Here is a 57,671-nt window from a genome sequence, read left to right on the forward strand (position 1 = left end):
AAGCGTCCCGGCAACAGGATTTTCTCTTGAACACACTGTTCGGCCAATTGTGGAACGGCAAGCGCGACGTGATCCTCGTGCTGGGCATGATCGCGATCCTGATCATCCTGTTCACGCCGATTCCGGGCGCGCTGCTGGATTTCCTGCTAGTGCTCAATTTCACCGCGGCGCTGTTGGTGCTGCTGATCACCTTCTTTACCGATACACCGCTGAGCTTCTCCACCTTTCCGTCGCTGCTGCTGATCACCACCTTGTTCCGCCTGGCACTGAATATCTCGGCCACGCGCCTGATCCTGGACAAGGGCAACGCCGGGCGCGTGATCAACGCGATCGGTTCCTATGTGGTGGGCGGCAACTATGTGATCGGCCTGGTGGTGTTCCTGATCCTGGTGGTGGTGCAGTACGTAGTGGTGACCAGCGGTGCGCAGCGCGTGGCCGAAGTGGCGGCACGTTTCACGCTCGACAGCATGCCCGGCAAGCAGATGAGCATCGATGCCGACATGAACATGGGCCTGATCGACGAGCACGAGGCCAAGCGTCGCCGTGGCCAGATCGAAAAGGAAGCCAGTTTCTACGGCGCGATGGACGGTGCCACCAAGTTCGTCAAGGGCGATGCAATCGCCGGCATCATGATCATCCTGATCGACATCGTCGGTGGCCTGGCCGTCGGCATGCTGCAGCACGGCCTGCCGTGGACAGAGTCGGTGCATCGCTACACGCTGCTGACCGTGGGCGACGGCATCGTCACGCAGATCCCCTCGCTGGTGATCGCGGTGGCGACCGGCATCATCATCACGCGCGCCGCCTCGGATGCGCAGCTGGGCACCGAAATCGCCCGGCAGGTGCTATCCAGCTCGCGCACCTTGCTGATCGTGTCGCTGGCGCTGGCCGGCCTGCTGGTCTTGCCGGGCTTGCCGGCGTGGCCGGTATTGCTGGTGCTGCTGGGGGTGGGCACGCTTACTTTTTTTGCGGCCCGTTCCAATACAGCAGAGGCTCAAAGCAAACCCGTTGTCGACGAGCCGAAAGCGAAGGGCGAGGAAGACGACCTCTATCGCATGCTGTCGATCGAGCCGGTGGAAATCCATCTGGGCAGCGCCATCTCCGCTACCTACAAGGCGCGCGGGCTGGATCTGGGCGATCGCATCAGCACCTTCCGCAAGCAGTTTGCCATGGACAACGGTTTCATCCTGCCGAAGGTGAAACTGATCCAGGGTGCGTCGCTGGGCGAAGACGCCTACGAGATCCAGGTGCAGGGTTCGCGCGTGGGTCGCGGCGAACTGCGCTTCGATGCCTTGCTGGCGATCAATCCCGGCGGCAAGCGGCCGAAGCTGGAAGGGCGCGAAACGCGCGATCCGGCCTATGGTCTGCCCGCGCAATGGATTCATCCGGACCAGCGGCAGTTCGCGCGCGGCGCCGGCTACACGCTGGTGGATCCGGAAACCGTGCTGATCACCCATCTGGGCGAAGTGACCAAGCGCCACGCGCCGGAATTGCTGACCCGCGCCGAAACCGAGCGACTGGTGGCGCGTGTGCGCGAGCAGCAGGCCTCGCTGGTGGATGAGCTCATTCCCGGTGTGATGTCCTACACCGACGTGCAGAAAGTGCTGCAGCAGCTGCTGCGCGAACAGGTCAGCATCCGCAACGTCGAAACCATCCTCGAAGTGCTGGTGGACGCCGGCAAGACGCACAAGCAGACCGACGATCTGGTCGAGCGCGTGCGCGAGCGCCTGGGGCCGTCGATCTGCCAGCGGGTAAGCAATGCGCAGGGCGAGCTGCATGTGCTGACGCTGGCGCCCGAGCTGGAGCGCGCCATCGTGACGGCGATCCGGCAGCGCGAAGGCGCCGGCGCCTTGATCGGCGACCTGGGCCAGCTGGAAGCGTTGCTCGGCGGCCTGGCCAAGCAGTCCGAGGCCATGATGGCGCGCAGCCACCTGCCGGTGCTGCTGTGCCCGAGCGTGGTGCGCCGCCACCTGCGCGCCCTGATTCAACGCAGCCTGCCGCACGTCACCGTGCTGGGCATCAACGAAGTGCCGTCCACCGTGATGGTGAAGGCCTTCGGCACCGTCACCGCTTCGGCCGCCGCATAAGGAGGGCGCCACGTGAGCAACATCATTCCGGGCATCGCACGCTATTTGAGCAATGACGTCGACGCACTCGACGTGCTCAGCCAGAACGTGGCGAACATGCGCACCTCGGGCTATCGCGCCGAACGGCTGGCCACCGATTTCAGGACCGGCCTGCTGGAAAACGAGCCCACGCTGGACCTGGCCGACGGCAATCTTTCCACCACCGGGCATCCGCTCGACCTGGCCATCCGCGGCCCTGGCTTTTTCGCGGTGAACGTCAACGGCCAGACCATGCTGACCCGCAATGGCCAGTTCCATCTGGATGCGGACCAGCAACTGGTCGATGCCGCCGGCCATCCAGTACTGGGGCAGTCCGGGCCGATCACACTCAACCACGCCAACGTGCATATCGATGACGCGGGCGCGATCACCGACGGCAGCGACGATGTGGATAGCCTGCGCGTGGTCAATGTCGACAAGGCCAGCCAGCTGCGCGACATGGGCGATGGCCTGTACAGCTTCAGCGGCAATGACGACGGCCAGTTCATCGGGCGCATCCAGCAAGGTGCGCTGGAGCAATCGAACGTGGATCCCGGCGAGGAAATGGTGCGCCTGATGGCGCTGTCCCGCCACGCCCAATCCGTACAACGCGCCATCCAGGCCTACGACGCGGCCGTGCAGGAAGGCATCAGTCATCTCGGCGACAACGCTTAAGGATACCCATCATGATCGACGCGCTTTATATCGCTACCTCCGGCCTGCAGAGCACGCAGAGCCAGATCGACACCTTGTCGAACAACCTGTCCAACATGCAGACGCCCGGCTACAAGGCGCAGCGCACTTCGTTCGGCGATATCGCCGTGATCACGCCTTCGCAGGTGCAGGCCGGGCTTACGCCGCAGCAAACGGGCGCGGGCACCGAAGTGCTGTCGACCAGCGCGGTGTTCTCGCAGGGCCAGATGCAGCAGACCGGCAATACCTGGGATATGGGCATCCAGGGCGAAGGCTTTCTCGAAGTGGTCGATGCCAACGGCAACCATCTGTATACGCGCGACGGCCAGTTGCACGTGGATAGCGATGGCTATCTCGCCACCGCAACCGGCAATCGCCTGGCGCAAGGCATCCAGATTCCGCCGGACGCGACCAATATCCAGGTCAACCAGAACGGCCAGATCTATGCGCAAGTCGGCGGCAGCAGCAGCCAGACTTTGCTGGGTACGTTCGAGCTGAGCACGTTCCCGTCGCCGGATGGCCTGCAGTCGGTGGGCAGCAATAACTATGTGCCGACCCAGTCGTCAGGCGATCCCACGGTGGGCAAGCCCAATGACAGCGGCGTCGGCGCGATCCTGCAGGGTTCGCTGGAAGGGTCCAATGTCGACATGGTCAGCGAGATGGCCACGCTGGTGATCGCGCAGCGTGCCTACCAGCTCAACGCCCGCGTGCTGCAGGCGTCGGACCAGATCCTCGACACCATCAACAACCTGCGCCAGTAAGCATGCGCCGACTGCTGCCCGCACTCGTACTTTCCGCACTGCCGCTGCTGGTGGCGGCGTCACCGTCGCTGCAGACGGTGGCGTCCGCGCGCATCGTGGATGCTGCGCGCGTGGAACTGGACAGCTGCCTTGGCGACGACAAGGCGTTGGCGCAGGTCGAGGTCGTCGGCAAGCCGGAAGATGTGCAACTGCTGGCCGGCAGCGTGACGATCAAGGCGCGCAAGCCGGAAGGGCGCTGGCCGCGCGCGCGCGTCGGCATGCCGGTGGATATCAGCGTGAACGGGCAGCTGATGCGTTCGGCCACAGTGTGGTTCGCGGTCAGCGTGCACCACGACGTGCCCGGCTATGCCGCGGACGCCGCCATGGGCACGGTCGCTTCCGCCCTGAAATTCACGCCGCATGATGCGGATGTGGCGACCCTGCAAGGGCCTGTCGTGACTGATTCGCAGCAAGTGCAGGGCATGCGCCTGCGCCATGCGGTGCTGGCCGGCAGTCCGGTACTGCTGGAGGATTTCGAGCACATTCCGGATGTCGACCGGCAGCAGCGCGTCGACGTCAGCGCCAGCTATGGCGTGATCAAGCTGCAGACCAAAGGCACCGCGATCGGCCGCGGCAATACCGGCGATACCGTGCTGGTGCTGGTCGATGGTGCCGAAGAACCCGTACACGCACGCATTACCGACAAGGGAGTAGTGCAAGTTGTCGACTAGATTTTTGCTGATGGCCGCCTTGCTGCTGGCCAGCCGCGGCGTGTCTGCGCAAACGCAGGCCACCGATGGCTCGATGATCAACCCGGACAGCTACCGCGGCCTGGCAGCGGATCGTCGCGCGCATCAGGTGGGCGACACGCTGACCGTGCTGGTCACCGAAACCGCGCGCGCCACTGCCAGCGCCAATACCGATGCCAGCGGCGGCGTGCAGCTGGGCGCCAATGCGCAGTACCACAACACCACCCACAACTACGGCCTGGGTCTGAACGGCGATGACGCAGGGCAGGGCAATACCACCCGCGCCGGCAGCCTGCAGGCGCAGCTGGCGGTGCGCGTGATCGCGGTGGAGGGCGACGGCATGCTGCGCATCCACGGCGACCAGAGCGTGGAGATCAACGGCGAGAAGCAGCAGTTTGCGCTGACCGGCCTGGTGCGCCCGGAAGATATCTCGCCTACCAACACCATTCTTTCCAACCGCATCAGCGAGGCGGATATCCACTACACCGGCAAGGGAGACATATCTACCGCCCAACGCCACAGCATTCTTTATCGCATTACGCGTTGGTTGGGTCTGATATGAAACGTGTTCTTGTCGCGCTCGTGCTCGCCCTGTTTGCCGCATCGGTGGCATCGGCCCAGAGCAATAGCGTTCGTCTGAAGGAAATCGCGCGCGTGCAGGGCGTGCGCGACAATGCGCTGGTCGGCTATGGCCTGGTGATCGGCCTGGACGGCACCGGCGACACCAACAAGAACCGCCTCACGGTTCAATCGGTGGCCAATACGCTGAGCCATTTCGGCGTCAACATCAGTCCGGACGATCTCAATAGCCGCAACGTGGCGGCGGTGATGGTCACGGCGACGCTGCCGGCGTTTGCCGAATCGGGCCAGAAGCTGGATGTGTCGGTGTCCTCGCTGGGCGATGCGCGCAGCCTGAGCGGCGGCATCCTGTTGCTCACGCCCCTGAATGGCCCGGATGGAAAACTCTACGCGCTGGCGCAAGGCGCGCTCTCGGTAGGCGGCTACGAAGTACGTGCCTTCGGCAGCCTGGACCAGAAAAACCATCCCACCGTAGGTCGTGTACCCGACGGCGCCACCGTGGAACGCGAAGCGCCGCTGGGGCTGGATGAAGATGGACATTCGCTGGACGTGGTGCTTTATCAGCCCGACTTCACCACCGCCGAACGCATCGCCGAATCGCTGCGCCGTAATGCCGGCGTTAACGCGGTGGCCGAACATGCGGGCAAAGTGCACGTCACCTTCACGGTGCCGCCGTCGGATCTGGTGCAGGCCATTTCCACCATCGAAAACGTGCCGGTCACGCCGGACCAGATCGCACGCGTAGTGGTCAACGAGCGCACCGGCACGGTGGTTTCCGGCGGTGACGTACGACTGGGTGCGGTGACCATTTCGCAAGGCGATCTGCGCATCCAGGTGCAGACTGATTATCTGGTGTCGCAGCCCGACGGCGTGCTGGTCAATCCTTCGCGCAATATCGGCACTGCGGTGGTGCCGCAGGCCAATATCAATGTGCAGGATCCCGAGGCGCGCCTGGTCAGTATTCCCAATGGCGCCACCGTGGCGGACCTGATCGCGGCGCTGCGTGCGATTCACCTGTCCACCCGCGACGTCATCACCATTCTGCAATCGATCAAGGACGCTGGCGCATTGCGCGGCGAGCTGGTGATTCAATGAGGAGCCAAACATGGATTTGACCACCGAAGCCTTGCGGCTGGGCATCAGCATGGCGCGCGTGCGCGCCGAGGTGGCGAGCACCAATATCGCCAACGTCGATGTAGCCGGCTACCGGCCGCAGCGCGCCGATTTCGCGCAGGCCACCGGCCTGTTGCACGAGGCCGCCGAGCAGCCGGACATGGCTGGCGAAAGCCTGCAGGCGATCACCCCACGCGCACTGGGCGAATCGGTGCATGCGGCCGATCCGGATCTCAGCGCGCCGGTAAACCTTGACGACGAAGTGGCGGAGCTGGAAACCGCCAGCGTGGATTTTCAATCGCTGACGACGGTGATGTCGCGGCGCTTCGCATTGATGCAACTGGCCTTGGCCGGGAGGGATTGAACATGGTCGTGGACCAGATTTTCACTGCTACGCGTTTCGGCCTGGACTACGAGCGGCTGCGCCTGGAAGCGGCCAGCCACAATATCGCCATCGCCAATACGCCCAACCAGCCGGGCCATCCGGCGCGGCTGATGCACGTCAGCGCACCTTACGCAGCCAGTTTCGGCGCGATGATCGGCGAAGGCGGCCACAGCGTGCCGTCCATGCCGGTGATGCTGGGCACCGACGCCGGCTCACGCGAAGAACACGATCCCAGCGATCCGGCTGCCGACAAGAACGGCATGGTCAGCTATCCGCGCGTGGACATGGTCACCGAGATGGGCACGTTGATGGATGCCAGCCGCGCCTACGAAGCCAACGTGCGCGCGTTCAACACGCTGCGCAGCATGGCTCTGCATGCACTCGATGTCGGCGGTGAGTCATGAACGTGATGCCAGTGGAAGGCGCTTCGGCCGCGCTCGACATCAAGCCGATCGACCTGCCAGAAACGCGCATGGATGAAACCGGCCAGGGCAGCCAGCCGTTTATCCAGATGCTCGGCTCGCAGGTCAGCGAACTCAACGGCAGCCTGGCGCAGGCCGACCAGGCCGCGCGTGCGCTGGCGGCCGGCGAGAACGTGCCGGTGCACGACGTGATGATCGCCATGGAACACGCGCGCCTGAAACTGCAGATGGCGGTGGAAGTGCGCAACCGGATCGTCGACGCCTACCAGAACCTTACCAATATGCAGCTGTGAGGCTGCGGCAAGGCAACGGCGGGATTCGTAACAAAGGAATATCGGAGTAGGTATGCGGCAGTTTTTTGCGTCCATGTCCCAGCGCGCACGAATTTCGTTCGCGCTCGGGATCCTGCTGATCGCCGGCATCGTCGGCGCGGCCTCGTGGTGGATCATGCATCCGCCTTACGGCGTGCTGTTCCGCGATCTGCGCGAATCGGACGCGGCGGAAATCACCGCCGCACTCGACCAGATGCAGACGCCTTACCACCTGGCCGACGATGGCAAGACCATCCTGGTGCCGGATGCGCAGGTTTACGAGACGCGCATGAAGCTGGTCTCGCAAGGCGTGCCCAAGGGCGGCAGCGTCGGCTTCGAGCTGTTCAAGGATTCCGACTACGGCGTCACCGAGTTTGCGCAGAAGATCAATTTCCAGCGTGCCCTGCAGGGCGAACTGGAACGCACCATTTCGGCGCTGGACGAAGTGGCCTCCGCGCGCGTGCACCTGACCATCCGCCGCACCGATCTGTTCCAGCCCGAGCAGGATCCGTCCAAGGCCTCGGTCACCCTGAACCTGCGGCCGGGCAAGCATCTGGATGCGCGCGAAGTGGCCGGCATCCAGCGGCTGGTTGCCTCCGCGGTGGAAGGCCTGGCGCCGGAAGCAGTGGTCGTGCTCGACGACAAGGGCATGGTGTTGTCCGGCTATGCGGCAGAAGGGCAGAACGCGGCCCTCAGTTCCGACAGCCTTGACGCGCAGACGCAGATGGAAAACCAGTTGCGCACCCGCGTAGGCGAACTGCTGCACCGCGTGCTGCGCACCGACAACTTCACCGTGTCGGTCGATGTCAGCCTCGACTACGACCACGTCAAGCAGGTACGCGAGCAGCTGATTGCACAGGGCAAGGACGGCAACGGCCTGCTTGTGCACGAAAAGGTCAGTTCGGCCGGCCATGGCGCCGACGATGCCGATCCGGAACACAGCAAGGCCGGCAGTACCAGCAGCGACCGCGACGTGGAATATGCGCATGGCCGTGAGCAGGAAGAAGTGGAGCAGGCGCCCGGGCGCGTGGGCCGCATCTCGGTGGGCATCGTCATTCCCGCCACCCTGCAGCAGGGTGAGATCAGCAAGCTGACCGAGGTGGTCTCGGCGGCGCTCGGTCTGGATGCCTCGCGTGGCGACAAGGTGGATATCGCCGCCATCGCGCCGCCGGAATTGGTCAGCACGCCAGCAGCCAGTACTGGCGCAGCAACCTCGGCGGTGTCGCGCATCGATGCGGCCAACGCGAATGCCAGCACCGTCGACGATGCCGCGTCCTCTGCGGTGGTAGCAAGCAAGTACTGGTGGATCTATCCGGTGATTGCCGCGCTGGTGCTGTTCCTGGTCGGCGCCTTGTTGATGGCCGTGCGTACCGGCACGCCGCGTCGGTTGACCATGTCCGAGCGCGAAGCGGCCCTGCTGCGTCTGCGCCAGTGGATCGAGACACCCGAGGTGGAGCGGTGAACCAGGCCGGGACACGCAAGGCCGCGCTGGCGCTGGCCACCATGCACGCGGCGGACCGCCGCTGGATTCTTGCGCGCTTGCCCGAGGCATGGCGCAGCGCGTTGCAGCCGCTGATCGGCGAGGCGCAACGTTATACCGCGCTGGATGCCGAGTTGTTGCGGGCGGTGCTGGGCGACGAGCCGACCTATCTGGCGCGCGAAGTACCGCCGCCGGATGTGTTGATCGTGGTGCTCGACCGTCTTTCGCCGGCATGGGCGGCACGCGTGCTGGCCGCAGCGGCGCCCGATCACGCAGAGATCTACCTGGCCGCCTGCGAGCGCCTGCGCGCCGATGCCGTGCGCCATGAGCTGCAGCGCCTGCCGGATCCGTTCCCCTCCGCACTGGCCGACACGCTGGCCCGTCATCTCGACCAGGCGGCGCGCGCGGGTCGCGCAGGCACTACCGCATGATCCGCCGCCTGCCACACGATGCCTTGCTGGAAAGCATCGCGCCGCGTTCCCTGCACAGCGTTGCTGCGGTGCCGGTGGCTGCTGCCGATGACATCTCGCCAGTGCAGGAACTGGATGCGGCCGCATACCGCCAAGGCTACGCCGAAGGTTTCCAGGCCGGCGAAGAAGATGGCCGGCGCGAAGCCGAGCAGTATCAGCAAGCCTGGGAAACCGAGATCAAGCAAGGCCTGGAAGAGGAATACCGCGGGCTGGTGCAGGAGCGGGAAACTCTCGCCGCGCTGGTCGCCGGCTTGCACGAGCAGTTGCGCGTGCAGGGCGAAGAGATGGAACAACTGGCATTCGAACTTGCGCTGGCCAGCCTGGCGCGAGCGTTTGGCACCATGCACGGCGACGGCGCGCTGCTGCAGCGCCTGTGCCGGCAGATGGCCGAAGACTACCGCGGCAAAGTGGTCCGGCTGGAAGTTTCAGCAGCAGATCGCAGCTGCCTGCCGGAACAACTCGACGGTTTGGAGATCGCAGTAGAGCACGCACTTTCGCCAGGCGAATGCCGCATCGTCACCGTGCGCGGCTACGCGGAAAGTTCGATCCAGGCACGCCTGGACACGATCCACGGCGCCATGCTCGAAGCCTTGGGCGCGGCCCGCGCATGATGCACACCGCCGCCACCCTCGATCGCTACGCCCACGCGCTGCAGCGTCGGACGATGGTGCGCGAGTACGGCCATCTGCTGGGCTTCAACGGCCTGGTGATCGAGGCCAGCGGGCCGGACGTGAAAATCGGCGAGCTGTGCGAGATCGACAGTCACGCGCAGGGCCAACCGGTGAGTGCGGAAGTGGTGGGTTTCCGCGACGGCAAAGTGCTGCTGATGCCGTTCGGACATTTGCGCGGCATTGCGGCCGGTGCGCGCGTGCGTTCGCTGGGGCGTGCCTTGCGCGTGCCGGTGGCGCGCGCGATGGTCGGGCGGGTGATCGATGCCTTCGGCGAGCCGCTGGATGGCGGCCCGGCGATCGTCGCCGAGGCCTATCGCGAGATCCAGCCGGTGCCGATCAATCCATTGCGCCGGGTGCCGCTGGATCAGCCGCTGGAAACCGGCGTCAGCGCCATCGACGGCATCATGCCGATCGCCAAGGGCCAGCGCGTGGGCGTATTTGCCGGCAGCGGCGTGGGCAAGAGCACCTTGCTCGGCATGATGGCGCGGCATGTGAAAGCGGACGTGATCGTGGTCGGCATGATTGGCGAGCGCGGCCGCGAAGTGGGCGATTTTCTGCAGGAGTCGCTGGGGCCCGAAGGTCTGCGCCGCTCGGTGATGATGGTAGCCACCGCCGACCAGTCCGCGCTGGTGCGCACGCATGCCGTGCACGCAGCGCACGCCATGGCCGAATATTTCCGCGATCTCGGACTGGACGTGCTGCTGATCGTCGATTCGATCACGCGCTTCGCCATGGCCCAGCGCGAAGTAGGCCTGGCCGTGGGCGAACCGCCGACTTCGCGCGGCTATCCGCCGTCGGTGTTCAACTTGCTGCCGCAGATTCTGGAACGCGGCGGCCGCGTGCGCGAAGGCGGTTCGATTTCAGCCATCTACAGCGTGCTGGTGGAAGGCGACGATATGAACGAGCCGGTGGCCGACCATATGCGCGCCATTCTCGACGGGCACGTGGTGCTGTCGCGCGAACTGGCCGGCCGCGGCCAGTTGCCCGCGATCGACCTGCTTTCCAGCGTCAGCCGCCTGGTTTCGCGCGTTGCTGATGCGCGGCATCAGCAGCTTGCCACGCGCATCAAGTCGATCATCGCCACCTATGAAAACTCGCGCGACCTGGTGGACATGGGCGCTTATCAGGCCGGCAGCAATGTGGCGCTGGACGAAGCGATTGCCCTGTACCCGGGCTTGACCGACTGCCTCAAGCAGCGGCCGTCCCAGTCCACCTCGCTGCAGGAAACGGTCGAGCGTCTGGAACAGGTGCTCAACACCGCACGAGGCCGCCCCGCATGAGCGCACGTAAGCAACACGCTTATGCGGTGGCTTTGCGCATGGCGCAGGTCGATGAACTGCGCGCGCAGTCGGCGCTGGCCGCGGCGGTGGCGCATGAGCACACCGCCAAAGAACAGGTAGACGCGGTGGAAACGGCGCGCCATGCGGTAGCCAGCGCCAACGGTGTCTGCCTGGCCGATGGCCGGCTGGATCTGGCCCGCTACGAACTGCTCACCCAACTGGATGCCGCGCTGTCGCAGCGGTTGTTGCAGGCTAATACGGCACTCGGCGAGGCCACGCAGCAGCGATCGGAAAAAGCCTCGGCCAATGTCTCGGCCAAGCGGCGGCGGGAGCGCATCGGCGAACACCTGGACGAAGTGCGCCACACGCATGCGCATCAACAGGCGGCCAAGTCGCTGGAAGACGGCATCGAGCTTTGGCTGGGTAGCCGGAAGGAGACGCTATGACCACCATCTTCAGCGTCGACGCCGCAGCACAGGCGCAACAGCAGGAATCGCAGCGCACGCCCGAGCAGGATTTCGCGCATGCGCTGGCCAAGCACGACGCGCAGGCCAAGTCCGCGCAGCAGGAGCAGGCCAAGTCCAATCAGTCACCCAGCTTCGAGCAGGCGCCGACGCCGGGCACGACCGAGCCGGAGTTGGCCGTGCCACGCGGCGAAAACGGCATGAGCCTGCCGTCGCCCTCGATGCCGCTGGCCATGCTATCCGAGCTGCCGCAAGTCCTGCAGGCCGAGGCCACGGTCGCGCCGACCGGCGTCACCGAAGCTCTGTTGAGTGCGCGTGTGTTCGGTTGGCATGCCATGGCACAGGCCTATCTGTCCGAACTCACGGCTGCCGACCATCAGGCGCCGCAGCATGCGAGCGCCACTACATCGCAAACGCTTGCCGCCGGCAACGCCAGTGCAAGCGAAGCAACGCCCGCTGCCAGTGCGAGTACCACATTAATCGCCGAAACCGCAGCCGTCGCGCCGCAAGCTGAAACCACGCTGCCTGCGCCGCTGCGCCAGCTGGCCGGCGATAGCGCACCCAGCGCCACCACAGAAGTGGCCGCGGCGGAAGTGTCGCCAGCGGCCAACTGGTCGGAACGTTCGCTGCGTTTCACCCGCCAGCACGACGGCGCATCGGTGGCGTGGCTGCGCGATTTCCGCATCAGCGATGACGAAGCATCCCGCCTTATCCAATTCGTCCTCAGCGACGCCCGCGCCAAGGGCATCGCGCTGAGCAAAATCATGTTGAACGGCCGCGAAGCCTGGACTTCGCCCCAAAGCCATTAAGGAGTACACGATGTCGGTTCAAGCCATCGGCAGCACATTGAATACGACGGATCCGTCGTCGTTGCCCAACTCAGGTATCAACGAGCAGGATTTTATCCAGCTGTTCGTCAGCGAACTGCAATTCCAGGACCCGATGCAGCCGCTGGACAACAGCCAGTTCCTGACCCAGCTGGCGCAGTTCGTCGGTATCGAGCAGCAAAGCGAAGAAGTGACCGGCATCAACAACCTGGCCACGCTCGATTCCTCCGACCAGACGGTGGCGCTGCTGTCGCATACGGTGCAGGTCAGCAATACCAACGGCAGCACGGTCACCGGCAAGGTCACCGGCATCCAGTACAGCACCAGCGGCGTGCAGCTCACCGTTACGCCGACCACCGGCAGTGTGCTGACCAACGTCAATCTCTCGCAGATCCAGCTCGTTACGCCATAAGGAGCCACCCATGGGCAGCATCATGCAGGCCTTGTACAACAGTGTCTCGGGGCTTTTCAGCTTCTCGCAGAGCCTGGATACGATCAGCAACAACATCAGCAACATGAATACGCCGGGCTTTCGCGGCAGCGATTCGTTCTTCGAAAACGTGATGGACGAAGACGGTACCGAAATCGCCGGCACCGGCGTCGATACCACCGAAGGCCAGATCGAGCAGACCAGCACGCCCACCGATGTGGCGGTGCAGGGCGAAGGCCTGTTTATCGTGAAAGATCCCTCCGGCAACTTGTATTACACGCGCTCAGGCCAGTTCGAACTCAACTCCTCCGGCCAACTGGTCGACTCGGCCAACCAGTACCTGGTGCAGGGCTACAGCCCCAGCGGCAGCTTCGGCAATATCGACATCAGCAGCATGCAATCGCTGCCGGCGGCGGCCACCACCACGGTGAACATGGTCGGCAACATCGTTACCGGCAGTTCGCCCGATTCGATCAGCAACATCACCATCTACGACGCGCAGGGCACCGCCCACGTGCTGACGCTCACCATGACCGTCGCCACCAGTTCCACCACGCCATCCACGCCCAATGCCACCAGTTGGAACGTGGCCATCACCGACAGCAGTGGCAACACGCTCGGCAGCGGCCAGATCACTTTCGACGGTACCGGTGCGCCGCAGGCCGGCGCCAACCAGCTCACCATGACCGCCACCCTCGGCGGCAAGTCGCAGAACGTGGTGTTCAACTTCGGCAGCCCAGGCAGCTTCAGCGGCGCCACCGGCATCAGCGGCACGCCGACCGGCCTGCAGGCGCAAGTCCAGGATGGCCACGGCGTGATCGGCATTTCGTCGGAGGCCTTCGATACCAACGGCGTACTGCAGCTTACCTATGCCGATGGTTCCACCCATGCCGGCCCGCAGCTGGCGCTGGCGTCTTTTCAGGATGAGAGCTCGCTGCAGGAAATCCAGGGCAACCTGTATCTGCCGCCGGCCGGCCAGCAGGTGCAGGTGGGACGTCCCGGCCAGGACATCTTCGGCAAGATCGAAGGCAGCAGCCTGGAGATGTCCAACGTGGATCTCACCCAGGAACTGGCCGACATGATCGTGATCCAGCGCGGCTACCAGGCCAGCTCGCGCGTGATGACCGTGTCCAGCGACATGCTGCAACAGCTTTACGACTCCACCCGGGACGGCTGATCCATGCATAACGATCTCCGTTTCGGCTGGCTCGGCGAATCGCGCCGCACCGCCTTGCACGCGCTGCTTGCCGCGCAGCTGTCCGACTGGGCGCAGGCATGGTGGATCGGTGCGGCCGATAACGCCATCGACGTGCATACGCTGGATAAACCGGCTGGCTACGAGCGCCATCGCCCCTGGCTGGCGCTGCACGACAGCGGTGCGCTGGCCATTCATACCGGGGCCAAGGATGTCGATGCCATCGGCCGCTTCCTGGCCGGCACCAACACCGATGCCGATAGCGAGCTGGCGCAGCGCGTCGGCGAAGAAGCACTGGCCGACCTGGCTGCGCGCATCCAGCACCGTGCCGGCATCGGCAAAACGAATGCGCTGGTGCGCGAAGCCGCACCGCTGAGCCTGGAGCATGCGCGGCTTGGTGCCTACGCCGTCGGCGTATCGATCGGGCGCATGCAATGGGAGCTGGCCATCGACCGCAACCTGGCCGATCGCCTTGCGCCTCCGGCGGCATCCAGGCAGGCGGCGCTGGTTTCGCGCCAGCACGCGATCCAGCAGGCGCCGTTGCGCGTGCTGGCGATGATGGATTTCGGCGCGGTCGATCTGGCCCAGCTTTCCGACCTCAGCGTCGGCGAAGTGCTGGTAGGCGACCGCAAATTGGACGAAGCCCTGCAACTGCATGTGGAAGGCCATGGCGCCATCGCCACGGCGTATCTGCGGCGTCTGGGCGAACAACGTGCCGTCATGCTGGACGGCGTCAAACAGCAGGAAAAAAGCAGTCATGAATGAGATCGTCGTAGCTCCCATCCAACTGGAAGAAGCCGCCTACGAGCCCGTTGGCGGCGATCCCCTGATCCGCCGCAACCTGGCCATGCTCGGCCACGTCACCGTGCGGCTGGACGTATTGCTCGGTGCCGCCGAGCTCAATGTCGAAAAACTGTTTTCGCTGGCCAAAGGCGACACGCTGGCGCTCGATACCGGCCTGGATGCGCCGGTGACGCTGCAGCTGGACGGCAAGTCCATTGCCCGCGGACAACTGATCGCGGTAGGCGATTGCTTTGGCCTGAAGATTACCGAGATCCTGTGAACACGTCGTTCCATCGCACACGACACCTGCTGCAAGCCGCGTGGCTGGCGCCGGCCATTCCGTATCGCACCGATGCGCCCGTGTCGGGAGCCAGCTACGCCACGGCGTTGCTGGTGACACTGCTGCTGATCGCCTTGCTGGTCGGCGCACTGCTGTTCGTGCGTCGACGCGGCTGGCTGGCCTGGTCCGCGACCGCGCGCAGCCAGCCCGCGACGGAAGGAATTCAGGTGCAGGCATCGCGACGCCTGAGCATCGCCAGTACCGCGCATGTGGTGAGCTACGGCGGCAGCACGTATCTGATTGTCGAAAGCACCCGTGGCGCCAACGCCACTGTCACCCGCATCGAGGCCGGCGAACCGGACGGAGCGGCATCATGACGTTGCGCCATACGCTCGTGCTGATGCTGTTGGCGGCGGGACTGTTGCTGCCGGCAGTCGGGTATTGCACGGATCCATTGCAGGACGCGCTGGCGCGAGCCTCCAGCGACGATTACTCGCCGATCCTGCGCTCGTTCCTGCTGCTGTCGCTGCTGTCGTTTATTCCGCTGATGGTGATTGCGCTGACTTCATTCACGCGCATCGTGGTGGTGCTGTCGCTGGTGCGCAGCGCACTGGGCTTGCAGCAGACCCCGCCCAACAGCGTGCTGCTGACGCTGGCGATGTTTCTCACCCTGTTCTCCATGAGCCCGGTGTTCCAGAGCGCCAAGCAGGCCGGTCTCGATCCTTATCTGCAGCATGAAATTCCGATGCAGACGGCGATAGGGCGCGCCTTCGAACCGTTCAAGCTGTTCATGATCCGGCAGACACGCGAGGACGACCTGCTGGCCGTGGTGCGCATGGCCAAGCTGCCGCCGCCCAAATCGGTGCAGGACATCGGCGCACTGCAGCTGATTCCCGCGTTCATGCTGAGCGAACTGCGCACGGCTTTTCAGATCGGCTTCGTGATCTTTCTGCCGTTTCTGCTGATCGACCTGGTGGTGGCGGCGATCCTGATGGCGCTGGGCATGATCATGCTGCCGCCTACCACGATCAGTTTGCCGCTGAAAATCCTGCTGTTCCTGCTGATCAATGGCTGGACGTTGCTGGCGCAGGCCTTGTTGAGCGGGTACCACACCTGACGGCAGCCATGCTCAACGTGGATAGCGATGAGCAGGTGTTGTGGCGCCGCTGGCGGCAGGAGCGCCAGCCTGCTGCGCGCGATGCCTTGATCGTCCACTACTCGCCCTGGGCCAGGCAGGTGGCGCGCGACGTATTCATGCGCGTGTACCTGATGCGGGACGCGTGGTACGACTGCGTGCAAAACGCGCTGATGGGCCTGATGGAGGCGATCGACCGTTTCGACCCAGAGCGCGGCGTGCCGTTCCAGCCCTTTGCGCGCCTGCGCGTGCGCGGCGCGGTGTTCGACGGCCTGCGGGTGCTGCGCAATGTGCATATGGAATTAGGCTACGACGCGGCCCACCGCGAGACCCTGGCCAAGGAACGCGCGGAGTCGCTCACCCATGAAACCAGCGACGATCCGCTGGAAGCCTTTATTGCCGCCACGGTGGGGTTGGGCATTGGCTTTCTGCTGGATACGCAATCGATGCCTGGCCATGCCGAGCCTGCCGATGCGTATGCAGAGCTGGAAAAAGCACAGCTGAGCGCCGCGGTGTCACAGGGGCTGGAGCATCTGCCGGAACGCGAGCGCGCCATTCTGACCCTGCATTACTACCACCAGCTTTCCTTCGTCGATATCGCCGATCAGTTTGGAGTGACCAAGGGGCGTATTTCGCAGTTGCACAAGCGGGCGCTGGAGCAGTTGCGGAATTATTTGCGGGAGCGGGTGCTGGCGGAGTGTTAGGTGGAGCCATCCGCCCGAGCGCACCATCCACCTAAGCGCGTCATCCACCCAAGCGCGTCATCCACCCGAGCGCACCATCCACCTAAGCGCGTCATCCACCCAAGCGCGTCATCCACCCAAGCGCGTCATCCACCCAAGCGCGCCATCCACCCAAACGCACCATCCACCCAAACGCACCATCCACCCAAACGCGCCATCCACCTGAGCCGTCATTCCCGCGAAAGCGGGAATCCATCTTGCTTTGGTGCTCAAGGCCAAAATGGATTCCCGCTTTCGCGGGAATGACGGCCTTGAGGGAGGATGGGCCATGAGGAAGGGCGGGCCATCAGGGTGGATGGGCCATGCGGTCAGCGTAAGAATCTGCAGCAAAGAACGCTCACCCAAAGGGTGTCATCCATCAAAGGACGCCATCCACCCAAACGCACCATCTGCCTGAGCCTTCATCCCCGCGAAAGCAGGAATGACGGCTTCAAGGGAAGGCCCGCTCCCAGGGGCCGCAACGGCCGCTTGTCATCGCACAGAACGCATCAGGCCCCCGCCAGCAAGCCACACCAAAAAAATTCCACCACACCCCTAAACTTTTCCCCCCAACCCCAGATTAGTAACTCCGTCAGGGGCGGTCCGCGGTGGGTGCCCTGTTTTCAGGAGCATCACAATGGTCGCAATCATCAGCGGGAACGGTCTGGGCCTGGGCAACACCTCGCTCAGCCAGCTCGGCCAGGCACAGGGCGGTTCGCCAAGCCTGGGCCAGGCGGCCAACAGCAGCTACGTCAACAGCGCCACCGGCAACCTGATCCTGCAAAGCGCCGACGAAGGCCTGCTGTTCGACGGCCTGCCGCTGAACGTACTGCGCACCTACAACAGCCTGGGCCAGCTCAACGGCAACGGCGGCTGGAGCTACGGCTTCAGCCGCAACGTAAATAGCCTCACCGGCACCCTCAACACCGCCGGCAGCACCATCACCCGCACCGACGATGATGGCTCCAGCGTGGTCTACACCTACAACGCCACGCGGGGCGTGTACGTCAGCACTGACCAGAGCGGCGCCCAAGACACGCTGAGCTGGAATGCCACCGCCTCCAGCTGGACCTTTACCGACGCCTCCGACCAGCAGCAGGAAACCTACAACGCCGCCGGCCAGCTCACCGCGCTGACCGATACCGCCACCGGCGCCAGCTACGCCTTCAGCTACAGCAACGGCCAGCTCAGCCAGATCGTGGCGGGCGACGGCGATACGCTGGTGTTCGGCTACAACACCAGCAACCAGCTGATCAGCCTGTCGATCCAGGAAGTGCCGCCAGGGCAGAGCACGGCGGTCACCCGTCAGGCGGTCACCTACGGCTACGACAGCCAGGGCCGCCTGAGCACGGTTACCACCGCGCTGGCGTCCGACACCGATAGCAGCGCCACCGGCAGCTACACCACCACCTACGGCTACCAGGGCAGTACGGACCTGATCGCCTCGGTGACGCAGAGCGACGGCACCAGTGTCAGCTACACCTATACGCAGGATGCGCAGGGCGCCTACCAGGTCACCGGCATCACCACCGGTACCGGGGCCGCGGCACAAAGCCTCACGCTCAATTACGGCAGCGGCAGCACCACGCTCACCGATGGCCTGGGTAACGTCACCACCTATCAATACAACGCGGCCGGTGAGCTCACGTCCGTGATCGCCCCGGCGGTCAACGGCATATCGCCCACCACCCGCTACACCTATGACACCAATGGGAACCTGCTGACCAGCACCGATCCCGATGGCGCGATCACAAACTACAGCTACGACGCCAACGGCAATCTGCTGAGCGTGGAAGACGGCGCCGGCAACACGGTGAGCTACACCTACGACGCCAACGACCAGCTCACCAGCAAGACCACCTATACGGTGCCGGCGCAGGGCGAAGTAGGGCAGAGCGGCTATGTGGCCCCCAGCGGTGCACAGACCACCTACTACGTCTACACCGCCAGCGAGCAGCTGGCCTATGTGATCGACCCGCTGGGTAACGTTGGCGAGAACGACTACACCACGGCCAACGGCCTGAGCGAGCTGACCACCAGCCGCCAATACCTCGGTGCCACCTACAGCACCAGCGGCAACAGCCCGGCCAGTCCGCCAACCCTGGCCCAGCTGCAGGCATGGGTACAGAGCAGTGCGGTGCAAAGCACGCTCAGCCAGAGCACACGCATCGACTACACCTACGACCTGCGCGGCCAGCTGGCCACACAAACCAGTTACGACACGGTCAACAGCAGCGGCGTCGGGGTGCTCGACACGGGCACGCAGATCACCAATACAACCTACGATGCTCAAGGCAAGCTGCTGCAGACCAGCATCGAGACCGGCGCCAGTCGCAGCACTCTGCAAACCACCAGTTACGCCTATGACGGCCTGGGCCGTGTAATCAGCAAGACCGATCCGCTGGGCCATGTCACCAGCTATGTCTATACCGACAGTGCCAACACGATCGCCATCACCCAGGCCAATGGCCTCACCACCACCCAGGTGCGCAACAGTGCGGGGCAACTGCTCAGCAGCACGCAATCGGCGAGCGGACAGACCAGTTGCGTCACCAGCTATCTGTATAACGCCGACGGCGAGCCAGTGGCGGCGATCAATGCCAACGGCAACGTCACCTACACCTTCACCAACGCCGATGGCGAGGTGACCGGCACAGTGGATGCGGACGGCAATGTCACAGCCTATACCTACGATGCCGACGGGCAGGTGCTCAGCACCACCCAGTACGCCACGCCCATCAGCACCGCCGGCTGGTACAGCAATGGCGCCTTGACCGGCAGCTATCCGACCAGTTTGCCGGTGCCCGCGAGCACGGCCAGCGATCGCACCACCACCTCTATCTACAACCTGGCTGGCGAGGTGGTGGCGACCATCGACCCGGCCGGCAATGTCACCACGGTCACTTACGACGGCACCGGCAACGTATTGTCGCAAACGCAGTACGCCACCCCGCTGAGCAGCACCCGGCGCAACGCCTTGGGCAACGCCCCGACGCTGACCGCGCTGCAAGCCGATCTCGCCAGCAATGCCAACAACCGCACCACGCTGACGATCTACAACGCCGATGGCGAGCCGGTAGCAACAGTGGATGCACTGGGCTACGTCACGGTGACGAGCTACAACGCGGCGGGCGAAGCAGTACTGAGCACAGCCTACGCCACGCCCCTGACCAGCTCGCTGGGCGACGCACCCACCTTGGCCACCCTGCAGGCCGCTCTCACCACCAGTGCGCAAGACCAAACCACGCGCAGCTACTACGACGCTGCCGGCCGCCTGGTGGCGCAGCTCGATGCAGATGGTTATCTCACCACCACCAGCTACGACGAAACCACCGACACCACCACCACCACGCGCTACGCCACGGCGCTGACCAGCACCCAGCTGAGTGCGCTGACCGGCACGGAAACCGTCGCCACCCTGGTTGGCTTGCTGGGCAGCAATACAGCCAACGAACAAAGCAGCGTTACTACCAATGCCGATGGTGAAGTCACCAGTCGTACTGCCGTCGACGGCACGATCACCACTTACACCTATAACGCCATCGGCCAGGTGCTGAGCAGCACGATCACGCCGACCAGCGGGCAGGGCAGCGTGCGCACCACCAGCGCCACCTACGACGCGTTCGGCGATGAGCTGACCGCCACCGACGCGACCGGCGCCACCACCACCTATCAATACAACGCCCTCGGCCAGCAGGCCGAAGCCACCGATGCGCTGGGCAACAGCACCTGGTCGTACTACGACGCCGATGGGCAGCTGCTGTACACGATCCAGGGCCAGCCGTCCGGCGGCGCATTGAATGCGCAGGGCGATGTCACGGCGTATAGCTACAACGCCTTCGGTGACATCAGCAGCACCACCACGTATGCGGCGCCGCTGACGCTGATCACCAGCGGCAGCAACAGCGGCACCTCGCTCAACCCGACCGGCGCCACCACGGCGCAAGTGGCCGCCGCCGTGGCCGCGCTCGGCAGCATCGGCGGCGATGCCAACGCCACGGTCAGCAAGACGTACACGCTCGATGGCCAACTGGCCGGCGTCACCGATGGCGACGGTTACCAGACCGCCACCACTTACGATGCCTTTGGCGATGTGCTGTCGGTCCAGCAGCAGTTGAGCCAGCCGGGCAGCGCGCTCAGCGCCAGCAACAGCACGCTAACCACCTACAGCTACGACAACCGCGGTGAGCAGCTCAGCGAGATCGACGGCGTCGGCAGCGCGGTTGCCACTACCAGCAGCGAAACCTACGATGCCTTCGGCCGCGTCACCAGCCGCACCGACGGCAACGGCAATACCATCAGCTACAGCTACGACAACCTGGGTCGCCAGGTGTCCACCAGCCAGACGGTACAGGGCACGGCGCGCACCACGCAGACCACATACGACGCCTTCGGCCGTGTGCTGACCCAGGCCGATGCGCTGGGCAACACCACCAGCTACAGCTACAACACGGCCACTCACACCAGCACGGTGACCACGCCCGACGGCGTGACGATGACCACGGTCAAGGATGCCTACGGCGATACCGTCAGCGTGACCGATGGCGGCGGCAATACCACCACCTACACCTACGATGCGGATGGCCGCCTGCTCACCACCACCACGCCGCTGGGCGAGGTCAGCCGCAATCAGTATGACGCCGATGGCGACCTGATCCAGAGCACCGATGCCAGCGGGCATGTGGTGACCTACACCTATGACGCCAGCGGCAAGGTACTGACGCAGACGGTCGATCCGACCAGCGCCGATCCGAGCGGCCTGAACCTCACCACCACCTATCGCTACGATGCGCAGGGCAGGCAGCTCAGCATCACCGATCCGACGGGCGCGGTCACCACCGCGACCTACGATGCCGATGGCAACGTGCTGACGCAGACGAATGCAGTCGGCAGTATCACCACCTATGCCTACGACGGCGATGGCAAGACCCTCACCGTCATCACCGGTACCGGTACCAGCGCAGCGGTCACCACCCAATACGTCTACGACAACCTCGAACGCCTCAGTCAGACCATCGTCGCTCCGGGCACGCTCAACCTGACGACGAGCTACAGCTACGACGCCGACAACAATCTGATCGCAAGCACAGATGCCAACGGCAACGTCACGCGCTATGTCTACGACGAGGCCGGCGAAAAGCTCTTCAGCATCGATCCGACGGGTGCTGTTACCCAATACACCTACGACGCCGATGGCCAGCTCACCACTACCCGCGGCTACGCGACGGTGCTTACCGCCTACCAGCTGAGCACCCTGGGCAGCACGCCGACCAGCACGGCCGTCAGCGCCGATCTCAAGCCGAGCAGCGCCGACAGCTACACGCAAAGTGCCTACAACGCCGATGGCCAGCTGATCTATACGCTGAGCGGTACCGCGCTCAACGTCACCCAGTACACCTACAACAGTGCCGGGCAGCTGACGCAGACACGCCAATACGCGACCTCGCTGTCCGGCAACACGGTCAGCAGCACCGCCACCGCCGCTACCATCGCCGCGCTGGTCACGCCCAGCGCCAGCGATGTCATCACCCTCAGCGCCTACAACGCCGATGGCGAGGCGGTGTATACCGTCGATGGCGCGGGCGATGTCACGCAGCTCAGCTACGATGCCGCCGGCCGCGTCACCCAGAGCACGGCCTATGCCACGCCGATCGCCATGGCCAGCCTTGGCAGCACGCCCACCGTCGCGCAGATCGCCGCGCTGGTCACCACCAGTGCCAACGACCGCACCAGCACCACCAGCTACGACAACGCAGGGCGTGCGGCCTACAGCATCAATGCCGCCGGCACCGTCACGCAGTTCAGCTACGACGCCGATGGCCGCGTCACCAGCACGCACATCTACGCCACTGCGCTGACTCCGACACGGCTTGCTTCGCTGGGCAGTGCGCCCACGCCCGCGCAGATCGCCGCGCTAGTGACGAGCAGCAGCACCGATACCATCAGCTACAAGGTGTACGACGCCGCCGGCGAGCTGCGCTACAGCATCAACCCGCTGGGCTATGTGAGCGAAGTGCGCTACAACGCCGCCGGTAACGTGGTCGAGACACTCGCCTATGCCAACGCAGTCAGCACAGCCAGCGAGGCCAGTGCGCTGCAAGCCGGCACCGCGCTCAGCTGGATCAGCAGCCAGGTTGGCGGCACCAGTGGCAACAACGCCGACAGCAGCGCCGAAGCCAGCTTGCGTCTTTACGATGCGGCCGGACGCCTGGCCTTCATCGTGCAGCAGAACGGCACCGCAGGGCAGGTTACCGCCTACACCTACGACGCCAACGGCAATGTGCTCGGCACTACCGACTACGGCAGCACGCTGACACTGAGCACGGCTTCCGCACTCAGCGCCCAGCTCACCACGGCGAGCGTCAGCAGCGCCGTGGCGGCCTTCACCAACAAAGAAACCACCACTACCGTCTACGACGCCGACAACCGCGCCATCTACGTGGTCAACGCGCTCGGCTATGTCACGCAGAACAGCTACGACGGTTTGGGCCGCCTGCTGGAAAGCCAGCAGTATGCGAACCCGATTACGTTGCCGGCTACGATCAACGCCAGCACGATTGCCGCGGCCGTTACCACCGCCGGTGGCGCCACCGGCGAGCGCCTCAGCACTGCCACCTACGATTCGCTCGGCCACGTACTGACCAGCGGCGATCAGCTGGGCGTCAATAGCACCTACACCTATAACGCGCTGGGCGAAAAGACCAGCTACACCGATCGCGACGGCGCCATCTGGCAATACAGCTACGACAGCGCCGGCCGCCTGGTGCAGACGCAGAGCCCGGCGGTAACGGTGGCCAGCTACAACGGCACGCTGACCAGCACCGCCAACCAATACCTGTATACCACCAGCAGCTACGACGCCTTCGGCGATGTGCTGAGCAGCAGCCAGGGGTACGGCACCAGCGCCGGCAGCATCGCCAACGCCGCCACCACCGGCTACACCTACAACGCACTGGGCCTGCGCACCAGCACCACCGATGCGCTCAGCCACACCAGCCACACCGCGTATAACGCCCTCGGCCAGTCAGTGGTCGGCCAGGATGCGAACGGCAACTACAGCTACAACGTGTACAACGCCGGCGGCCAGTTGATCGACAGCATCGACGGCAATGGCTATGTCACCAGCTACAGCTACGACGCCTACGGCAATGTCATCAGCAGCACCCAATACGCCACTGCGCTCAACACCGGTGCGATCACCGGCTGGAGTGCCGGTCAGGCATTAAGCGCCGCGCAACTGCAGCAGGGCCTGACCACCTCCAGCAGCGACCGCACCACCACCACCAGCTACAACCAGCTCAACCAGAAAACCCAGGTGCAGCTGGGTGCCATCGACTACACGACAGCGGTGGAGGGTACGCCGACCTTCGTCGGGGGCACGGGCTCGCCCACCACCACCTACACCTACGACGCCTACGGCAACCTCACCAGCGTCTCGCAGCTGGTGCAGGGTGCGCAGACGCAGGGTTCCACCAACTATCCGGCAGTGTGGGGCACCACCTACAGCTATTACGACGCGCTCAACCGTGCCGTGATGGTGGTGACACCCGCCGGCACCTACACCAGCCCGCAGGGCTATGTCACCACCACCGCGTACAACGCCTTCAACCAGGTCGCCAGCAGCACGCAATACGCGCAGGCGATCAGCACCAGCGGCATCAGCACGGCCACGCCGCCGGGCCTGCCCGGCGCAGCCACCCAGGCGAGCGGCGCCAATCGCGTCACCAGCTACACCTACGACGCCATCGGCCGCGTGCTGAGCGAAACCGACACCGGCGGCTACAACTACACCGGCGGCACCCTCGGCCAGCTCAACGGCGCGAGCGGCTATACCTCGGCCAGCAGCGTCACCAGCTATACCTACGACGGCGAAACCGACGTCACCAGCAAGACCGTCAACGGTGCTACCACCGTGATGCAATACGACGCCCTGGGCCGCTTGATCAGCGTCACCGCGCCGGCGCAGCAGGTGCTGGTGAGCAACTGGCAGTCGATGGTGATGGGCAGTTCCTCCAACAGCCTCACCACCTCAGCGATCTATACCTCGGTCAGCCCCGTCACTACTTATCTGTACGACGCGCTGGGCAATGCCGTAAGCACCAATGTGAATGCCGGCGGCCTGATCCAGCAAACCTATGCCAGCTACAACGCGCTGGGCGAGCAGACCCAGAGCTGGGATGCGAACGGCAACCTCACCACCACCGCCTACGACAACAACGGCAACCTGCTTACGCAGAGCTACACGCTTACCCCCGGCGTTACCGTTACCAGCACCAACACCTACGACGCCGACAACCAGCTGCTGAGCACCGGGGTGAAGCGCAGCAATGCGAGCACCAACGACAGCTATACCCAGCAGAAATACAACGCTTTCGGCGAGGTGGTTGCCAGGGGTGACGGCAACCCCAGCGGCGCCAATGGCGGCTACGAAGCGCTCTACGTCTACAACGTCGCCGGCTATATGACCAATTCGCCCGGCAGCAATGGCGCCGGTCACGGCTACGCTTACTCGCTCAATGGCTGGCAGGTGACCAACGCCTCCATCATTACCGGCGGCAGCGGCGAGGCCTACAGCGCGAGCGCGTTCAATCTTGCCGGCAACGCCAACACTATTTATACCCCCAGCACCACCAATGCCGGCGGGGTAAGCGTTGCCGCGATCCAGAACACCTACGATCGCTGGGGCAACCTGACCGCCACGGTGGACGATAACGGCAACACCACCACCTATCAGTACGACAGCCAGAACCACCTGATCGAAGAGACCGAAGCGAACGTGCTGGTGGTGTCCGCGACCGGCGCGGATACCTTCACCACGCCGGTAAAGACCTGGAACTACAACATCGACGGCGAGCTGATGCTCGCCACCGACGAGAACGGCAACCTCACGCAGTACACCTACAACACGGTCGGCGAACAGCTTTCCATGGTCGATGGCGCCGGTGCGACGACCTACACCGGATACGACGGCCTGGGCCGTGCCGTGGGCGTAGAAGGCCCCGGCGTACAAACGCAGGGCGGCCAGGTCAACAACATCAGCTACACCAATTACAACCTGCTCAACCAGGTCACCGGCATCGGCTACTTCGCGCTCAACGGCTCGGGCCGCAGCCAGGTGGTGCAGGGCACCTACACGCTCAACACCAATGGCGACCGCCTGCAGTCCACCGATGCGTTGGGCAATGCCACCAACTACACCTACGACAGCCAGCATCACGTGCTGACCAGCACCACGCCGCTGGCGGAGACCACCACCTACGCCTACGACGTGAACGGCAACCTGGTGAGCGAAACCGATCCGCTCGGCAGCCACACGCAAACCTGGAGCTACAGCTACTTCCAGCAGCTGCTGAGCCACACCGACGACAGCGGCGCCACCTATACCTATACCTACGATGCCAACTCCGGTCTGCTGGTAACGGAAACCAGCAACTGGAACGCCACCAGCAGCCCGGCCAGCATCAACTCCGTGCTGAACTTTACTTACGACGCAGACGGCGCACTGGCGCAGCTGAGTGAAAATGCCGGTGGCAGGGTTTCCACCTACGGCTATGGCTACGACGCCGATGGCAATGAGATCCTGGAAACCACCAGCACCTACTCGGGTACCGGTACCAGCAATCCGGTGAGCACGCAGACCGTGATCACCTACGACAGCCACAACCGGCTGCAGGAAGTGACCGAGGAGAACGGCGCCGGTACATCGGCGATCATGCGCACGGTGTATGTATACGACGCGGCCGGCAACCGCCGCGCGGTATTTGCGAGCAGTGAGTACGACAGTGGCGGCGCCTCCGCTACACCAATTCCGGTTACCGGCAATGCGCCCAGCATCAGCACGCCTTCCGTGGTCCTGACCCAGAATCCGGGAACGGCCTTGAACTACGCGCTCCCCTTCTCCGACCCGGTGGGCATGGGCCTGACCTACACCACCAGCGGCTTGCCGAGCTGGGCGACGTTCACCGGCAGCACGCAGACGCTTAGTGGCACACCCACGGCGCCGGGTACCTATACCTTCTCGGTTATCGCCACGGATGTGTTGGGGCACAGTGCCACCGCCACCTTCACGGTGACGGTGCCGACCGCGGCACCGTCGTTCCCGCAGCCTTCCAATGAGACGGTGCAATACACGGGCTTCGCCTTCGGCATTGCCCCGGCGACCAGCGCCAACGGCCTGCCGATCACCTATACCGCCACCTACAACGGCGGCGCGCTGCCCTCCTGGCTGAGCTTCAACGCCGGCTCGCTCGTGTTCAGCGGTACGGCACCGGTCGGTGCCGCGGGCAACTACGCCATTGCCGTGCATGCCACGGTCAACGGCACCACCACGCAATCGACCACCGACTCGTTCACGCTGACGGTGGCTCCGGTAAACCAGGTGACGTTCAACGGCACGCCGTCCAACGTAACGGTGAATGCCTATACGGGTTTTGCCTTCGGGGTGCCTGCCGCCACCAGCAACCAGGGCATACCGCTAGGCTACTCCGCCACCTACTGGAACGGATCCAATTACGTTGCGTTGCCGTCGTGGCTGAGTTTCAACGCCAGCACGCTTGTGTTCAGCGGCACCACACCGATCAACACCAGCAGCAGCTTTCAGGTGCAGGTGTGGTGCAGCGCCGATGGCCAGGCTTCATCGCTGAACTCCGAAACCTTTACCTTCACAGTGAACAACCCGGCGGCGCCGGCGTGCAACGTACAAAATGCCACGTATACCTCGCAGAACAATTCGTCGGATGTGATTGCCAATGCGTTCACAGGTACCGGCCTGACATATACCTACGGCGTGGTGGGCACCGTACCCAGCAATGTGCAGTACAGCGTTTCCGTGGACAGCTCCGGTGCCTTGCATCTCAGCGGCAAGTCGCTCAACACCAAGCCTGGCACCGTCAAACTAACGATCACTGCCACCGATTATGAGGGGCGGACGGTAACGGGGACGGTCACGCTTACCGTGGAGCCCGGCGGTACCGCTGCCGTTGCACAGGAGGCGAGCGACACGTCGAGCACCGATGCGGATGCCGATACGCTCGCTACCGCATCGATGGCTTCGTCCAGCCCCGCGCCGACGCCTGCGCCCGTGCCTGCGCCAGCTCCGGCTCCGGCTCCGGCTCCGGCCCCTGCGACTGTCGACCCAGCCTTGCTGGCTTCGCCCGATCTGCTACCGCCGTCGAATGACGGCAGTGTCAGCGACACCAGCACGCCGACGCCTACTCCCGCGCCCACTCCGACGCCGACATCAACGCCGGCAGCAACGACCGTGCATACGCAGGCACTCGCCGCGATGGCGACCCCGGCGCCATCGCCCACGCCCAATGTGGTGGCCAACTGGTACACCTACGATGGCGACAACCGCGTGCTGATCGCCGACGGCAGCCTGCAGCTGGCCAGCAATCCGCAAAACAACCAGATCATCGTGACCAGTGCGACCAATTCGGGCGAGAACTGGTACGACGGCGCCGGCAACCTGATCCAGTACCTGTCGTACCAGACGATCAGCGGGCAATCGCAGCAGATCGTGCAGAAGGGCTACTACGACATGCAGGGCGATCAAACGCTGCTGCAAACCCAGGTCACCGCCGGCGGTGCTTTCTACAACTACCAGGTAGGCACCTACGACGCCGATGGCCATATGACCAGCCAGCTGATCTATGAGCTGGCTGGCAGCAGCCAGGCAGGCAACAACAGCAGCAATCAGGTGGTGAGCTACAGCGATGCCGGCTGGGTGAAGAGCGACACGATCTACACCTACAACGCCGACGGCGAACTGCTGGACGAGAGCGAATACGCCGAACGCTCCGGCCAAAGCCTGGTGACGCAGTACCAGACCGCCGCCGCCATCACCAGTTCGTACGGCAACCTGGATGGTTCGGTGCCCACCACACTGCCCACTGTCGGGGCCACCACCTTTGGCGAGCTCCAGCTGGCCACCGAGTACAACTATCAATCGCAGAGCGCAGGCGATGGCCTGGGCTACGACGCCGATGGCAACCAGCTGGGCTACCGCATGATCACCACCGGCGCGAGCACGGTGGTTACGCCCAATGCCACGGCCAGCACCAATACCTACCAGAACAGCTACGTGTGGCAGAACGCGGCGCTGGCTGCCGGCACCACCGAAACCACCAGCAGCGGCACGCAGACCACCACCAACACCTACAACTCGCTGGGTGAGCTGATGGCCACCAGCGGCTCCATCAACAACCTGCAGGCCACCAATGCCATGGCGTACAACGCCGAGGGGCAGATTCTGCAGAAAACCTCCACCGCCGCCGGCAGCACCACCACCACGTATTCGATGTTCGCCAACCGGCAATCGCTGGGCACCATCAACTCCGCCGGTGTCATCGACGTACTGTCCACCACCGGCGGCTTCGCCAACGGCACCCTGGGCACGCAGAACTACACCGTGCAGATCGGCGACTCGCTGGAGTCGATCGCGCAGGCGATCTATGGCGACAGCAGCGATGCCTACATTCTGGCCCAGGCCAATGGGCTGAGCGTGGGCAGCCAGCCGCCGGTGGGGATGGTGCTGAAGATTCCGCAGGTGAATACGAGCACCAATTCGTCCACCACGTTCCAGCCGTATGCGCAGAGTTTGATTGCTACGGGGGGAGGGGCTTCGACCTGTGAGACCACGGCACAGATCGTGGCGGCGTCGGTGGAGACGGTGTTGAATCAGCAGTCGGCGTTTGCGCAGACGGTGCAGAATATTGAGAAGCAGCAGCAAGACGCGCAGACGGCGTATGAGACGGCGGTGGCCGATGCGATCAGGAAACAGGAAGGGTTGCCGGCGTCGGATACGAATGATGGGGCGGTGATTAAGGCTTATTACGACTCGTTGAGCATGGTGATGCGGTTCAAGGAGGCGCAGGGGATGGAATATGTGCCCGGCGATCTCAGCGGGGGCTTCGGTTTCGAAGTGGCTGATCCAACGCAGGGTTCCTATGGCCTAGGTGGCGTGGGCGGCCAATGGAACCCACCACCCTCGTCTAGTGGTTCAGGGCAAAGCCAAAATCAAAGTTCAGGCAGCGATCCGAATCAGACGGGCAACAGTAGTCAAGTCACTGGGACCAGTAGTGGGGGTGCCTTAAATCCGGCTGTGAATCCGACGAACGTGTTGCAAAACATCATCGCGGCCGGCCCTACCAATCTGAATGTGCCCGGCTCAGGGGCTGATGGTGGCATTGATTGGCCGGTGGATATCGCACCGCTATCAGCACAGGGCTTGGAGCCAACCTCGTCGTCGGGGTTACTGGCGGGAAATGTCGATTCTTCCGCAACGTGGGGTACGGTCAATGTGACCGCAAATCTGCCTTCGACGGTGCCGCAGGAGCTATCCAGCATTTACCCGGGAAGCGCGGGCAATCCGCGCGGGATGTATCTCTATACGTCGGACAATATGACCTTGGCCGGAGGTGGTATTTCGGCTCCTGTCCTGCCCACAAGCCCCTTTAGCCTCATTTCGGCACCTAAACCTCTAGCCCCTTTGACCGGTTCTCAAACGGGTATCAGCAACATTTTAGGTGCGCTAACAGCTGTGCCTGGGATTGGCAATACAGCGCAAGAGGTTGGCTCCCTCATCGGCCAAGCTGGATCCGCAGTAAATCTTTGGAGCAATTGGTTGAATAACAGCTACGGCGCTCAAGGCGGGGTTCTTCAGCCCTGGCAGCCGGGCTACGAAGAACAGTGGGATCAGGGGGATGATGGGATCATCACTTCGGAAACACCTTCGAGGTCGCTGAATTTCGGCAATTTTAATTTCATCACTCAAACGCCGAATGTGACCGTGACGGTCAACGAGCCGTCGATCGACGTTGAAGATCCCGTTGATCAGCCCTCCATAACGGGGCGGGCACTTGCAGCTCCGCCTTTACTGACGATGCAGGGCGTTTCATTGCCGAACGTTCCTAATGAGCAGCAAATGTTGCCCCCGGGATCTGATTCCATGCCCGACGCTCCGTTTTACCAGCCCAGTCCGTTGCCTTACGCGCAGAGCGGATATATGACTTCCTCGGGCATTGGTCAACTTTTGCAACCGGCGTTGGCCCCCATTAAAGCCATAAATGGGCAAATCCAGCAGATAAAGAACGTGGTTTCCGATGGGTTGGCCAATGATGGTGCTGCTGATCTTCGGAATAATGATCAGGCCGACTTTGTCTGGAACGGGCTGAAATACAGCTTCTTCAATACCTTCATGCCAGGCAGCGTGCAGGAGGTGGCCATAGGGCTTGCGGGTGGCAAATTGCTCGGTGCCGGAGCTGCGTTGGTTGGGGATGCCGTCGCCAAAGTTGCCCCTGGATTTGCCGCGAAAGTGGCACAGGTGATGGGGACTAGTGTTGGTGATACGATTTCTGGCGCTTATCAGAGGATCAAGGGGGCGTTGGAGGCAGGTGAGGCGAAGCCGCTGGTGGAGGTTCCAGACACGGTAGGAGCAGCACCCGGTGCGACTTATAGTCAAATCGTCAATCGCGTACCCGGCACTGTCTTATCAGAAGCTGATGCGCTGAATCCTGGATCCCTGTCAGATAGTTTGGCTGAAACATTCTCAGGCGGTCGCTACGCAAGCGTTNAGCCCTGGAAGAGGCCGGCGACTGAGCGACAGCACGGCGTCGGCCGGAAACGTGCATCAGGGGGTCTCACCGTTTACCATCGATGGCGTGTCGGGGTGAAACGCTTGGGAGGCCGCAGCCGCGCTAGGGGATCAGGGCGAAAGTACGACAGAACACGGTGGCGTGCGCTGTTGTTCCAGACACGGTAGGAGCAGCACCCGGTGCGACTTATAGTCAAATCGTCAATCGCGTACCCGGCACTGTCTTATCAGAAGCTGATGCGCTGAATCCTGGATCCCTGTCAGATAGTTTGGCTGAAACATTCTCAGGCGGTCGCTACGCAAGCGTTCAGTTGGATCAATCCCTTACTCTGTATCGTGCATGGACACCAGGGCAGTCGAGCGAATTTGGTGCGTTCTGGTCCTTGGATCAGCCGGCAGGTTCACTTTCGGCGCGTATGGATTCGGCACTCCTACCGGAATGGGGCAACATTCGAGGCACTCCGTTCAGTGCTCAAGCATCGCAATACACAACGATTGAAGTTCCGGCAGGAACTACTATTCATGTGGGCGAGGTGAGTTCTCAGGGCGGTCCATGGGTTGGCGGCCAAAGTCAGCTTCTTATTGATGGCGGGGCGCAGCCCGCGTGGAAAACAGGTGGAGGATCATTGCAATGAAGGATGTATCCGCATGCGAGTGCAGTCATTTGCACAGCGTGGGCAAGTTTCATGGATGGGATGATTTCGATGGATTTGTGCGTTTATTGAAATCTAGTTCTGGATTTAAGGAGGTGCCGGTGTTGAGGCCTTACTCAAATGTAGGGCTGGCTGAAAGCTGGTACCAATGCCTTCAATGCGAACAAGTTTGGCGATTGGTGTCGCCAGATCCTCCTTTCGCGGGACTGTGGGAACCAGTGTCTTGATTTAGCTAGGGCATCTTGTGCGGTGCCGTGCGTCAGAGTTCTAGAGGACGAGAACGCCCGCCTTGCGCGGGCGTTCTGCTGTCTGCGCCTGGTTTTTCGTCATGACGAAAAAATGCAGCACTGCGGATCTAGTGCAGGATAGGCAAACGCCGGGAAGTATGCGCATATCTTCGCCACTTTCTGCAAACCTTTGAGCCGGTTTAAGCAAGTTTGAGAACGCCATGGCGTTCTCAAAGCGGCTTGAAGTGTCTTAAACCTATGCACAGAAAAGAGCAGGCAAGATGGGTATTGTGGGCCTACACGTAAACGTGCAGTCCCCCAATCCTGTCCTTACTCGTGCTTCGCACTCGACGGTATCTTGCTCTGCGAGGCACACGGCCGCTGCCGCGGCTTCCATCGGAGATGCAGTGAGTAAACGCCATACACAGTTGCGCGAGGTCTGCGAGCGCGAGCGTCCTTTAAAGGTGTACGTCACGCCAAGTGACCGGGAAAAGATCGAGGAACGCGCGAAGCTGACGGGCCTGTCCGTGTCATCCTTCCTGACTCGGGTGGGGTTGAATACGCCCATCCGCTGCATGGCCGATCATGATGTGATCGATGCCGTGTTGCGCCTCAATGCCGAAGTGACGCGAGTGGGTGCCGAGCTGAAAGCGTGGCTGACCAAGAGACCTGGTGAAGGTGCATCACCCGAAGATATCTGGCAGACGTTGCAGGAGCTGCACGCGCTTCAGCAGCAAATGATGGTCACCGTATCCCAGCTTCGTCGCCCTGGATGGCGTTAGTCGGCGTCGTCGATCAAGGTCTTGCGTGTGCCCTCAACGGTAAATCGGTGAGCGGACCACGCCTGTAACTCGGCGCGAAGGCTTGCAAGGTTGTCGGCATCGGGATGCGGTTGGGCTTCTTCGGCCCGGATGCGCGCTTGGATCTCCAGCGCTTTTTGCATCCAGCGGGTTGCGTGCAGCTCAGGCAGGAATGACTCGATAAGCGGGTCAAGGGTGCGCGGCATGAGCAAACTCCTTTACAGCCAAGGCATGGAGGCTGTGGGCGGGTGCTTTATTTTAAGAGAAAACCCCATCACTAGCTGCTATCTGCAGCTGTGCGGTACCACTATGCGATCCCTCATCCAGCGCGGATCGTTCTTCCTTAGCTGCTACGAATGCATCGCAGCAAGCTGCTTGGTGCGGTGTTTGACGATCAGGCCATCGAGTACCGCTTGAACAACGCTCTGCTCGTCCGGCGGCAAGCTGGAGACGGCCTCGAACAGCATGGTCAGGCGCGCACCGTGCGGTCCTCGCTCGCTGGGATCAAACACCAGCTCATCGAGCGAAACGTGCAATGCCAGCGCAATCTTCTTCAACCCATCAAGCGAAGGCTGCGCGTTCCCGGCTTCATACCGGCGAACCTGATTGACATGCAATCCGGCCAGCTCGGCGAGGTCGTTCTGGGTAAGGCTCTGGGACTTACGCAGGCGCACCAGGTTGGCGGCAATGCTCATGCAGAAATGTCGTAGCGGGATGGTGCGCATGAGGCTAAACCCTGGGTTCTTGATGGGTTTGACAAACCTACCCTAGTAGGTATCACAATACAACCCCGAAAGGGTATTGACGCCCATCCCAACAAGGTAGGTTTATGGCTCGTATCCCCGAGCACGAAATCGAGCAGCTCAAGCGCGAGGTGTCGCTGGTCCGGCTGGTCGAGGCGGACGGGATCGCGCTGGCCAAGCAGGGCAAGGACTATGCGTGCCGCTGCCCCTTCCACGAGGATGCGACGCCCTCGCTGATCGTGACGCCGACGAAAAACCTGTATCACTGCTTCGGCTGCAACGCGGCCGGCGGTCCGATCGACTGGGTGATGCAGCGCCGTGGCGTGAGCTTCCGGCATGCGGTGGACGTGCTGCGCACAGAGCTGGGCGTGGTGGATGCGCCGGCGGTGGCCACGGTGCGCACGCCGGCCGCTTTTACCCTAGCCGCCGAGGCCGATCGGCAAATCCTGCTGCGCCAGGTGCTCGACTACTACCACGCGACCTTGAAGGAAAATCCCGAGGCGTTGGCGTATCTGGCCAAGCGTGGCCTGCAGCATCCCGAACTGATCGCGCGCTTCCAACTGGGCTACGCCAACCGCACGCTGGGTTACCGCCTGCCGGATAAGCAGCTCAAGGCCGGTGCCGAACAACGCGGCCGGCTGCAGGCGATTGGCCTGCTGCGCGACTCCGGCCACGAACACTTCAACGGCAGCCTGGTCGTGCCGGTGATCGGCACGGACGGCACGATCCAGGAGGTGTACGGACGCAAGATCCGCGATGATCTGCGTGCAGGCACCGCCTATCACCTGTATCTGCCGGGACCGCATGCCGGCGTGTGGAACGAGGAAGGCCTTGCCGCATGCGACGGCGAAGTGATCCTGTGCGAAGCGTTGATCGATGCGATGACCTTCTGGGTGCACGGCCTGCGCAACGTCACGGCCAGTTACGGCGTACACGGGTTTACCGACGATCATCGCGCGGCCTTCCAGCGTTACGGCATCCGTCGCGTGCTGATCGCCTATGACCGCGATGACGCCGGCAACACCGCCGCCGACGCGTTGGCCAAAACGCTGATGGCCGAGGGCATCGACTGCTATCGCGTGCTGTTCCCGAAGGGCATGGATGCCAATGCGTATGCCTTGGCGATGAATCCGCCGGCCAAAGCGTTAGCGTTGGTGATCCGTAAAGCGCAATGGTTAGGTAGTGGTGATGCGCCGACACCGACGAGTGCACCGCGTGATGCGCTGGACGTGATCGATCCTCACTTAGCGGCTGCTCCGGCTGCACCGGTCGCTAAGGAAAAAGCGGTCGCCGTGGAGGAGGTGCGTGAACCCACACTCGCCACGCCGCTGCCGCCGGCACCGGTCGATGACGTGGCCACGCAGGAAGGCGAGCACGACCTGGTGCTGACCTTCGGCGATCGCCGTTACCGCGTGCGCGGCTGGAAGAAGCCGCTCAATCCCGAAGCGTTGAAGATCAATCTCCTGGTCAGCCGGGGCGAACGCTTCCACGTCGACACGCTGGATCTGTATCAGGCTAAAGCGCGTGCCGCATTTACCAAGCAGGCCGGCATGGAGCTGGGTGAGGCTGAGGATGTGCTCAAACACGATCTGGGCCGTGTGCTGTTGAAACTCGAAGCGGTGCAGACCGAACAACTGACCGCCGCGCTCACCAAAGAAGACAAGCAACCTAAGCTCAGCGACAGCGAGCACAGCGACGCGTTAGCGTTGCTGAAATCGCCCGATCTGCTCGACCGCATCGTGGCCGACTTTACGGCGTGTGGCGTGGTGGGCGAGCGCACCAATACGCTGGTCGGGTACGTGGCGGCAGTATCACGTCAGCTCGATCGTCCGCTGGCCGTGATCATCCAAAGCTCCAGCGCCGCCGGCAAGAGTGCGCTGATGGATGCGGTGCTCGCCCTGATGCCCGACGAGGTGCAGGTGCGCTACTCGGCGATGACTGGGCAAAGCCTGTTTTACATGGGTGAGACCAACCTCAAGCACAAGATCTTGGCCATCGCGGAAGAAGAGGGCGCGTCGAACGCAAGCTATGCCTTGAAGCTGTTGCAATCGGAAGGGCAGGTGACGATTGCCAGCACCGGCAAAGATCCCACCACGGGTCTTCTGGTCACGCACGAGTACCGGGTGGAAGGTCCGGTGATGCTGTTTTTAACCACCACCGCGATCGACATCGATGAGGAACTGCTCAACCGCTGCCTGGTGCTGACGGTGAACGAGAGCCGTGAGCAGACGCGTGCCATCCATGCGTTGCAGCGTCAGCGGCAAACGCTCAACGGTCTCTTGGCCGCCACCGATCGCGAGGCGATCCTGGCCGTGCATCGCAATGCGCAGCGCTTGTTGCAACCGCTTGCGGTGGTCAATCCGCATGCCGATGGCCTGACCTTCCTGGATGACCAGACGCGCACGCGCCGCGATCACATGAAATACCTGACGCTGATCCGTGCAATCGCGCTGTTACACCAGTACCAGCGGCCGGTGCACACGGTGCAGCACCGCGGCAAAGAGCTGCGTTACATCGAGGTGTTGCCGACCGATATCGCGGTGGCCAATCAGCTCGCGCACGAGGTGCTGGGCCGCACGCTCGATGAGTTGCCGCCGCAAACCCGCTTGTTGCTGAAACACCTGCATACGTGGGTCAGCGATGAGTGCGAACGGTTGGCGGTATCCCGCACGGATCTGCGCTTCACGCGCCGGCAGGTGCGTGCGCTGACGGGCTGGGGTGATACGCAACTGAAAATCCATCTGGGCCGCCTGGCCGAACTGGAGTACGTGCTGATCCACCGCGCCGATCGTGGCCAGCGCTTCGACTACGAACTGCTGTATGACGGCGAGGGCGAGCAGGGCGGCCGCTTCCTGATGGGGCTGACCGAGGCGAACGGTGACGCGATGACCGCCTACGACAGCGACCGGTCGGGGGGCAGCGCATCGCGGTCGGCATCCGGTCGGGCCACGGTCGGCGCGGTATCGGGCCGTGGTCGTCGAGTCGCCGATACCGCGCACGCCATGCACAGCAACGTCTCGACGCTGATCGATGCGAAAACCTCACCGACAAGCACGACACCGGTGGTCTCGCGCGCCGGGTCGTACACAGCCGCTTCTCACTTAGCCGCCGGCAAGTAAGCCATGCCGCGCAAAGGCCAGCACACCCCGCGAACGCCGATCGGCGACGTACGCGATCCGGACAGCCTGTATCACGCCATGCTGCGCTTCGGTGCGTGGCAGCGCGAGAAAAACTACTCTGAGAAGACCATCGAGGCGCGCGAGATTTACCTGCGTTACTTCGTCGCCTGGTGCGATGCACGTGGTCTGCGTCGTCCGCAGGAGATCACCAAGCCGATCCTGGAGCGGTATCAGCGTTACCTGTTTGTGCATCGGAAGAAGGATGGCCAGCCGCTCTCCACACGCAGCCAGCACACGCGCATCGTGCCGGTGCGTGCGCTGTTTAAATGGCTCGCGCGGTACAACCACATCCTCTACAACCCGGCCTCGGACCTGGAGATGCCGCGCCTGGAACATCGGTTGCCCAAGCATGTGCTGACGGCCGCCGAAGCCGAGGCGATCATGGCGGTGCCAGATCTCCAAACATCGACGGGCGTGCGTGATCGTGCGATCCTGGAAACGCTGTACTCCACCGGCATCCGCCGCATGGAGCTGATCGGTATCCACGTGCATGACATCGACACCGAGCGCGGCACGCTGATCGTGCGCCAGGGCAAGGGTCGCAAGGATCGGATGGTGCCGATCGGTGAGCGTGCGCTGGCGTGGATCGGCAAATACCTGGACGATGTGCGGCCGGAGCTGGTCGGCGGGAGTGATGACGGTACGCTGTTCCCGACGCACCTGGGTGAAGCGTTTACGCCCAATCGTCTGACGCAGATGGTGCGCGAGTACGTCGATGCCGCCAAGCTCACCAAGCGCGGTAGCTGCCACCTGTTTAGGCACACGATGGCCACGCTGATGCTGGAAAACGGGGCGGACATCCGTTTTATCCAGGCGATGCTCGGCCACGTCTCGCTCAACACCACGCAGATCTACACGCAGGTGAGCATCCGGCAGCTCAAGGCGATCCACACGGCCACGCATCCGGGGCGCCTGCCGGTCGCGCGTGCGTCCGTAGAGGTGCCGGCGGCTGATCGCGACACGTTGCTGGCCACGCTCGACGCCGAAGCCCTGGAAGAGGCCGGCGACTGAGCGACAGCACGGCGTCGGCCGGAAACGTGCATCAGGGGGTCTCACCGTTTACCATCGATGGCGTGTCGGGGTGAAACGCTTGGGAGGCCGCAGCCGCGCTAGGGGATCAGGGCGAAAGTACGACAGAACACGGTGGCGTGCGCTGTTGTTCCAGACACGGCAGAGACCGTGATTCAACGCGGCGGTGCTCATGGAGATGTAAAGGGGATTCCGGGTTACGAGTCGCACCATACGCCAGCTGATTCGATTAGCCCGGTTCCGACTAATCAGGGGCCTGCGATTGCGATGAAGGTCGAAGATCATCGATTAACGGCAAGCTGGGGTAACTCTCGAGAAGCGCGCATCTATCGTCAGCAACAGGCTTCTTTGATTGAGCAGGGCAACTTTAGAGCTGCCCAGCAGATGGACGTTCAGGATATTCGCGCGAAGTTTGGTAGCAAGTACGACGACGCAATTCAACAGATGTTGGAATACACCAACAATCAGGGTTTCTAAGATGAACTACGAAATATCGCCTTTGGAAGGTGTTCGTGGAATTCGATTTGGCATGAATTTCCAGGCCGTAAGGTCGTTGGTGGGCATTGACTTCAAGTCGTTCAAGCGCACAGCCTCTGCCGTCTTTCCATGTGATCACTTTTCGGAAGCTGGAGTGTTTGCCTACTATGATGCGAATGGGGCGTTGGAGGCATTGGAGTTGGCTGAGCCTGCTGCTCCAACCTTTGATGGCGTAAATCTTCTTGGGTTGAGTTTTGAATCGGTATTGGCTCTTTTAGAGTCTAAAGATGCTTCTGTTTCTAAAGAGGCTGATGGGGCGATTTCTCTTGCTCTTGGCGTCAGTGTGTATGCGCCTCAGGCGCTCAAAGATCCCACTGCAAATTGCGAGAGCGTAGTTGTATTTAAGCGCGGTTATTACGATTAGAAGTTCCAAACACGGCATCAAAGCTTACTTTCGATCCGTCGTTGAATGTCGTAGATAGAAATTTCGCGACAAGAACAGGCGAGATCCTGGCCGACAACCCAGTAGGTGCCGCTAGCTATGCTCGACTGCAGAGTCAAGGTACGAATGTTGTGTTTGTAAATGATCCAGAGATGGCATCAATGGGGACGTTTGATCCCAATGCCAACGAGGTGACTGTAAATATGGCTCTACACTCGTCCCCTGATGAGGCTGCGTCCACCATTGTCCACGAAGCTACACATCAGAATGGATTTTTCAACGGCATTCCGCAGAATACTCAGTACACGGAATATCAGGCGTTCAGAAACGAGAGCCTTTTTCAGAACGGAGTTAGGCCGACACTGGATGAGCGCATGAATATTTGGAACGACGTGCAGCAGCTCTACCCTGATCTTCCTCAGGGCAAATATCCTTTCGGAGGTCAGCAATGAAGACTTTGATCGCAAATCAAGTTTCCGGTGCTGAGGCGGCGAAGCTCATAGGGCAAGGATGTGAGTTGCTCTGTCCCGTCTGCAACGCAAAAATCAAAACGATTCCAGAGGAGTGGAGCGCTGGCAAGCCGTTGCACGGAATAGAATGCCCGAATGATCAGCGCCATTTTATGGTCCACTACGATGACGGCGCGAAGATGAAGGAGATGCGCGATCGCATGAAAGCGAGGTCTCACAAGTAGCGAACGATCAAGTAGACGCCCGCCTAGTGCGGGCGTTTTGTTGTTCCAAACGCAGCAACTCCAGTAAATACAGGCACGGTCTGGGACTCAATTAGTCCCACCCAAGATGCTTATGCGGGTACTCAAATTCCACGTTCCTTCACATTGTCTACGGATGGTGCTGACGTATGGGTGGCGCCAAATGCTACTGAACATATGGCGGAGTACGCACTCGGCAACAATGGGTCAGCTGGCGGATTTAGCCCGGATCTAGTAAACCTCAACTCCCAAGTTCAGTTGACTAGTCTTCAGGCAGCAGTCGGCGACGCTACTGCTAACGGAGTTCCTTACGGAACCTTGATAAACCAAGGGGTGGTACGCCCCCGCTTTCGTAGACGGTTAGGTACTCGTTTTTGAGTTAGCCGCCTCAAACATCATCGGCGCAAGGCCACCCAGATGTCCATGTCGGCGTTGCCGGTTGTAGAAAACCTCGATGTAATCGAACACGTCACTGCGCGCTTCTTCACGACTGCTGTAGACACGACCACGCACACGCTCCTTCTTTAAGCTGCTGAAGAACGATTCGGCCACCGAGTTATCCCAGCAGTTGCCGCGTCGACTCATGCTGACCTGAAGCCCGTGCTCGCGACAGAAGCGACGCCAATCATCGCTGCCGTATTGCACGCCTTGGTCGGAGTGAATGACGACCTCCGCCGTGGGGCGTCGCCGCCAGATCGCCATTAGGAGAGCGTCCAAGGCCAGTTCGCGCGCCAGGCTGGATTTCATCGACCAGCCGATCACCGCGCGCGAATACAGGTCGATGACGACCGCCAGGTACAACCAACCTTCCGCGGTGCGCAGGTAGGTGATGTCAGTCACCCACGATCGATCCGGCTGGTCCACGGTGAACTGCCGCTGCAATCGGTTGGGTGCAACCACGGCTGGCTTGCCGCTTTTATAGCGCCGCCTCAGTGGCGAGCGAACCGAACGCAGGCCATGCTTGCGCATCAACCGTTCAACCCGCTTTTTGCTGATGCGCTCGCCAGCTTCCGTCAGATCGCGATGCACATTGCGGCTTCCATACACGCCGCCAGATGCCAGATAGGATTCTTCGATGTGCACGAGCAGTCGTGCGTCTTCCTTCGCGCGCGCGGACATCGGTTGCTTCAGCCATGCGTAATAACCGCTGCGCTCGACTTTAAGCACACGGCACATGGTGGCAACACGAAACTGCTGGCTATGGGCCTGCATGAAGGCGTACTTCGCCTTTACCCCTTGGCAAAGTACGCGGCGGCCTTTTTTAAAATGTCGCGCTCCTCTTCCACGCGACGCAGCTCAGCACGAAGCCGAGCATTCTCCTGGGCCAGGTCATCGGTCTTTTGCATGCTGCGTGCCTGACGGCTTACGCCTTGTTCGCGCAGCCACGCATACAGGCTGTGCGTCGACATCCCCAAGCGTTCTGCGACCTCCGAAACGGGATAGCCACGCTCGGTAACTTGCTTGACCGCCTCAGCCTTGAACTCGTCGGTGAAACGTTTGCTGGTCATAGATCCTCCGATCCTCAATAGACACTATCAGGTGTCTACGGAATCGGGGGCGTACCAGTAGTCCCTGAGATGCCATGCGCACCACCAAGCAACAGCTGCGCGTCTTCCAAGAGTTTCAACGGGGGATCCAGCGGTGCAATGTGGTAGCTGGCATTGAGGGTGAGGCAGGTTCCGGGGGAGGGCTGGTTCATCGTTCGCTCCTTGCGATACCGAGAATGGCCGCCCGCCATGCGCGGGCGGCGGACGTGTCGGGGTGACAAACCGGGAACCACGTTACCGGCCAGGCAAAGCCTGCCCAACACGTCCGCCATAAACACGCGAAAGTGTTAGCGCATAGAAAAAGCGCCGGTTGGCGCTTCTGCGCCGTGGTTACGCGGGTTGTCACGCCCGGCCGCTGATTGTGCAGCGACCCGAGCAAGTTAAGTCCCGACCACACACCGGTCAAGCCGATTCCGGCGCCAAACAGCGCCGGCCATTGTAGGAAAAAGACGCTGGAACGCGTAAGCACACCTACAGCATCAACGACGCAGCACCATCCACACACCCGCAACACCGGCACCCGAAAAGCGGCGCTTCCGCACCTTTTCCCATCGCCCATCGCATCGGATTTTGACGGACAATCCCCCACACGCACTCAGCACACCGAAACGCGACACCAGAGCAGGGGACAGCATCGATGAATTTCCGCCAGTTGGCCTATGGCCTGCTTAGCTACTTGCCGGTCTCCCCCGATCTGTTTACGCCCAAGACGGGAGGCACGGATTCGGCGGAATACTGCTATTGCGTATGGCTGCGGCAACTGGTGCTCGCCGCCAACGGGGGTATGACTTCGTTCCCGCAGGTGATCGCCGAGCTCGGCCCGGGCGATTCGCTGGGCGTGGGCATGGCTGCACTTATTTCGGGCGTGGAGCGTTACTACGCATTCGATGCGGTTCCGCATGCGAACCGGCGCAACGACCTGGCCATTTTCGATCGCCTGGTGGAGCTGTTCCGTGCGCGCACGCCGATCCCCAGCCTGGCGGTATTTCCGGCCATGGTGATCGGCCTGCCTTCGTACGATTTCCCCAGCCATGTATTGACCGAGCAACATATGCAGGAGGCGCTGCGGCCGGCGCGGATTGAGGCCTTGCGCGAGCAGCTGGCCAGCCATAGCGCGGAGACGCCGGCGATGGCTTATCGCGCGCCGTGGCAGCAGCCGGCGGAGGCGGAATTCGGCAAGGTGGATCTGCTGATTTCCAATGCGGTGCTCGAGCATGTGGAGCATGTCGGGCCGGCTTACCGCGCCGTTCGCGATTGGCTCAAGCCGGAGGGCTGGAGTGCGCATCAGATCGACTTTCGCAGCCATTCGCTGTTCCAGGGATGGGACGGGCATTGGGCCTGTCCGGATTGGTTGTGGCGGCTGATGCAGGGGCGGCGGGCGTATCTGCTTAATCGTGAGCCTTATTCGACGCATGTGCGGGCGATCCAGGATGCGGGCTTGACGCTGCTGCAGGCGATTCGCGCGGAGCGGCAGCCTGAGCGTAAGAAGCTGGCGCGGCGGTTTGCGCATATGGATGGGCAGGATCGGAGCACCAGCATGGTGTTTGTGGTGTTGCGCAAGCCGGCGTCGTAGGTTGGATTTTTCTCGGGCTTGTTGCGGGGAGTTCAGGCCTGCCGCATGAGCTTGTTGGGTTACGCTGCGCTAACCCAACCTACGGGTTAGGCGCGTGCTACGCGTGAGGCGTGGTTTGATCATGTGGTGGGGTTGGGGTGGCTTGGGTGGCTTGCTCAAGCAGCTTCACGGCGGCTTCCACGCGTTGGGCCAGGTGATCCAGGCAATAGGCCAGCGTGCTGCGGCAGATCGGTACCTGCGGCTGGACGGATGGGCGTGCGGCAATGCCGGCAAATAACAGTAGTTCGTCGCGTACGCTGCAGAGTTTGCGGTGGGCGTCGGCCAGCCTGGGATCGGTGTCGGGCGGCGTTGCGGGGGCTGCTGAGGTGTGTTGCTCGCTCATAGTAATACTCGTCTGACAGGGATAGGTGATATTGGCGTGGGCGATAGTCGCTAAATCGGTAGCGCTCGCTGAACGTTGATCGCCAATCCCCGTATTTTCTGCTGTTCCTCGATTTTTAAAACCGCTAAAAAGATATTTTTCGCGTAAATGTAATCCGGCTAATAACGTCATCGCCGGACTAGTGGAAAGGAAGGCAATGACATGAAGAGGAAGAGCATTCACTCCGTGGAGCATCGGGAATTGGTGACATATTTGTCCGATTTGCGTCACCAGACCGATATGACGCAGGAGGAAGTGGCTGCGGCCATGGGTTGTCAGCAAACGTACGTATCGGCAATCGAGTCAGGTCGTCGCGGCGTGGATATGTTGCAGGTGCGCGAGTTCTGCGCGGTGTACGACATCACCTTGCCGGAGTTCGCCACGGAGTTCGAAGAACGCGTGGGCGCGGCAGTCGGGCAAAAGCGTCCACCAAAACTGTCGCCGCGCAAACGCAGCACGGCCAAGAAGACCACCAAGAACGGTGCGAGCAGGGACAGATCGAAGCCGAGGTGATCGCCGGCACTGCCGCATGCCGGGCCAATTCGGGTGATCGGGCAATTTTTCCGCAGCATCGTGCATCGTTCCGTCACGTTTGCGGGCTGACAATCGATGAACAGGTAGCCGGGCCATGCCTCGCATGGCCCGGCTACCATGGGGAACCTGGGCGCGCAACGCGCTGCCCGTGCCGGCTGCGACCGGCGTGTCGGCCAGGAAGGGCGCATCATCTTTTTCGTTGCGGTAGGCAGAGAGAGCTCATGGGCAAGCATGCGTGGTGGCGGTCTTCATGGTGTCCCGTGCTGGGGCTGGTCGTGCTGAGTGGGGTGGTCGGATCGGCGAGTGCAGCCGATACCACCACGTTCCACGGAGCGCCCAGCGCGGCGGCGGCAGTGGCAAATCCCGATAGTGGCCAGGCGGCGATCAGCGCCGGCGGCCAGTTGTATGCCGCGCATTGCGCGAGCTGCCACGGCGCGGTTGGCCAGGGCACCGGCAATATTCCCGCGCTGGCGCACGGCGCCACGCAGCAGGCAACGGATGGTGCGTTGTTCTGGTTCATCACCAAGGGCGCCGTCAATGACGGCATGCCGTCCTGGGTGGCGCTGCCAGAGCAGCAGCGCTGGCAGATCGTGTCCTATCTGAAGACCTTGCCCACGGCGAAGGCTGCGCCGGCGGCGGCCAATGCCGCTACCGCTTCGACCATCACCACGCCACCGCCCACGCCGCCGTTTACCGATTTCCGCTATGAGGCACCCGGCAAGGTGCGCAAGATCACGCTGAGCGATCTGCCGACGCCGTATGCCACCGAATCCGCCGGCAACGCACCGTCCATGGCGGCACGCCCGGCGGGCGCCATGCCGATCGCACCGGCCGGCTTCAAGGTGAACCTGTATGCCGAAGGCCTGGGCACGCCGCGCGTAATCCGCATGGCGCCGAACGGCGACATGTTCCTGGCCGAAAGCGGCAGCAATCAGATTCGCGTGTTCCGCGGCATGGGCGCGGATGGCAAGCCGCAGCAGACGTCGGTGTTCGCCACGGGGCTGAAGCGGCCCTACGGCATCGCCTTTTATCCGGTGGGGCCGAATCCGCAATGGATCTATATCGGCAATACCGATGAAGTGGTGCGCTTTCCGTATCGCAATGGCGATTTGAAGGCGCGCGGCAAGGCCGAGCATGTGGCCGACCTGCCGCACGGCCCCGGCCATTGGACGCGTGACCTGGCGTTCTCGCTCGACAGCAAGACCTTGTATGCGGCGGTGGGCTCGGCCTCCAACGTCGACGATCCGGATACCTCACCGGCGGAAAAGCATCGCGCCAATATCCTGGCCTTCGATCCGGATGGCTCGCATTTGCGCGTCTACGCCTGGGGTATCCGCAACCCTTCGGGTATTGCGATCGATCCGGACAATGGCCAGCTCTGGACCACGGTGAACGAGCGCGACGGCCTGGGCGACAACCTGGTGCCCGACTACATCACTTCCGTGCAGCAGGGCGGTTTCTACGGTTGGCCGTGGTGGTACATGGGCCAGCACCAGGATCCGCGCCATGCCGGCAAGCATCCGGAGCTGAAGGACAAAGTGATCACCCCGGATGTGATCCTGCAGCCGCATAACGCATCGCTGCAGATCACCTTCTACGAGGCGGACCGTTTTCCGGCCGAGTACAAGGGCGATCTGTTTGCTTCCGAGCACGGCTCGTGGAATCGCTCCACGCGCGTGGGCTATGAAGTGATCCGTATTCCGCGTCACCACACCGGCAAGGCGAGTGGCGAATACGAAGATTTCCTTACCGGCTTTGTGCTGCCCGATGGGCGCGTGTGGGGGCGGCCGGTGAGCGTGGCGGCCGCGCCGGATGGTTCGCTGCTGGTGACGGACGATGGTTCGGACACGATCTGGCGCGTGGACTACGTCGGCAAGAAATAACGCGCATTGTTTGTGCGCAGGTAAATGCGACCGGCCTCAGGGCCGGTCGTTCTTGTTGGAATCGTCGACTTCGCCCAGCACCCACTTTTGCCACTTTGGCGGCAGCGCGCTCAGTTGCCCGAGGCGGGGCGGGGTGGCTTGGCCACGGTGTTTCCAGATGCGCCACAGCACGATGACCGATGCTGTTGCCATCGCGAGCAGGATGGCGATGGCGCAGATTTGCTTGATCAGCGCCGAATGCGTATTGACCAGCAGCGTCAAGGCGAGCAGGGCCACGCCCAGCTCCGTAAAAGCGCGCGGGCTGCCCCATCGACTGCGTCTGGATGGCGGGTGCATGGCGCGCGAGTCTAGCACCGGTGACCGTGCTCAGTGAGGGGCGCGCCAGGCCACAATCCCTAGCCTGATGCGCGTGCTCAGGAACATCACCAGGGTCAATGCGCTCAGGCCGATCAGAATGCCGGCCAGGCGCAGCAGCGGCGCCGAGGCATCGGTGGACCAGCGCTGGTCCTGCACGAAGGTCATGATGAAGCCGATGCCGAACTGCGTGCCCAGGTAGCTGGTATTGGCCGAGCCGGCCTGCACATGCGCGGCCATCCACACGCCGATCGCCAGGGTAAGCAGGCACAGCCACGGCGTATTGCCGATCAAGGGCAGCAGGATCACCGCCAACAGCGCAGCGAACATGCAGCCCAGCGCACGGTTGGCCATGCGCAGGCTGACCAGGTCGTCTTCGCCCGGTTTGCGCAGCAGGGCCGGCAAGGGCACCAGCAGCACGGCGACAATGGAAATCAGTGTCTGCGGAAACGACGACAGCGGATGGCTATACGCAAACAAGCCCAGCACGCCGATGCTGATCGCACCTTGCAAGGCTTGCAGCGCGCGCAGGCGGCGCATGGTCCAGTTGCGGCGGTCGAGCGCAGGCACCGCGACTGCCGGCGCCGCGCTGATCGATTTGTTGATCGCGCGGTGCGGCAGCAGCCGGTGGCGTAGATCGCGCGCCAGATGCGTGGCGGCGATTACCGCCACCGACGCGCCGATACCCGTGGCGACATCGCAGACGCGGCGCAAGGCAAGTTCATAGACGCCCAGGCCGTGCAGCTGATGTGCTTCGCTCATCACCAGCAGGCCGGTGACTGTGCCCAGGATCCACGCATAGCTGCGCGGCGAGCCGATTGCCCGATACAGGCCCAGCCCGGCGAACAAGGCCAGCATCAGCGCAAACAGTGCGCGTCCGGGTGGCAGCAGGCTGATCGCCACTGCCGCCAGCGCGGCGCCGAGCACGGTGCCGGCGATGCGATCCAGCGCGCGCCACAGCGACACCTTGAGACTGCCGCGCACCACTGTGTAGGCGCTGATCGCCACCCACCAGCGATCCTTCAGGTCGAACAGATCGGCCAGCAGGATCGCCAGTACCACCGCGCTGACCGTTTCGGCGCAGAGCAGGGGCCGCAGCCCCCAGGGGCGCAGCAGCTTCAGTTCGTCGAGCAGGCCGGTGGCGGTGAGGCGGAAGAAGCGGGCGACCCGGGCCTTGATGGCGGCATCCGCGATCATGTGCGTGCGGCTTGCAGATCCAGGGTCATGAACACGCTGTTCGGGTCGGCCAGGTAGTCACCGAATGGCGCGCATTCGGCGAAGCCGTGCTGGCGGTAGAAGGCGCGGGCCGGGATGAAGTAATCCCAGGCACCGGTTTCCAGGCTGAGCCGGGACATGCCGCCGGTACGCGCGGCTTCGATGATATGGCGCAGCATGGCGGCGCCCGCACCGTGGCGGCGTGCCGCTTGCGCGGTGTGCATCGATTTCACTTCGCCGTGCTCGGTGCTGAGTTGTCGCAATGCGCCTACCGCTAGTAGTTGTTCGCTGTCCCAGGCGGTCCAGAAGTGGATATCCGGTGTTTGCAGGGCGCTGATATCCAAGGCGTGTGCGCTGCCGCGGGCGGTTTGTGCGCGGGCGGTGGTGACGTGGATGCGCAGGAGTTCGATCACGCGCGGGTCAGTGAGGTCGCCGGGGATGATGCGCATGGTGGTAGGTGGGTGACGGGTTGGGCTGAGTGTAGAGGGCGGTATCGGTGAAGCACAGCTTCGTGCTTCTCCTCCTCTCCCCTGGGAGATGGAGTGCGGCGCTCAGCTCTTCCTCCTCTCCCCTGCGGGGAGAGGATTGAGGTGAGGGGGACACGCTCGCGGTGATCTACATCAAAGCGATGCTCTGAATGGATATCTGCGCGAGGTTGCCCCCTCACCCCAGCCCTCTCCCCGGAGGGGAGAAGGGGCAGAGCTTTTCGCTCGTTATGCTTTTTCTCGTGATGGGATGGGCGCAGTTCCACGCTCTTCCTCCTCTCCCCTGCGGGGAGAGGATTGAGGTGAGGGGGACACGCTCGCGGTGATCTACATCAAAGCGACGCCCTGAATGGATATCTGCGCGAGGTTGCCCCCTCACCCCAGCCCTCTCCCCGGAGGGGAGAGGGGGCAGAGCTTTTCGCTCGTTATGCTTTTTCTCGTGATGGGATGGGCGCAGTTCCACGCTCTTCCTCCTCTCCCCTGCGGGGAGAGGATCGAGGTGAGGGGGACACGCTCGCGGTGATCCACATCGAAGCGACGCTTTGAATGGATATCTGTGCGAGGTTGCCCCTCACCCCAGCCCTCTCCCCGGAGGGGAGAGGGGGCAGAGCTTTTCGCTCTTCCTCCTCTCCCCTGCGGGGAGAGGATCGAGGTGAGGGGGCACGCTCGCGGTGATCCACATCAAAGCGACGCTCTGAATAGATATCTGCGCGAGGTTGCCCCCTCACCCCAACCCTCTCCCCGCAGGGGAGAGGGAGCAGAGCGCGCTAAAGCAGGCGTTTGCGGCCCGGGTAGCTACACTTGCGGTATCCGCCAAGGGTGATGGGGACTGCGTGGAAGCCTTGCACAGCACGCCAACGAATACGCTTACGGCCAGATCCCGCAGCAGCCTGTGGATTGGCCTGTGGTTCGGCGTGGTTACGCTGATCGGCCTGCTCAACGCGCTGCATCGCTATCTCAACAATGTGGCAAACCGCGCTCCGGCGCTGTTCTCGGTCAACCTGATCGAGGAACTGACTGGCAGTCTCAGCTTCGGGCTGATGCTGCCTTTGTTATTCGCTGCGCTGCGCCGCATCCGCCAACTGCCCTCACGTTGGCAGCGCTACGCCTGCCATGCGCTGGTGTTGCTGCTGCTGTCGGCCTTGCACACCAGTCTCTCCTGGGGCTCGCGCGCGCTGTTGTTCCAACTGGCCGGACTGGGGCATTACGACTACGGCGTGATGCCCTGGCGTTATCTGATGGAATTTCCCAGCGACATTTTCTATTACCTGCTGGTGGCGATCGTGCTGTGGCTGATCGATCGTTATCGCGCCGCGCAGCAACGCGAATTGCGTGCGGCGCAGCTGGAATCGGCCTTGTCGGAAGCACGCCTGGATGCGCTGCGCCTGCAGCTCAATCCGCATTTTCTGTTCAATACCCTCAACGCCATTTCTTCCATCATGTACGAGCGCCCCCGCGTGGCGGACGAAATGCTGGCGCGCATCGGCGAGCTGCTGCGCGCCACGCTCAATGCAAAAGTGCAGGAACATCCGCTGGCGGAGGAATGGCGCCTGCTGGATTTGTACCTGGATATCCAGCGTGCACGCTTCGGCCAGGAGCTGGCCGTCACCATCGATACCGACCCGGCCCTGGCCAGGATCCGCGTGCCGTTTCTGGTGTTGCAGCCGCTGGTGGAAAACGCGATCGAGCACGGCGGCGAGGATCGGCAGGTGAGCATCGCCGCCTGGCGCAGCGGCGCGCAATTGCAGTTCCGCGTCAGCAACCCTGCCGCAGCCGGCGGCGCTCCGGTGCATCGCGGGCACGGTATCGGTCTTAGCAATAGCGAGGCACGGCTGAAACATCTGTACGGCGATGCCGCCGGCCTGCGCCTGGAACAGCGGCCAGGGCAGGGCTGGGACGTGCTGCTGTGGCTGCCTTGTCGTGAGGAGGCCGCGGTATGAGCTTGCGCCTGGCGATTGTTGACGACGAAGCCCCGGCACGCGCGAAGCTGCGGCGTTATCTGTCCGCGTATGAAGATTTGTCGGTAGTGGGCGAAGCGGCCAATGGCCGCGATGCCTTGACGCTGATCACCCGCGAACGCCCGGATGTGGTGCTGCTGGATATCAGCATGCCCGATATGGATGGCTTCGCCGTATTGCAGGCCCTGGGCGAATCGCTGGCGGCGGAGATCGTCTTTGTGACCGCGCACGACGATCGCGCGCTGCAGGCGTTCGAAGTGCATGCGTTCGATTACCTGCTGAAGCCGGTAAGCCCCGAGCGCTTCGACCGGCTGCTGCAGCGCCTGCGCGAACGCCTGATACCGCGACAGGATCTGGATCAGCGCCTGGATGGCTTGCTGCAAGATTTGCCGGCGCCTACGCACTATCTGGAACACTTGCTGGTGCAGGCCGATGACAGCGCCCAGTTGCTGCGCACCGACCGTGTAAGCCGGATCGAATCCAGCCGCAATTATCTGGACGTGCATGCCGAGGGCCACAGCTACCGTCTGCGCGGCACGTTGGAAAGCATGCAATCGCGCCTCAATCCGGTGCGCTTCGCCCGCGTGAACCGTTCCACCCTGATCCGCCTGGATGCGATCCGCGAAGTGCAACCCTGGCCGGAGGGGGAATACCGCCTGCTGCTCGACGATGGCGCGCGCATCACCTGGACGCGCCGGTATCTGGAGCATTTGCCGCCGGGTCTGTCGCTGCGTCTTTAAGGCTGCCGGGCTTCGTCCCTGGCCTGGCGGCGTTCGTCCCAGCGGCGCCCCGGCACCGTATTGGCGCTGGCATGCTCCGTCGCATCCGTCATTGAACCGGGGTGTTGTGTATGGCTAAGCGTAGTGTGGCGTTGGTGGGCGCTCTGCTCATCGTGGCGATCGTTGCCTGCATCGTCATCTGGCGGCCCGATCGCGCGGCGCGGGTGGGTGCCGGCATGGCTGCACATAATCTGTGTTCGGCGACCTTTGTGGCCGGGCTGGATCCGGAGGACAGCTTGCAGGAGCTGGTGCGCCCGATCATCGGCGAGCCGCTGGGCCGGTATCTGCATTACCGCGTGGATCGTGCGGATCAAAGCGTGTCAACGAGCTTTCTGGGCGTGTTTCATGCGCGGGCACGTTTCATCCCTGGCTACGGTTGCCAGATGGTGTTTGCCGATACACCGCCAGCACCGGCACCGCGCCCCGTGCTGCCCGCCGACGTGACGGACGGCTTTGCGCCGGCCGAGGCGGTGAAGAGCACCGATCCGGCGATCAACGCTGCGCTCGACCAGGTGTTCGACGAACATCCCGGCGAGCCGATCAAGGACGTGAAAGCGGTGGTGATCGTAAAGGACGGCCACGTGATCGCCGAACGCTATGCGCCGGGCTTCGACGTGAATACGCCGCTGCTGAGTTATTCGGTGGCCAAGTCGTTTACCAATGCTTTGCTGGGCGTGCTGGTGCGGCAGGGGCGCCTGCGTGTGGATCAGCCGGTGAATGCGCCGGAATGGCGCGCTGCGGGTGATCCGCGTGCACGCATCACCATCGAGGATCTGTTGCGCATGCGCAGCGGCCTGGATATCAAGGAATCGGATTCGGGTTTCGATCCGGTCGGGCGAATGGAGTTTTTGAAGGACGATATGGCGGCCTATGCCGCACAGCAGCCCTTGCGCACGGCGATCGGCAGCGAATGGGATTACACCTCGGGCAATACCTTGATTCTCGACCGCTTGCTGGGGCAGACGGTGGGCGGTGGCGCCAAGGGCATGCGCGATTTTGCCGAGCGCGAGCTGTTGCAGCCGGCGCATCTGGGCAACCTGACCATGGAGTTTGACGGTAGCGGGGTGTTTGTCGGCTCGTCTTATGTGTATGCGCCGGCGCGTACGTATGCGCGCTTCGGCGAGCTTTATCTGCACGATGGCGTGGCGCCGAATGGGCAGCGTATTTTGCCGGAGGGCTGGGTGGCGTGGTCGCGGCGTTCGACCCTGGGTGAACCTTATGGTGCCGGTTTCTGGACCAATGACGGTTCGAGCCATGTGGCGGCCCAGCGGGTGGCGGCCGGTTTTCCCAAGGATGGGTTCTATGCCAGCGGCTTTCTGGGGCAGCGTATTTATGTGGTGCCGTCCGAGCATCTGGTGGTGGTGCGGTTTGGCTATTCGCGTCCGCCAGCGTTCGGTATCGGGGACGATATTGCGTTGATTGCGGCGGCGATTCGGGCTACTCGCCAGTAGCGCGCTTGCCGGTACTTTCTTCTCTCTACGCGGGGAGAGGGAGCAGCGCTCCCAGCTCTTCCTCCTCTCCCCTGCGGGGAGAGGATCGAGGTGAGGGGGACACACTCGCGGTGATCTAGATCAATGCGACGCTCTGAATACATCTTTACGCGAGGCTGGCCCCTCACCCCAACCCTCTCCCCGGAGGGGAGAGGGAGCAGAGCTCCCGTTCTTCCTTCTCTCTCCAGCGGCGGGGAGAGGGAGCAGCGATCCCCGTTCTTCCTCCTCTCCCCCGCGGGGAGAGGATCGAGGTGAGGGGGACACGCTCGCGGCGAGCCAGATCAACGCGACGCTCTGAATACATCTTTACGCGAGGCTGGCCCCTCACCCCAACCCTCTCCCCGGAGGGGAGAGGGAGCAGAGCACCCGCGCGCTTTCGCCTCTCCCCAGCATCACGAATGAGCGGCGGCCGGCGAATGAAGCGGCTTAACCAGTCCTCCGTCGCTTCGTTACAGCGCGCTAACAGGTCAAGGCGCAGATTGACTCTCCTGGCGGCGGAAAAACGACGCCCATCACCCTGCACCCGGCGAGGCCATTCATGAATACCCAAGGCGCCCCCCATGCACGCTCGCCCTGGCATCTGAGCACATGGTCCGACTACTTGGCCCAGCTGATGCACCCGCAGGTGCAGCCGCCGGTGCATATGACGCGCCGGCAGGAGCTCTTGGCCGCGCAGGACAAGCGCCGCCAGGAGCATCGCGATCAGGTGCTGGAACTGTTGCGTGAAGTACGCGAAAAGCGTCACGCCGAGGCGCACATCAAATAGCGCAGGCGCCGTTTACAGCCATTCGTCGATCGGCGCGGGGCGGCCGAGCAAATAGCCCTGGCCCATTTCGCAGCCCATGCTGAGCAGGGTGTCGAACTGCGCCTGGGTTTCGATGCCTTCGGCAATCACCTGGATATTCAGTGCGTGCGCCAGCGCCAGGATCGCGGCCACCACGGTGGTGCTGTTCTTGCTGCCGACCTTGTCCAGCTCGTGCACGAAGGCGCGATCGATTTTCAGCATGCGCATGGGCAGCGAATGCAGGTAGCTGAGCGAGGAGTAGCCGGTGCCGAAATCGTCCAGCGCCGCGCCCACGCCGGCCACGCGCAAGCGGTCGAGCATGCTGCGCACGCTTTCCGGGTTATCCAGCAGGGCGCCTTCGGTGACCTCGGTGATCAGCCGCGATGAGGCCAGTCCGGTGCGTTCCAGCATCTTCAAAATGCGCGTGTCGAAATCCGCGTGACGCAGGTGCAGGGCCGATACGTTGAAGGTGACGAATTGCTCGGCCGGCCCTTTCTGCGCCAGCATGCGGCAGCTCATTTCGAACAGGCGCCAGTCGATCGCCTCGATCAGGCCGCTGTCCTCGGCGATGCGCACGAAGTCATGCGGCTTGAGCAGGCCGCGCTGCGGATGGTTCCAGCGGATAAGCGCCTCGTAGCCGACGATCTGGCCATCGCCGAGGCGGAAGATTGGCTGGAAGTGCGGCTCGAATTCATTCTGGCGCAGTGCCTTGCGCAGCTCGCTTTCCATGGTGAGCACGTCGACCATGTCTTTGGCCAGGGCTTCGTCGAACACCACAAAGCGTTTGCGGCCGAGCTGCTTGGCCTGATACAGCGCCATATCTGCGTCGCGGATCAATTCATCGGCATCCAGATAACTGGAATCGCCGCAGGCAATACCCACGCTTACCGATGGCTCCAGTTCCTTGCCGGAGATGCGCAGCGGCGCTGCGATGGCGTGCAGTACGCGGTCGGCAATGGCGGTGGCGGTGGCGGTGACTTCGATATCTTCCAGCAGGATGGCGAATTCGTCGCCGGACAGGCGCGCGACCATGTCCGGTTCGCGCACATGCGCCAGCAGCCGCAGGGCGATCGCCTTGAGGAATTCGTCGCCGGCCAGATGCCCCAGGCTGTCGTTGATCACCTTGAAGCGATCGACGTCCAGATAGAGCAGGGCACAGCGGCGCTGCGGTTCGTGCTGGATCGCGCTGAGCACCATGTCCAGCCGCTCGCGCAGGTAGCCGCGGTTGGGCAGGCCGGTAAGCGGGTCATGCATCACCTGGTGGTGCAACTGCTGTTGCATCTGTTCGCGGCGGGCGATTTCCGCGCGCAGCTCGCGCGTGCGTTCTTCCACCCGATGTTCCAGCCGCACATTGGCCAGGTGCAGGGCGGCGGCGGAGCGGCGCCGGTAGATGCTGTTGGCGATCTGCAGCGCCACAAAGCTCAGCAGTTCTTTTTCGATGGAGCCGTAGCTGGCGTTCTTGTCGTAGCTCTGCACCACCACCACGCCGATGGTGGATTCGTCCACCTTCAGCGGCACGCCCAGCCAGCAGGCGCAGGGATCGCCGATGCTGTGCGGCACCACCTCGCCGGTATCGGTAAGCGCCTTGATGTCTTCCTGCTTGCCCGACCAGGGTTCGCCCAGCCGCAGCACGTATTCGCTCAGGCCACGGCCGATCGGCCGGCTCAGCGTGTGCACCACGCCGGCATCCATGTAATACGGAAATTCCAGCTTGGTGCGGTCGTCGCTGAGCAGGGCGATAAAGAAATTGCGCGCGTCCAGCAGGCGCCCGACCACGGTGTGCACGCGCTCGTAGAAGGTGTTTTCGTCGATATCGGCGGTGGCCAGCTGCGCCACCTGGAATAGCGCCTCCTGCAGGCGCTCGGCGCGATGGCGCTCGCGCACTTCCTGGCGCAGGCCGCGGTTGACCTCGGCCAGTTCTTCGGTGCGCTGGCGCACGCGCCGTTCCAGTTCGTCCTTGCTTTCCTTGCGTTCCAGAGCGGTGAGGATATGGCTGCCGACGAATTCCAGCAGCGCGAGGTCATCGCGCGAATACACCTGGCCGCTGCCGTAGCTCTGCACCACCAGCGCGCCGTGCACGCTGCCATGGTGCAGCATGGGCACGCCCAGCCAGTCGTCGCTGTCGGGGCCGGACAGGATCACCGGGCCGTTGACCTGTTCCATCAGTTGCTCGTCGGTACCCATCAAGGCCTTGCCCTGGGTAAGCAGATACCAGGTAAGCGTGTGGCGGCGTTCGTCGAGGCTGATTTCGCGTGTGGTGTCGGGCTGGTCCTGGTCCTCGATGTCGGCGTAATACAGGAACCGCATGGTTTCGCGTTCGGGGTTGTAGCGCACGATGAAGAAATTCTCGGCGTACATCAGCCCGCTGACGATGCGGTGGATCTCGCGCAGCATGTCCGGCATGTCCAGGCTGGAACCGGCCAGATCGGAAATGGCGAACAGGGCGCGCTGCAGGTTTTCGGAGTGTTCCAGCTGGGCGTGCGAATCGTAGAGATCGGCCAGCTTCATCGCGTGATAGAGCTGGCGCACGCCCAGTTGCAGATACGGGCTCATGGCGGCCAGCAAGTTCTTGACCGGTGCTTCGCCGTTCAGGGTCAGCACCAGTACCACTTGTTCCTGGCTGAGCAGGGTCAGCGCGTAGTGCCGGCCATCGGGCGCGTGCACGCCTTCGCCGGCGTCGAGCGCCATATGCGCGAGCTCCATTACCCCGGCATCCGGTGCGTTGGCGCCGGTGGCGGTATGCAGGTGGCCGCTGCCGTAGGGATTGAGCCACAGCACCTGCGCCCGAGCGCAGCCGGACTGCCGCCGGGCCAGCGCTTCGATCAACGCCGCGACCTGTTCCGGCGTGGTGGCTTCGATCAGACGCGCGAGCCACGCCGCGTGTTCGGCGTCTTCAATGGTTCGAGTTTGGATAGGAAGAGTTCGGCTCATGGCCACCCAACTATCGATAAGGCGCCTATCAACGAGTACGTGTTGTATAGAAAACGTGAAATCGGCGGAGGCAAGGTTATATGGATCGATACATATGCCTGTATCGGTCGAAGCACGGCCTGCCTTGAGCTGGCGAGTGGTGGTTTTTGAGATTTCCCCTGTGGTGCGCCGGCAGCATAGCCTGAATTGAATACCCCATTGCAATAGGCAGGGCGGCACGTGCCAAAGGGAGGCCAATAGCGTCGCTTTCCTGTACCGAATGGCTCTTGGCGGCTGCTTGAATGCGCGCGAGATTTAAGCGACGCCGGACATACCCCAGGTCTGGCCGGCCACGCGTGATGAAAAACAGCCCAAGGAGGGTGTGATGAAACATTGGCTTGCAGCGCCCTTGGCCGCACTCGTGCTTGCTGCGTGCGCGACGACGAAGAGCAAGGTGGTCGATGCGCAATCCTTGTCTGCATTGAAGCCGGGCGTTACCACGGTTGCCGAGGTGGAGGCAGCGTTCGGAGCCCCGTTCCACGAAACCAAGGAGCCGGACGGCACCGACAAGCTGCAGTACGTCAGCACGGTCCGCGTTATCGACGACAGCGGCAACAGCGGCCCGGTGGTGGGCTCGAAGATTCCCAGGAAGATCGAAAAGACCGTGTCCGCGCTGCTGGTATTCGACCAGAGCGGCCGCTTCATGCACGCATGGACCAGCGACAAGACCATCGACGAAAACGTGCCCGGCAACCTGGGCAAGATTCAACAGAGCGATATTTCGCGCGGTTCGCTGTCAGGGCGCGGCATTTAGCGTGATGGGCGGTGCCGTTGCATGTTCAAGCGGCGGCGACAACGGTGCCTTGGTGGTAAACGATCTTCCAGCCCTCCGCCGTATGCCGCCACAGGGTTGCGCGACGCGTAACGCGCGCGCCCTGTTTCAGCGTATAGGTGAGCAGGTAGTTGTCGGCGGCGATCTGGCGGCAATGAAACTCGCTGGTTTCCCACACATCCTCGGCGGGATGCTGGAAGCGCTGTTCCAGCACATCGAGTACATAGTCGCGGCTGTAGCGTTGCCCGGAGGCGCCGACCTCCCAGAAGTCGGCTTCGGTCATGGCCTCGAACTGCTGGCGCGTGGTGCCGAATTCGGCACGGTGGAAAATCGGCTCGCGCTGCTTCAGTTCATCGAGTATGGGCAGCAGGGCAGGCGCGGTGTCGAGGCTGGGTTGCATGGGAGTGGGCCGGCTGGATTGCCCGGCAGCATAGCGAAGCCGGCTGGTGATGGCGCCCGCTTCGCAGGCGGATGCGGGCGCCATCGTTTAGCAGGTTCTTGCGCTTACACCGGCGGCGGATTGCGCTCGGCGAAACCGCGCTGGTGCCAATACGGGTAAACCGGCGTGACCTCGCTGGCGGCATCGAGCTTGGCCACCTGTTCGGCACTGAGGTTCCAGCCCACGGCGCCGAGGTTTTGCCGCAGCTGTTCTTCATTGCGGGCGCCGATCACCACGGTGGAGACGGTGGGACGCTGCAGCAACCAGTTCAGGGCTACCTGCGGAATCGACTTGCCGGTTTGCTGGGCGACTTCGTCCAGCGCGTCCACCACGCGATACAGGTATTCGTCTTCCACCTGCGGGCCCATGTCGGCGGTCTTGTGCAGGCGGCTTACGGTGGGCAGCGGCTGGCCGCGGCGGATCTTGCCGGTGAGGCGTCCCCAGCCGAGCGGGCTCCACACCACCGCACCCAGGCCCTGGTCCAGGCCCAGCGGCATGAGCTCCCATTCGTAGTCGCGGCCGATCAGCGAGTAGTACGCCTGGTTGGCCACATAGCGCGGATAGCCGTAGCGATCCGCCACCGCCAGCGACTTCATCAAATGCCAGCCGGAGAAATTCGATACGCCCAGATAGCGGATCTTGCCGGCGCGCACCAGCTCGTCCAGCGTGGACAAGGTTTCTTCCACCGGTGTCATCGCATCGAAGCCGTGCAGTTGGAACAGGTCGATGTAATCGGTGCCCAGGCGCTTGAGCGCTGCTTCGCAAGTCTTGATCAGGT

Annotated in this window: 49 protein-coding genes (2 of these 49 cut by a window edge); 39 read left to right on the top strand and 10 right to left on the bottom strand. The window is 62.9% G+C overall.

Annotated features, from left to right (window positions below):
- The 25 genes from IGX34_RS20275 to IGX34_RS20395 all read left to right on the top strand — a co-directional run.
- Positions 1-30: the end of an EscU/YscU/HrcU family type III secretion system export apparatus switch protein gene (locus IGX34_RS20275; RefSeq protein ID WP_192557570.1), read on the top strand. The gene continues 1,044 nt to the left of window position 1, outside the view; only the last 30 of its 1,074 coding nucleotides appear in the window; its start codon lies beyond the left edge, outside the window; its stop codon occupies positions 28-30.
- Complete coding sequence (locus IGX34_RS20280; RefSeq protein WP_192557571.1) at positions 27-2,087, top strand: flagellar biosynthesis protein FlhA; 2,061 nt, start codon at positions 27-29, stop codon at positions 2,085-2,087. Before IGX34_RS20275 ends, IGX34_RS20280 begins: the two co-directional genes overlap by 4 nt.
- 12 nt (positions 2,088-2,099) lie before the next feature.
- On the top strand, positions 2,100-2,780 hold the full coding sequence (locus IGX34_RS20285) for a flagellar hook-basal body complex protein (protein ID WP_192557572.1): 681 nt from the start codon (positions 2,100-2,102) through the stop codon (positions 2,778-2,780).
- Positions 2,781-2,791: 11 nt separating this feature from the next.
- The gene (locus IGX34_RS20290; protein ID WP_192557573.1) at positions 2,792-3,559 is read left to right on the top strand and encodes a flagellar hook-basal body protein; all 768 of its coding nucleotides are present in this window, start codon (positions 2,792-2,794) and stop codon (positions 3,557-3,559) included.
- A 2-nt stretch (positions 3,560-3,561) separates the two neighbouring features.
- Complete coding sequence (gene flgA / locus IGX34_RS20295; RefSeq protein ID WP_192557574.1) at positions 3,562-4,269, top strand: flagellar basal body P-ring formation chaperone FlgA; 708 nt, start codon at positions 3,562-3,564, stop codon at positions 4,267-4,269.
- On the top strand, positions 4,259-4,849 hold the full coding sequence (locus IGX34_RS20300) for a flagellar basal body L-ring protein FlgH (RefSeq protein ID WP_192557575.1): 591 nt from the start codon (positions 4,259-4,261) through the stop codon (positions 4,847-4,849). Before flgA ends, IGX34_RS20300 begins: the two co-directional genes overlap by 11 nt.
- A complete protein-coding gene (locus IGX34_RS20305; protein ID WP_192557576.1) occupies positions 4,846-5,961 on the top strand; it encodes a flagellar basal body P-ring protein FlgI in 1,116 nt (371 codons plus the stop codon). The genes IGX34_RS20300 and IGX34_RS20305 overlap by 4 nt, the downstream gene beginning before the upstream one ends.
- Positions 5,962-5,971: 10 nt before the next feature.
- Entirely contained in the window at positions 5,972-6,343 is a 372-nt protein-coding gene (locus tag IGX34_RS20310) for a flagellar basal body rod protein FlgB (protein WP_192557577.1), read from the top strand.
- A 2-nt stretch (positions 6,344-6,345) separates the two neighbouring features.
- Positions 6,346-6,768 (top strand): flagellar basal body rod protein FlgC, encoded by a 423-nt coding sequence (locus IGX34_RS20315; RefSeq protein WP_192557578.1) that lies wholly within the window; start codon positions 6,346-6,348, stop codon positions 6,766-6,768.
- Positions 6,765-7,079 (top strand): flagellar hook-basal body complex protein FliE, encoded by a 315-nt coding sequence (gene fliE / locus IGX34_RS20320; RefSeq protein WP_192557579.1) that lies wholly within the window; start codon positions 6,765-6,767, stop codon positions 7,077-7,079. Before IGX34_RS20315 ends, fliE begins: the two co-directional genes overlap by 4 nt.
- 52 nt (positions 7,080-7,131) lie before the next feature.
- On the top strand, positions 7,132-8,559 hold the full coding sequence (gene fliF, locus IGX34_RS20325; RefSeq protein WP_225737652.1) for a flagellar basal-body MS-ring/collar protein FliF: 1,428 nt from the start codon (positions 7,132-7,134) through the stop codon (positions 8,557-8,559).
- Positions 8,556-9,008, top strand: coding sequence for a hypothetical protein (locus tag IGX34_RS20330; RefSeq protein ID WP_192557581.1), 453 nt, complete (start codon positions 8,556-8,558; stop codon positions 9,006-9,008). Before fliF ends, IGX34_RS20330 begins: the two co-directional genes overlap by 4 nt.
- A complete protein-coding gene (locus IGX34_RS20335) occupies positions 9,005-9,658 on the top strand; it encodes a FliH/SctL family protein (protein ID WP_192557582.1) in 654 nt (217 codons plus the stop codon). Before IGX34_RS20330 ends, IGX34_RS20335 begins: the two co-directional genes overlap by 4 nt.
- Positions 9,655-10,998: a FliI/YscN family ATPase gene (locus IGX34_RS20340; RefSeq protein WP_225737653.1), complete on the top strand. Its 1,344-nt coding sequence runs from the start codon at positions 9,655-9,657 to the stop codon at positions 10,996-10,998. The genes IGX34_RS20335 and IGX34_RS20340 overlap by 4 nt, the downstream gene beginning before the upstream one ends.
- On the top strand, positions 10,995-11,444 hold the full coding sequence (locus IGX34_RS20345; protein WP_192557583.1) for a hypothetical protein: 450 nt from the start codon (positions 10,995-10,997) through the stop codon (positions 11,442-11,444). The genes IGX34_RS20340 and IGX34_RS20345 overlap by 4 nt, the downstream gene beginning before the upstream one ends.
- The gene (locus tag IGX34_RS20350) at positions 11,441-12,271 is read left to right on the top strand and encodes a hypothetical protein (RefSeq protein ID WP_192557584.1); all 831 of its coding nucleotides are present in this window, start codon (positions 11,441-11,443) and stop codon (positions 12,269-12,271) included. Before IGX34_RS20345 ends, IGX34_RS20350 begins: the two co-directional genes overlap by 4 nt.
- Positions 12,272-12,281: 10 nt before the next feature.
- Complete coding sequence (locus tag IGX34_RS20355) at positions 12,282-12,701, top strand: flagellar hook capping FlgD N-terminal domain-containing protein (RefSeq protein ID WP_192557585.1); 420 nt, start codon at positions 12,282-12,284, stop codon at positions 12,699-12,701.
- A gap of 10 nt (positions 12,702-12,711) precedes the next feature.
- Complete coding sequence (flgF, locus tag IGX34_RS20360) at positions 12,712-13,896, top strand: flagellar basal-body rod protein FlgF (protein WP_225737654.1); 1,185 nt, start codon at positions 12,712-12,714, stop codon at positions 13,894-13,896.
- 3 nt (positions 13,897-13,899) lie between these two features.
- A complete protein-coding gene (locus IGX34_RS20365; RefSeq protein WP_192557586.1) occupies positions 13,900-14,679 on the top strand; it encodes a hypothetical protein in 780 nt (259 codons plus the stop codon).
- The gene (locus IGX34_RS20370; protein WP_192557587.1) at positions 14,672-14,977 is read left to right on the top strand and encodes a FliM/FliN family flagellar motor switch protein; all 306 of its coding nucleotides are present in this window, start codon (positions 14,672-14,674) and stop codon (positions 14,975-14,977) included. The genes IGX34_RS20365 and IGX34_RS20370 overlap by 8 nt, the downstream gene beginning before the upstream one ends.
- Positions 14,974-15,354, top strand: a complete 381-nt coding sequence (locus tag IGX34_RS20375; RefSeq protein ID WP_192557588.1) for a hypothetical protein — start codon at positions 14,974-14,976, stop codon at positions 15,352-15,354. The genes IGX34_RS20370 and IGX34_RS20375 overlap by 4 nt, the downstream gene beginning before the upstream one ends.
- Positions 15,351-16,094, top strand: a complete 744-nt coding sequence (gene fliP, locus IGX34_RS20380; RefSeq protein WP_192557589.1) for a flagellar type III secretion system pore protein FliP — start codon at positions 15,351-15,353, stop codon at positions 16,092-16,094. Before IGX34_RS20375 ends, fliP begins: the two co-directional genes overlap by 4 nt.
- Before the next feature lie 8 nt (positions 16,095-16,102).
- On the top strand, positions 16,103-16,816 hold the full coding sequence (locus IGX34_RS20385; protein WP_192557590.1) for a sigma-70 family RNA polymerase sigma factor: 714 nt from the start codon (positions 16,103-16,105) through the stop codon (positions 16,814-16,816).
- A 655-nt stretch (positions 16,817-17,471) separates the two neighbouring features.
- The gene (locus tag IGX34_RS22560) at positions 17,472-31,595 is read left to right on the top strand and encodes a LysM peptidoglycan-binding domain-containing protein (RefSeq protein ID WP_192557591.1); all 14,124 of its coding nucleotides are present in this window, start codon (positions 17,472-17,474) and stop codon (positions 31,593-31,595) included.
- Between the two features lie 1,119 nt (positions 31,596-32,714).
- Positions 32,715-33,089 carry a plasmid mobilization protein gene (locus IGX34_RS20395; protein ID WP_192557592.1) on the top strand — a complete coding sequence of 125 codons (375 nt, stop codon included), beginning with the start codon at positions 32,715-32,717 and terminating at the stop codon, positions 33,087-33,089.
- Here IGX34_RS20395 and IGX34_RS20400 read toward each other — a convergent pair.
- Both IGX34_RS20400 and IGX34_RS20405 read right to left on the bottom strand, forming a co-directional pair.
- Positions 33,086-33,313, bottom strand: a complete 228-nt coding sequence (locus tag IGX34_RS20400) for a hypothetical protein (protein WP_192557593.1) — start codon at positions 33,311-33,313, stop codon at positions 33,086-33,088. The two genes, IGX34_RS20395 and IGX34_RS20400, sit on opposite strands and share 4 nt — an antisense overlap.
- A 144-nt stretch (positions 33,314-33,457) precedes the next feature.
- The gene (locus IGX34_RS20405; protein WP_225737655.1) at positions 33,458-33,832 is read right to left on the bottom strand and encodes a helix-turn-helix domain-containing protein; all 375 of its coding nucleotides are present in this window, start codon (positions 33,830-33,832) and stop codon (positions 33,458-33,460) included.
- A gap of 104 nt (positions 33,833-33,936) precedes the next feature.
- Here IGX34_RS20405 and IGX34_RS20410 point away from each other — a divergent pair, with 104 nt between their 5' ends.
- The 6 genes from IGX34_RS20410 (at position 33,937) to IGX34_RS20435 (ending at position 39,671) form a co-directional block, all read left to right on the top strand.
- Complete coding sequence (locus IGX34_RS20410; RefSeq protein WP_192557594.1) at positions 33,937-36,969, top strand: CHC2 zinc finger domain-containing protein; 3,033 nt, start codon at positions 33,937-33,939, stop codon at positions 36,967-36,969.
- Between the two features lie 3 nt (positions 36,970-36,972).
- On the top strand, positions 36,973-38,040 hold the full coding sequence (gene xerC, locus IGX34_RS20415; RefSeq protein ID WP_192557595.1) for a site-specific tyrosine recombinase XerC: 1,068 nt from the start codon (positions 36,973-36,975) through the stop codon (positions 38,038-38,040).
- Positions 38,041-38,208: 168 nt separating this feature from the next.
- Positions 38,209-38,535 (top strand): hypothetical protein, encoded by a 327-nt coding sequence (locus tag IGX34_RS20420; RefSeq protein ID WP_192557596.1) that lies wholly within the window; start codon positions 38,209-38,211, stop codon positions 38,533-38,535.
- A 1-nt stretch (position 38,536) separates the two neighbouring features.
- Positions 38,537-38,959: an ABC transporter ATP-binding protein gene (locus tag IGX34_RS20425; protein ID WP_192557597.1), complete on the top strand. Its 423-nt coding sequence runs from the start codon at positions 38,537-38,539 to the stop codon at positions 38,957-38,959.
- A 41-nt stretch (positions 38,960-39,000) separates the two neighbouring features.
- Positions 39,001-39,429: a hypothetical protein gene (locus IGX34_RS20430; protein WP_192557598.1), complete on the top strand. Its 429-nt coding sequence runs from the start codon at positions 39,001-39,003 to the stop codon at positions 39,427-39,429.
- Complete coding sequence (locus IGX34_RS20435) at positions 39,426-39,671, top strand: hypothetical protein (protein WP_192557599.1); 246 nt, start codon at positions 39,426-39,428, stop codon at positions 39,669-39,671. Before IGX34_RS20430 ends, IGX34_RS20435 begins: the two co-directional genes overlap by 4 nt.
- A 378-nt stretch (positions 39,672-40,049) precedes the next feature.
- Here IGX34_RS20435 and IGX34_RS20440 read toward each other — a convergent pair.
- Positions 40,050-41,197 (bottom strand): IS3 family transposase gene (locus IGX34_RS20440; RefSeq protein WP_425598810.1). Its coding sequence is split into 2 segments (ribosomal slippage): positions 40,050-40,954 and positions 40,954-41,197, totalling 1,149 coding nucleotides; the frame shifts between segments, so codons are not numbered across the junction.
- A gap of 676 nt (positions 41,198-41,873) precedes the next feature.
- On the opposite strand from IGX34_RS20440, the gene IGX34_RS20445 reads away from it, so the two are divergent.
- A complete protein-coding gene (locus IGX34_RS20445; protein WP_192557601.1) occupies positions 41,874-42,809 on the top strand; it encodes a class I SAM-dependent methyltransferase in 936 nt (311 codons plus the stop codon).
- Positions 42,810-42,906: 97 nt separating this feature from the next.
- On the opposite strand, the gene IGX34_RS20450 is transcribed toward IGX34_RS20445, so the two are convergent.
- The gene (locus IGX34_RS20450) at positions 42,907-43,362 is read right to left on the bottom strand and encodes a hypothetical protein (protein WP_192557602.1); all 456 of its coding nucleotides are present in this window, start codon (positions 43,360-43,362) and stop codon (positions 42,907-42,909) included.
- A gap of 30 nt (positions 43,363-43,392) precedes the next feature.
- Here IGX34_RS20450 and IGX34_RS20455 point away from each other — a divergent pair, with 30 nt between their 5' ends.
- Both IGX34_RS20455 and IGX34_RS20460 read left to right on the top strand, forming a co-directional pair.
- Positions 43,393-43,743 (top strand): helix-turn-helix domain-containing protein, encoded by a 351-nt coding sequence (locus tag IGX34_RS20455; protein WP_192557603.1) that lies wholly within the window; start codon positions 43,393-43,395, stop codon positions 43,741-43,743.
- 242 nt (positions 43,744-43,985) lie between these two features.
- Entirely contained in the window at positions 43,986-45,647 is a 1,662-nt protein-coding gene (locus tag IGX34_RS20460; protein ID WP_192557604.1) for a PQQ-dependent sugar dehydrogenase, read from the top strand.
- A 36-nt stretch (positions 45,648-45,683) separates the two neighbouring features.
- On the opposite strand, the gene IGX34_RS20465 is transcribed toward IGX34_RS20460, so the two are convergent.
- From IGX34_RS20465 to IGX34_RS20475, 3 genes are all read right to left on the bottom strand, one after another.
- Positions 45,684-45,923: a hypothetical protein gene (locus IGX34_RS20465; RefSeq protein ID WP_192557605.1), complete on the bottom strand. Its 240-nt coding sequence runs from the start codon at positions 45,921-45,923 to the stop codon at positions 45,684-45,686.
- A gap of 90 nt (positions 45,924-46,013) precedes the next feature.
- Positions 46,014-47,198: an FUSC family protein gene (locus tag IGX34_RS20470; protein ID WP_192557606.1), complete on the bottom strand. Its 1,185-nt coding sequence runs from the start codon at positions 47,196-47,198 to the stop codon at positions 46,014-46,016.
- Positions 47,195-47,665, bottom strand: a complete 471-nt coding sequence (locus tag IGX34_RS20475) for a GNAT family N-acetyltransferase (protein WP_192557607.1) — start codon at positions 47,663-47,665, stop codon at positions 47,195-47,197. Before IGX34_RS20475 ends, IGX34_RS20470 begins: the two co-directional genes overlap by 4 nt.
- 869 nt (positions 47,666-48,534) lie before the next feature.
- Between IGX34_RS20475 and IGX34_RS20480 the strand changes: the two genes are divergently transcribed.
- The 4 genes from IGX34_RS20480 (at position 48,535) to IGX34_RS20495 (ending at position 52,694) form a co-directional block, all read left to right on the top strand.
- The gene (locus IGX34_RS20480; RefSeq protein WP_192557608.1) at positions 48,535-49,641 is read left to right on the top strand and encodes a histidine kinase; all 1,107 of its coding nucleotides are present in this window, start codon (positions 48,535-48,537) and stop codon (positions 49,639-49,641) included.
- Positions 49,638-50,399 carry a LytR/AlgR family response regulator transcription factor gene (locus tag IGX34_RS20485; RefSeq protein ID WP_192557609.1) on the top strand — a complete coding sequence of 254 codons (762 nt, stop codon included), beginning with the start codon at positions 49,638-49,640 and terminating at the stop codon, positions 50,397-50,399. Before IGX34_RS20480 ends, IGX34_RS20485 begins: the two co-directional genes overlap by 4 nt.
- Positions 50,400-50,509: 110 nt before the next feature.
- Complete coding sequence (locus IGX34_RS20490) at positions 50,510-51,889, top strand: serine hydrolase domain-containing protein (RefSeq protein WP_192557610.1); 1,380 nt, start codon at positions 50,510-50,512, stop codon at positions 51,887-51,889.
- Positions 51,890-52,466: 577 nt separating this feature from the next.
- The gene (locus IGX34_RS20495) at positions 52,467-52,694 is read left to right on the top strand and encodes a hypothetical protein (RefSeq protein ID WP_192557611.1); all 228 of its coding nucleotides are present in this window, start codon (positions 52,467-52,469) and stop codon (positions 52,692-52,694) included.
- Between the two features lie 12 nt (positions 52,695-52,706).
- On the opposite strand, the gene IGX34_RS20500 is transcribed toward IGX34_RS20495, so the two are convergent.
- Positions 52,707-55,643 (bottom strand): bifunctional diguanylate cyclase/phosphodiesterase, encoded by a 2,937-nt coding sequence (locus IGX34_RS20500; RefSeq protein WP_192557612.1) that lies wholly within the window; start codon positions 55,641-55,643, stop codon positions 52,707-52,709.
- A 364-nt stretch (positions 55,644-56,007) separates the two neighbouring features.
- Between IGX34_RS20500 and IGX34_RS20505 the strand changes: the two genes are divergently transcribed.
- Positions 56,008-56,436, top strand: a complete 429-nt coding sequence (locus IGX34_RS20505; RefSeq protein ID WP_192557613.1) for a hypothetical protein — start codon at positions 56,008-56,010, stop codon at positions 56,434-56,436.
- 25 nt (positions 56,437-56,461) lie between these two features.
- On the opposite strand, the gene IGX34_RS20510 is transcribed toward IGX34_RS20505, so the two are convergent.
- Positions 56,462-56,854 (bottom strand): nuclear transport factor 2 family protein, encoded by a 393-nt coding sequence (locus IGX34_RS20510; RefSeq protein WP_192557614.1) that lies wholly within the window; start codon positions 56,852-56,854, stop codon positions 56,462-56,464.
- A 104-nt stretch (positions 56,855-56,958) separates the two neighbouring features.
- A protein-coding gene (locus IGX34_RS20515; protein ID WP_192557615.1) for an aldo/keto reductase crosses the window boundary here: on the bottom strand, positions 56,959-57,671 show its 3' portion. 313 nt of this gene lie beyond the right edge of the window; 713 of the gene's 1,026 nt are visible here — the last part of the coding sequence; its start codon lies off the right edge, out of view — the gene reads right to left on this strand; its stop codon occupies positions 56,959-56,961.

It is taken from the genome of Dyella acidiphila, assembly GCF_014863405.1.
Taxonomy (GTDB): domain Bacteria; phylum Pseudomonadota; class Gammaproteobacteria; order Xanthomonadales; family Rhodanobacteraceae; genus Dyella_B; species Dyella_B acidiphila.

Coding starts and splice junctions, on each gene's coding strand:
- IGX34_RS20290 (WP_192557573.1), top strand. CDS start 2,792: ATGATCGACGCGCTTTATATCGCTACCTCCGGCCTGCAGAGCACGCAG.
- flgA (WP_192557574.1), top strand. CDS start 3,562: ATGCGCCGACTGCTGCCCGCACTCGTACTTTCCGCACTGCCGCTGCTG.
- IGX34_RS20305 (WP_192557576.1), top strand. CDS start 4,846: ATGAAACGTGTTCTTGTCGCGCTCGTGCTCGCCCTGTTTGCCGCATCG.
- IGX34_RS20310 (WP_192557577.1), top strand. CDS start 5,972: ATGGATTTGACCACCGAAGCCTTGCGGCTGGGCATCAGCATGGCGCGC.
- IGX34_RS20315 (WP_192557578.1), top strand. CDS start 6,346: ATGGTCGTGGACCAGATTTTCACTGCTACGCGTTTCGGCCTGGACTAC.
- fliE (WP_192557579.1), top strand. CDS start 6,765: ATGAACGTGATGCCAGTGGAAGGCGCTTCGGCCGCGCTCGACATCAAG.
- fliF (WP_225737652.1), top strand. CDS start 7,132: ATGCGGCAGTTTTTTGCGTCCATGTCCCAGCGCGCACGAATTTCGTTC.
- IGX34_RS20335 (WP_192557582.1), top strand. CDS start 9,005: ATGATCCGCCGCCTGCCACACGATGCCTTGCTGGAAAGCATCGCGCCG.
- IGX34_RS20340 (WP_225737653.1), top strand. CDS start 9,655: ATGATGCACACCGCCGCCACCCTCGATCGCTACGCCCACGCGCTGCAG.
- IGX34_RS20345 (WP_192557583.1), top strand. CDS start 10,995: ATGAGCGCACGTAAGCAACACGCTTATGCGGTGGCTTTGCGCATGGCG.
- IGX34_RS20350 (WP_192557584.1), top strand. CDS start 11,441: ATGACCACCATCTTCAGCGTCGACGCCGCAGCACAGGCGCAACAGCAG.
- IGX34_RS20355 (WP_192557585.1), top strand. CDS start 12,282: ATGTCGGTTCAAGCCATCGGCAGCACATTGAATACGACGGATCCGTCG.
- flgF (WP_225737654.1), top strand. CDS start 12,712: ATGGGCAGCATCATGCAGGCCTTGTACAACAGTGTCTCGGGGCTTTTC.
- IGX34_RS20365 (WP_192557586.1), top strand. CDS start 13,900: ATGCATAACGATCTCCGTTTCGGCTGGCTCGGCGAATCGCGCCGCACC.
- IGX34_RS20370 (WP_192557587.1), top strand. CDS start 14,672: ATGAATGAGATCGTCGTAGCTCCCATCCAACTGGAAGAAGCCGCCTAC.
- fliP (WP_192557589.1), top strand. CDS start 15,351: ATGACGTTGCGCCATACGCTCGTGCTGATGCTGTTGGCGGCGGGACTG.
- IGX34_RS20385 (WP_192557590.1), top strand. CDS start 16,103: ATGCTCAACGTGGATAGCGATGAGCAGGTGTTGTGGCGCCGCTGGCGG.
- IGX34_RS20400 (WP_192557593.1), bottom strand. CDS start 33,313: ATGCCGCGCACCCTTGACCCGCTTATCGAGTCATTCCTGCCTGAGCTG.
- IGX34_RS20405 (WP_225737655.1), bottom strand. CDS start 33,832: ATGCGCACCATCCCGCTACGACATTTCTGCATGAGCATTGCCGCCAAC.
- IGX34_RS20410 (WP_192557594.1), top strand. CDS start 33,937: ATGGCTCGTATCCCCGAGCACGAAATCGAGCAGCTCAAGCGCGAGGTG.
- xerC (WP_192557595.1), top strand. CDS start 36,973: ATGCCGCGCAAAGGCCAGCACACCCCGCGAACGCCGATCGGCGACGTA.
- IGX34_RS20425 (WP_192557597.1), top strand. CDS start 38,537: ATGAACTACGAAATATCGCCTTTGGAAGGTGTTCGTGGAATTCGATTT.
- IGX34_RS20435 (WP_192557599.1), top strand. CDS start 39,426: ATGAAGACTTTGATCGCAAATCAAGTTTCCGGTGCTGAGGCGGCGAAG.
- IGX34_RS20445 (WP_192557601.1), top strand. CDS start 41,874: ATGAATTTCCGCCAGTTGGCCTATGGCCTGCTTAGCTACTTGCCGGTC.
- IGX34_RS20450 (WP_192557602.1), bottom strand. CDS start 43,362: ATGACGTTATTAGCCGGATTACATTTACGCGAAAAATATCTTTTTAGC.
- IGX34_RS20455 (WP_192557603.1), top strand. CDS start 43,393: ATGAAGAGGAAGAGCATTCACTCCGTGGAGCATCGGGAATTGGTGACA.
- IGX34_RS20460 (WP_192557604.1), top strand. CDS start 43,986: ATGGGCAAGCATGCGTGGTGGCGGTCTTCATGGTGTCCCGTGCTGGGG.
- IGX34_RS20470 (WP_192557606.1), bottom strand. CDS start 47,198: ATGATCGCGGATGCCGCCATCAAGGCCCGGGTCGCCCGCTTCTTCCGC.
- IGX34_RS20475 (WP_192557607.1), bottom strand. CDS start 47,665: ATGCGCATCATCCCCGGCGACCTCACTGACCCGCGCGTGATCGAACTC.
- IGX34_RS20485 (WP_192557609.1), top strand. CDS start 49,638: ATGAGCTTGCGCCTGGCGATTGTTGACGACGAAGCCCCGGCACGCGCG.
- IGX34_RS20490 (WP_192557610.1), top strand. CDS start 50,510: ATGGCTAAGCGTAGTGTGGCGTTGGTGGGCGCTCTGCTCATCGTGGCG.
- IGX34_RS20495 (WP_192557611.1), top strand. CDS start 52,467: ATGAATACCCAAGGCGCCCCCCATGCACGCTCGCCCTGGCATCTGAGC.
- IGX34_RS20500 (WP_192557612.1), bottom strand. CDS start 55,643: ATGAGCCGAACTCTTCCTATCCAAACTCGAACCATTGAAGACGCCGAA.
- IGX34_RS20505 (WP_192557613.1), top strand. CDS start 56,008: ATGAAACATTGGCTTGCAGCGCCCTTGGCCGCACTCGTGCTTGCTGCG.
- IGX34_RS20510 (WP_192557614.1), bottom strand. CDS start 56,854: ATGCAACCCAGCCTCGACACCGCGCCTGCCCTGCTGCCCATACTCGAT.